The organism is Geodermatophilus sp. TF02-6, assembly GCF_003319115.1.
Taxonomy (GTDB): Bacteria; Actinomycetota; Actinomycetes; order Mycobacteriales; family Geodermatophilaceae; genus Geodermatophilus.
Map to the genome: position 1 here is coordinate 230418 of NZ_QOHF01000004.1, position 42438 is coordinate 272855.

Genomic DNA, 42438 nt, shown 5'->3' on the forward strand with positions numbered 1-42438 from the left:
GCAGAGCAGGGCCGCCGCGAGCAGCAGGGGAGCGAGGACGGCGAGGCGCACGTCGGCGAGCCTGGGTCCGGCGCCGACGGGGCGGGGCGGTCTGGGCTCACCTGTGGACGGCCCCGGCCGCTGGGGAAACCGGTTCCCGACGAGGCGTATGCTGACAGGCGCGGTCCGCCCCGCGCGGATCGACTTCGCGCGTCCTCACACCCGCTCCGAGCGGGTCAGCCGCCACCTCGGTCCCATCAGCACCGCGGGCACAGTGGCGCAGCCGGACGCCAGGGCGGTGCGCCACCCGGTGCCCGCGACAACCGAGCAGCGCGGCCGCCAGCGGCCGCGCGCAGAACAGAGAGGCTGCGGCCATGGCAGTCGTCAGCATGAAGCAGCTGCTCGACAGCGGCGTCCACTTCGGGCACCAGACCCGCCGGTGGAACCCGAAGATGAAGCGCTTCATCTTCACCGAGCGCAACGGCATCTACATCATCGACCTGCAGCAGACGCTCGGCTACATCGACCGTGCCTACGACTTCGTCAAGCAGACGGTCGCGCACGGCGGCACGATCCTGTTCGTCGGCACCAAGCGCCAGGCGCAGGAGGTCGTCGCCGAGCAGGCGCAGCGGGTCGGCATGCCCTACGTCAACCAGCGCTGGCTGGGCGGCATGCTCACCAACTTCTCCACCGTCCACCGGCGGCTGCAGCGGCTCAAGGAGCTCGAGGACATGGAGCAGACCGGCGTCATGGCCGGCCTGTCCAAGAAGGAGCAGCTCGGCCTGACCCGGGAGAAGGCCAAGCTGGAGCGCAGCCTCGGCGGCATCCGCGACATGCAGAAGGTGCCCAGCGCCATCTGGGTCGTCGACACCAAGAAGGAACACATCGCCGTCGGTGAGGCCCGCAAGCTGGGCATCCCGGTCGTGGCGATCCTCGACACCAACTGCGACCCCGACGAGGTCGACTACAAGATCCCGGGCAACGACGACGCCATCCGCAGCGCCGCGCTGCTCACCCGCGTGGTCGCCGACGCCGTCGCCGAGGGCCTCATGGCCCGCTCGGCCGCGCAGGCCAACGCCGGGCGCGAGGACGGCGGCGAGCAGGCCATCGGCGGCGACGAGCCGCTGGCCGACTGGGAGCGCGAGCTGCTCACCGGCCAGCAGGGCGATGCCGCCGAGCCCGCCCCGCTGCCGGAGACCCCGGCCGACCCGCCGACCGTCACCGTCGGCGAGGTCGCCCCGGTCGAGGGCATCCCCGCCACCAGCGGCGGCAAGGACGCCAACGTCGTCTGAAGAAGGACCCCGTCCCTCTCACCCCTCGCAGGCTCGGGGTGAGCCTCCGGACGGGGCCGACCGTGCTTTCCCCGCACCACACCACCCAGACATCGAGGGAAGTGACATGGCTGGCTTCACCGCAGCCGACGTCAAGCGTCTCCGCGACGCCACCGGCGCCGGCATGATGGACTGCAAGAAGGCGCTCACCGAGGCCGACGGCGACTACGACAAGGCCGTCGAGCTGCTGCGCATCAAGGGCGCCAAGGACGTCGGCAAGCGCCTCGAGCGCTCGACCACGAACGGCGTCGTGGTCACCAAGGACGGCGCGCTGCTCGAGCTCGACTGCGAGACCGACTTCGTCGCCAAGAACGCCGACTTCGTCGCGCTGGCCGAGCGCCTGCTCGACGTCGTCCTCGAGACCCGGCCGGCCGACGTCGACGCCGCGCTGGCCACCGAGGTCGACGGCCAGACCGTCGCCGCCCTCGTCGAGGCCGAGTCGGCCCGCATCGGTGAGAAGCTGGTGCTCAACCGGTTCGTCGTGTTCGACGGCCAGACGGCCACTTACCTGCACAAGCGGGCCACCGACCTGCCCCCGGCCATCGGTGTCGCCGTGCAGTACAGCGGCGGCAGCGAGGACGCCGCGCGCGCCCTGGCGATGCACATCGCCGCCGCGCGCCCGCGCTACCTGACCCGCGACGAGGTGCCGGTCGAGGTGGTCGAGACCGAGCGGCGCGTGGCCGAGCAGACCGCCAAGGAGGAGGGCAAGCCCGAGCAGGCGATCAGCAGGATCGTCGAGGGTCGGGTCAACGCCTACTACAAGGACTTCGTCCTGCTCGAGCAGCCGTCGATCACCGAGCCCAAGCGCACGGTCGAGCAGATCGTCGACGAGGCCGGCCTGACCGTGGAGCGGTTCGCCCGCTTCGAGGTCGGCCAGGCCTGAACGAGGAACCCGTCCTCCCCACCCCTTGCAGGCTCGCGGCGGGACCCTGCAGGGAGGCCGACCGCCGGCCCCGTCCCCTCCGGGACGGGGCCGGCGGTGTGTCGGGGCCCGAACGCGGGAGCCCCTGCCCGGGAGAGGACGCGAGGCGGATGCGGCAGGATCAGGGGACCGCAGCGAGGGGAGAACCGTTGACCGACACCGCCGCGCCGAGTGCCACCGTGCCGCTGTCCGCGCCGACCGCCTTCCAGCCCGCCGACCGGGCCGGGTACAAGCGGGTCCTGCTCAAGCTGTCGGGGGAGACCTTCGGCGGGGGCAGGGTCGGCGTGGACGCCGAGATCGTCAAGGGCATCGCCACCCAGCTGGCCGAGGTGGTCGGCAAGGGGGCCCAGGTGGCGGTCGTCATGGGCGGCGGCAACTTCTTCCGCGGCGCCGAGCTCTCCCAGGCCGGCATGGACCGCACCAAGGCCGACTACATGGGCATGCTGGGCACGGTCATGAACTGCCTGGCGCTGCAGGACTTCTGCGAGAAGGCCGGGCTGGAGACCCGCGTGCAGTCGGCGATCACCATGGGGCAGGTCGCCGAGCCCTACATCCCGCGCAAGGCCATCCGGCACCTGGAGAAGGGGCGCCTGGTGATCTTCGGCGCCGGCGCCGGCATGCCGTACTTCTCCACCGACACGGTGGCCGCCCAGCGGGCGCTGGAGATCGAGTGCCAGGTCCTGCTGATGGGCAAGAACGGTGTGGACGGCGTCTACGACGACGACCCGCGCGCCAACCCGGACGCCGTCATGTACGACGACCTCGACTACGGCACGGTACTGGCCAAGCAGCTCAAGGTGGCCGACGCGACGGCGATCAGCCTGTGCATGGACAACCGCATGCCGATCGTCGTGTTCAACCTGCTGCGCGACGGCAACATCGCCCGTGCCGTGGCAGGTGAGAGGATCGGGACGCTGATCAGCGACCCGGACTGACCGCCGACGCCGACCCGCCCGCAGACCCGTGACGCCCGCGGCGGAGGCTCCGCCGCACCAGGAGGAGAGACCCGTGATCGACGACACCCTGCTCGACGCCGAGGAGCGGATGGACAAGGCCCTGTCGGTCGCGCGGGAGGACCTCGGCTCGGTGCGCACCGGCCGCGCGGCCCCGAGCATGTTCAGCAAGGTCCTGGTCGACTACTACGGAGCGCCCACGCCGGTGCCGCAGATGTCGTCGATCACCGTGCCCGAGGCGCGGATGGCGGTCATCAAGCCGTACGACAACAGCCAGCTGTCGGCCATCGAGAAGGCCATCCGCGACAGCGACCTGGGCGTCAACCCGACCAACGACGGCCAGATCATCCGCGTGGTCTTCCCGCAGCTGACCGAGGAGCGCCGCCGCGACCTGGTCAAGATGGCCCGACACAAGGGCGAGGACGCCAAGGTGGCCGTCCGCAACGTGCGGCGCCGGGCCAAGGACGAGCTCGACCGGATCGTCCGGGACGGCGAGGCCGGCGAGGACGAGGTGCGCCGGGCGGAGAAGGAGCTCGACGACCTCACCGCCAAGCACGTGCACGGCATCGACGAGGCGGTCAAGCACAAGGAGTCCGAGCTGCTCGAGGTCTGAGCCGCCGCCTGCGCCCATGACCTCCGTGCGCCCATGACCTCCGTGCACCCATGACCTCCGTCCGCCCATGACGACCGACCGCGACACCGGGCCGATCCCCATCGTCGGCCCGCTCCCGGCGCCTCCTCCACCGCGGCCGGTGACGGAGCTGCCGACGGCGGACCTGCCGACGGCGGACCTGCCGGTGGCGGAGCCGGCGACCGCCGAGCCGGCCACCCCGGGGCCGGCCCACGAGGTCCCGGACGGCGGAGGCGCCCACGTGTCGCCGGGCAAGCCCCCGGGGCGGGCCGGGCGCAACCTGGTCGCCGCCATCGGCGTGGGCCTCGGCCTCGGTGCGGTCATCCTGACCTCGCTGCTGGTGTACCGCCCCGCGTTCCTGCTGGTCCTGACCGCCGCCGTCCTCGTCGGCGTCGTCGAGCTGACCCGCGCCCTGGCGGCCGGCGGCGTCCGCGCGCCCCTGGTGCCGGTGCTGGTCGGTGCGCTGGCGATGACCGCCCTGGCCTGGACGCGCGGCCCCTCCGGCCTGGTCGTCGGGCTGTTGCTCACCGTCCTCGCCGTCCTGCTGTGGCGGCTCGGGGACGGCCCCGAGGGCTACCTGCGGGACACCTCGGCCGGCGTCCTGGTCGCCCTCTACGTCCCGCTGCTCGCCGGGTTCGCCGTCCTGCTGCTGGTACCCGACGACGGCGCGGCGCGGGTGCTGGCGTTCATCGCCACCGTGGTCGGCAACGACGTCGGCGGCTACGCGGCGGGCGTGCTGTTCGGCAGGCACCCCATGGCCCCCTCTGTCAGCCCCAAGAAGTCCTGGGAGGGGATGGCCGGATCGGTGGTCGCCTGCGTGCTCGTCGCCACGCCGATCGTGGTGCTCGCCCTCGACGGTCCGTGGTGGGGCGGGGTGCTGTTCGGGATCGCGCTGGCGGCGAGCGCGACCATCGGCGACCTCGGCGAGTCGCTGGTCAAGCGCGACCTCGGCATCAAGGACATGGGCCAGCTCCTGCCCGGCCACGGCGGGATCATGGACCGGCTGGACTCGCTGCTGCCCTCGGCCGCCGTGGCCTACCTGCTGCTGTCCTGGGTCGCTCCGGCCTGAGGGACCCCCGCTCGGGGCGGGTCCCGGGAGAGGGCCGTGGGGTCAGGATGCGGCGACCTCCCACGTCGACCCGACGACCCGGAAGCCCCGCCGGGTGTACCAGTGCTGCGGCCAGTCCGCGGCGTCCGCCTCGAGCACGACGAGGTCGCACCCGGCGTCCGCGGCGGAGGTGAGCAGCCGGGCGAGGACGGCGTCGGCGTGCCCCCGCCCCCGGGCCCCGGGTTCGGTGACGACGGACTCGACGGCGGCCGTCGCGCCGTCCACCCGCAGCTGCCCCGCGGACACCACCGCAGCGCCTTCCCGGACGACGACGTCGCTCACCGCCACCACCGCGTCGTTGCGGTGCTCGCGGCCGACGAGCTGGGTGACGACCTCGTCCAGGTCGGCTCCCGCGGGCAGGTCGCGCCGCCACGAGCGCTCCCACAGTCCGTGCACCTCCTCCTGCGGCACCACCTCGGCGCGCTCGCCCCCCGGCAGGGGCTCGGCGGCCCGGGCCATGACCAGCAGCTCGAGCACCTCCCAGCCGCGCCGGGCGAGCTGGGCGGCGACCGTGCCGGCACCGGCCCAGCGCAGCGTCGCGGCCCGGTGCGGCCAGCCGGCGTCGGCGGCGACCGCGGCCGTGACCTGCTCGATGGTGCCGGCGTCCACCGGCGAGGAGAGCAGCAGCCGGTTGTCGTCGCGGGAGTGGGGGTAGCGCGGATCGCGGACGGCGACGCCGCCTGGGACGTCGCGCACCTCCGCCGCCCGCCGCACCCGCAGCGACAGCTGCAGCGCCAGCGCCCGGCCGAGGGCGTCCTCCGGTGCGGGCAGGTCCGGCTCGGCCGGCGGCCGGTACGGCACCACGGCGACGACGGCGGACACCGGCAGGGGCCCGTGCAGGTGTGGCCCCCTCCAGGGCGTCCCCGAGCTCGCGAGGGGACCCAGGAGGGGGTCCTCTCGCAGCCGGTCGCGGTCGACGACGAGCAGCACGAGGTCCCGCCGGCCGGGGAACAGCCGGGCCGCCGGGAGGTGCACCTGCTCCGGCGTGGACAGGTACACGAAGCCCTCGGTCGCCAGCGACGGCGGGCGGAGGACCCCGACGTCCAGCCCTGCCCGCCAGGCCGTGGGCTCGGTCAGGTGCACGAGGACGCCGTCGTTCACGCCTGCCATCCTGCCCGGATGAGCGAGCAGGCCCCGGCGGTGGCGGACACCGACGGGATCGAGCGCATCGCGGCCGGCTACCGACGGTTCGCCGAGGTCGAGGCGGCGACGGCCTCCCCGCTGTACGCAAGGCTGGCGATCGCGGTGGCCGAGGACGAGGAGCTGTTGCGGTTCCTGAGCGGCCTGCCGACCGGCAAGCGGCAGCCGAACCTGTTGTTCGCCGCGGTCCGGTACCTGCACGGCACGCCCGCCGGGCCGGCCGAGCTCCGCGGCGCCGTGCTCGAGGAACCGGATCGGCTGCGAGCCACCGTGCTCGCGCGGGCGACGCAGACGAACGAGGCCGCACGCTGCACCGCGCTGTTGCCCTTCCTGGGGCTGATCGAGGGCCCGCTGGCGCTCATCGAGGTCGGCGCCTCCGCGGGGCTGTGTCTGTACCCCGACCGCTACAGCTACGACTACGACGGCAGACCGGTCGGCCCGCCCAGCCCGGTGCACCTGACCTGTACGACGACGGGCGCTGTCCCGGTGCCCGCCGCGCTGCCCGAGGTGACCGCCCGGATCGGGATCGACCTCGACCCGCTGGACCCCGCCGACGACGCCGACCGCGCGTGGCTGCAGGCGCTCATCTGGCCGGGGTCGGCAGCCGAGGAGCGGCGGGCGCGTCTCGATGCCGCCGCGACGATCGCCGCCCGGGAACCCGTCCGGATGCTGGCCGGCCACCTGCTCGACCGGCTGCCGGAGGCGGTGGGGCTCGTGTCCACCGGCAGCAGCGCCGTGGTGTTCCACACGGCGCTGCTGCCCTACGTGCCGCTCGCTCAGCGGAAGGCGTTCGTCGAGCTCGTCCGCGAGCTGCCCGTCCGGTGGATCGCGCAGGAGGGACCCGGCGCACTGCCCGAGGTGGAGGCCCAGCTGCCCGATGCCGACGAGGCCCGCGGCCGCTTCGTCCTCTCCCTGGACGGCCGGCCGGTGGCGTGGACCGCGCCGCACGGCGGGCGGATCGACTGGTTCGCCGGTGGCTGGGAGACGATCGGCCGGTGAGCGGTGGACCCGGCCCGACCGAGTGGGGGACGACGATCGGCGTGGGACCCTGGCCCGGCCCGTGGCCGCAGGACCCGCGCTACGACCCGGAGCTGCTCGCCCACGGCGACCGGCGCAACGTCGCCGACCGCTACCGCTACTGGACGGTCGAGGCGATCGTCGCCGACCTGGACCGGCGGCGGCACCCGTTCCACGTGGCGATCGAGAACTTCGGCCACGACCTCAACATCGGGAGCGTCGTCCGGACGGCGAACGCCTTCCTCGCCGCCGAGGTGCACATCGTGGGACGACGTCGCTGGAACCGCCGCGGAGCGATGGTGACCGACCGGTACCAGCACCTGCGACACCACGCCGACGTCGCCGGGCTGGCCGCCCACGCCACCCGGGAGGGTCTGACGCTGGTCGCCGTGGACAACGCCCCCGGCGCGGTGCCGTTGGAGACCGCCGACCTGCCACAGCGGAGCGTCCTCCTGTTCGGCCAGGAGGGGCCGGGCCTGACGCCGGAGGCCCGTGCGGCCGCCGCGGTCACCGTCTCCATCGCGCAATTCGGCTCCACCCGCTCGCTCAACGTCGGGGTGGCGGCGGGGATCGCGATGCACGCCTGGATCCGGCAGCACGCCGACCTGGGCGCGCCGCGCTGATTCACCGCAGCGACGGGTCCGGGTCGACGCCGCGCGCCCGCAGGGCGGCCTCGACCGCCTCGCAGACGGTCCGGAGGACCGCCACCCGCGCCCAGCGCTTGTTCTCGGCGGCGATGACGTGCCAGGGCGCCGCGGCGGTGTCGGTGCGCTCGAGCATCTCCTCGACGGCGGCCGCGTAGGCCTCGCGCCTGTCGCGGTTGCGCCAGTCCTCGTCGGTGAGCTTCCAGGCGCGGTAGGGGTCGCCGCGGCGGGACTCGAAGCGGCGCAGCTGCTCCTCGGGCGACAGGTGCAGCCAGAACTTGACGATGACCGTGCCCTCAGCGGCCAGCGTCTTCTCGAGGTCGTTGATCTCGCCGTACGCACGCCGCCACGCCTCCTCGGGGGCGAAGCCCTCGACCCGCTCCACCAGCACCCGGCCGTACCAGGTGCGGTCGAGCACCGCCATGCCGCCCCACCCCGGCAGCACCGGCCAGAAGCGCCACAGGAAGTGGTGCCGCTTCTCGTCGTAGGTGGGCGCGGCGAACTGCGCCACCCGCACGTGCCGCGGGTCGAGCCGCTCGACCAGCCGCTTGATCGCACCGCCCTTGCCCGAGGCGTCCCAGCCCTCGAACAGCACGAGCAGCGGCGGCCCCAGCTCGCCCGGCCCGATCTGCCCGCCGAGGAGCAGCCGCAGGTGCACCAGCCGCCGCTGGACGGCCTTGAGCTGCTTCCTCTCCTCGTCCTTGGACAGGCGGAGCGACAGGTCGACGTCGGTGAGCCGGCTCATGCGGTCGAGCCTGGCCGCTGCGTGCCCGTCGCGCCTCCGGTGGTCCGCGTGAGGTGTCCGACCCGCTCGCCGGGCCACTGCTCGACGTCAGCTGCCGATAACCCACCGTGAGGAAGGGAGGCGCCGTGGGACCGATCCACCCGGACGACACCGGCCTGCCCCCGCCTCCTGCGGACGCCGCGGAGGCCCCCGAGGCGGCGGTCGGGGAACCGACCGGACCGGACGACTGGGACGAGTCCTGGCTGCCGGGCTGGTTGGCCGGCGACGTGCGGGAGCCCGAGGCCCAGGAGCCCGGGGGAGGTCCGGCCCGGCAGCCGGAGGGCGCTCCCGCCGCACCGACCGCGGAGGCCGGTGCCGCGGCCGGGGCCGGGTGCGGCGGACCGGGCCCGGTCGACGAGGCACCCGCCCGCGACGGGGACGACGGGTCGGAGGCGGACCGCCCGGCCGAGGAGCCCGCTGGGGAGGACGACGGCTCGGGTGCGGACGACCCGGACGACGCCGCCGCCGGTGAGGGCGACACCGTGGGCGAGAACGCGCCCGACGAGGACGCCCGCGCCGAGGACGAGCCCGACGGGGACCGTGACGGCGGCCCCGCCCCGGCCCCGCTCGAGGCCGTTGCCGCGGTCCCGGACCGCGCCGCGCCGCCGGCCACGGTCCGGTCGCGCCGGTGGACCTGGCTGTCCGTGCTCGGCGCTCTCCTCGTCGCCGCGGGGATCGCCGGGGCCTCCCTGGTGGCCAGCGCCGGGAGCGCTCCGGTACCGGCCGCGCAGCTCGCCGACGGTCCCGTCCCGTCGTCCGCACCGGCCTCGTCCTCCGCACCGGCCTCGCCCTCTGCGCCGCCGCCCGCCGCGCCCGCCGCGCCCTCCGTCGCCGACGCCGCCGCGCCGAGCGCCCCGGTGCCCACCACGCCGCCGTCCGTCGCGGCCGCTCCGGCGGCGGCCGTCGACGTCCCGGTCGGCCGGGTCCGCGCGCCCGCGCCGACCAGCGCCGCCGCCGTCGTCCCCACCCCGACCCCGGCTGCGCCGAGCCTCCCGGCCCTCGACCCGGCCCCGGCCCAGGCCCCGGCCGCGGTCCCGGTCCCGGTCGCGCATGCACCCGACCGGCCCGCCGACGGGACAGCGCCCGGACCGGACGTCGCCACGCCGGAGGAGGACCCGGCGGGTCTCCCCGAACCCGCCGACCAGCCGGACGACGCCGCAGAGGAGGACCCCACCGCCGAACCGGCGACCCCCTCGAGCGACCCGACCCCCACCTCGACGCCCGAGGCCACACCGTCGGCCGAACCCACCTCCACCCCCACCCCGGAGGACGACGCCACGACGACGCCCGGTCCGGCGGACGACCCCGTCCCGTCCCCGGCGGCGACCTCGACGCCCACCCCGACCGGCTGACCGGACGCCGCACGGCGGGAGTGATCTGGCCCGCGGGCGAGCCCGGGGACCGGTCGGGGATGGGACCATGGAGTGCGCCATGACTGCCCTCCCCCTGGTCTTCGACGCCCCCCGCCGGGGCAAGCCGCCCCGCCACCTCGCCGACCTGACCCGCGAGGAGGCGCGCGCGGCCGTGACCGAGCTCGGTCAGCCGGCGTTCCGCGCCGACCAGCTGGCGCGGCACTTCTACCGGGGCGTGACCGACCCGGCGCAGATGACCGACCTGCCGGCGCCGGTGCGCCGGACGCTCGCCGACGCGCTGCTGCCGGGCCTGCTCACCCCGGTCCGCCACCAGTCGGCCGACGGCGGCCGCACCCGCAAGACGCTGTGGCGGTTGCACGACGGCGCCCTGGTGGAGAGCGTGCTCATGCGCTACCCCGACCGGGCCACCGTCTGCATCTCCAGCCAGGCCGGCTGCGGCATGGCCTGCCCCTTCTGCGCCACCGGCCAGAACGGGCTGACCCGCAACCTGTCGGCTGCGGAGATCACCGGCCAGGCGGTCGCGGCGGCCGCGGCGATGGCGAGCGGGGAGATCCCGGGCGGACCGGGGCGGCTGTCCAACGTGGTGTTCATGGGCATGGGGGAGCCGCTGGCCAACTACGCGCGGGTCCGCAGGACGCTCGATGCGCTGGTCACGCCGGCCCCGCACGGCCTGGGGCTCTCCCAGCGCTCGGTCACCGTCTCGACGGTCGGCGTCGTCCCGGCGATCCGCCGGCTCACCGAGGAGGGGCTGCACGTCACCCTCGCGGTGAGCCTGCACGCCCCGGACGACGAGCTGCGCGACAGCCTGGTGCCGATCAACACCCGCTGGGAGGTCGCCGAGGTCGTCGCCGCCGCCGACGCCTACGCCGAGCGCACCGGCCGCCGCTACTCGGTGGAGTACGCGCTCATCCGCGACGTCAACGACCAACCCGAGCGGGCCGACCTGCTCGGCCGGCTGCTGGCCGGGCGCCGGGCGCACGTCAACCTCATCCCGCTCAACCCCACGCCGGGCAGCCCGTGGGACGCCAGCCCGCTTCCCGTCCAGCGCGAGTTCGTCGCCCGGCTGCGGGCCGCCGGCGTGCCGACGACGGTCCGCGACACCCGCGGCCAGGACATCGACGGCGCCTGCGGGCAGCTGGCCGCCGCCGCAGAAGGAGCCGCAGGAGGACCCCCGGAAGGACCCCTCGCCCCCCGCCGTGGAAGGACCCCGTCCTCCCACCCCTCGCACGCTCGGGGCGGGACCCGGGACGGGGCCACGGCGGGGTCCTGCAGGGGGCCTGAGCCTCGGGACGGCGCCGAGGCCGAGCCGCCGGTCGCGCTCGGGGCGGAGGCGGACGCATGAGCAGCGCGCCCGCCGCCGAAGCGCACGAGCACACCCACGCCGACGTCTCCGGCGGCTGGCTGCGGGCCGCCGTCTTCGGCGCCATGGACGGCCTGGTGACCAACACCGCGCTGGTCGCCGGCGTGGGCGGCGGCGGGGCCGCGCCGCGGGCCATCGTGCTCTCCGGCGTGGCCAGCCTGGTGGCCGGGGCCATCTCGATGGCGCTGGGGGAGTACACCTCGGTCCGGACGCAGAACGAGCAGCTCGACCTCGAGGTGGCCAAGGAACGCCGCGAGATGGAGCGCAACCCGCACGGCGAGCTGGCCGAGCTGGTGCAGATGCTGCGGGTCCGCGGTGTGGACGACGAGCTGGCCCAGCGGGTCGCCGTCCAGCTGCACCGCGACCCCGACGTCGCGCTGCGGCTGCACGTCGTCGCCGAGCTGGGGCTCAACCCGGAGGACAAGCCGTCACCCGCGACGGCGGCGGTCTCCTCGTTCCTCACCTTCGCGACCGGCGCGGCGATCCCGCTGCTGCCGTTCCTGTTCGGGGTCTCGCTGCTGTGGGTGGCCCTGCTGTGCGGCGGGGTCGGGCTGGCCGCGGCCGGCGCGCTGTCCTCGCGGTTCACCCCGCGGCCGTGGTGGTTCGCCGCCGGCCGCCAGCTGCTGTTCGGCGCGGCCGCGGCGGGGATCACCTACGCGGTGGGCGTGGCGATCGGCGTCAGCGTCAGCTGAGCCTCACCGCTGGCAGGACAGCCCCGCGGCGGTCAGCGCGTCGGCGGTCTCCGCGGTGGGCAGGCGGACCGGGACGGGGCCGTCGCGCGCCTCCCCGGGCAGCACGTCGACCCTCGACGGGTCCGTGCCGGCCAGCGCGGCGAAGTCGGCGAGGGAGGTCGCGGTGTCGACGGTGAGCGCACTCGAGGCCGCCCACGCGGTCGCCTGGAGTCGCCCGGGCTGCAGGGCACCGGTCCGCGCAGCGGCGGCGAGCGCGGTCAGGACGGTCGCGGCCGCGGAAGCCCGACCGTCGGGGTCCGGGGGGACGGGCACCCAGCGGCCGTCGACGCGGTGCTCGGGATGGCGCGACCGGACCAGCGCCAGGGCGGTCCGGCCGTCGACGTGCTGTGGCCCGCCTTCCGTGACGAGCAGGCCGGCCGCGGGGTCGCGCACGGGGACGGGCACGTCGAGGTCGATCCCGCCGACCGCGTCGACGACCGCCGCGAAGCCGGCCAGGTCGACCGTGACGAGGTGATCGGTGGGGATCCCGAGGTCGCACAGGGCGTCGACGGTGCCTTGCGGTCCGCGCAGCCAGGTCAGCGCGAGCCGCTCGGGCACCCGGGGTCCGCGCACCAGCAGGTCCCGGGGGACCGACAGCAGCGAGGTCCGGTCGCCGTCCTCGTGCACGACCAGGACGACGTCGGCCCGGCTGCCGGGCACCTGCTCGGCCGTTCCGAACTCCGCCATCGGCGCCCCGGCGGGCAGTGCGGCGCGGTCGTCCAGCCCCAGCAGGACCCACGTCGTGCCCGGCCCCGGGTTCAGGTCGACCGCCACCCGGTCGACGCGGGCGGCGAGCAGCGCGGCGTCGGCACCGAGGAGGACCAGCGCGGCGAGGACGACGGCGAGGACGGCGCGTCCGGTCCCGGCACGCGGCGGACGCCGGTCGGGGCGACCCCGACCGGCGTCCGCCGTCGTCCGTACCGTCACGCTCAGACCTGCGGGGCCTCCTTGCGGCGGCGGGCGGCGAACACGGTCGCGCCGCCCAGCAGCACCAGGCCCACACCACCCGCCAGCGGGACGGCGATGTCCGCGCCGGTGTAGGCCAGGCTCGAGGACGTGGTCTCCAGGCCGGCGCCGGCGACGCTGACCGTGATGGCCTCCTCGAAGTGGCTGCCCATGGTGCCGTCGTAGGCGATGTGGTGGGTGCCCTCGGGCGTGCCGGCCGGGAGGGTGAACTCCACGGTCAGGACACCCTGGGCGTCAGCGGTGAAGGTGCCGAGGACGACCGGGGTCGAGTGCAGCACCACGGTGACGACCTCGTGCGGCTTGAAGCCCTTGAGCACCTTGACGACCTTCGTGCCGGGCGCCGCGGTGGAACCGGTGGTGCCCGAGGCGTTCGTGCTGGCGATGCCCGGGGTGTTGGGGGTCGCGCCCGGCTTCCACTCGGTGCCGGCCGGGGTGCTCGGGGTGCTGGCAGGCGGGGTCGTGGTCGGGGTGGACGGCGTCGCGGTGGCGGCGGCGAGGGTCACGTGGGCGTCCGGGTACTCGACGGAGGGCGTGGGCGTGGCGTTCGGGTCGGTGCTGTAGAAGCCCAGGTAGTCCATGCACGCGGAGTGCACGGCGTAGGTCCCCGGGGCGGCGTCGGGCGCGAAGGCGAGCTCCAGCGACCACGTCCCGTCGTCCTCCGGGTAGGTCACGTCGATGATGCCGTCATCCCCACCGTTCTCGACGACGACGGCGACGAGGTTCGGGTTGGGCTCCTCACCCGCCGGACAGTCGGTCCCGGAGACGGTGAACGTCTGCTCCCCCGTGACCGTGGACGGGGCGACCGTCGGGGCGGCCGGCGAGGCCAGGGCGGCCGGGGCGAGCAGCAGACCCGCCGCGGCCGTCGTGGCGGTGAATCCGGTCAGGGTCGCGATCCGGGTGGTGGTGCGGGACATCGACGGCTCTCCGCTCAGGTCTGGAGTCCGGCGCTCCGGACTGCTCCGACCTGTCTATCGGCTGGTGACAGCCTGTGCTGTAGCTGGGAGTTGACGACGTCCCGCCATCCGGTTGGCGATGGTTGCGCACCGCGCCCCACCTGTCACACCAGACACCAGAGGCCCGCTCCCGGGAGGAGCGGGCCTCGGGTCACGAGGAGGCGGTCACTGGGCGCGCCAGGCGTTCCTGCGCCGGAAGAAGTCGGCCACCTTGATCAGGATCATGATCACGGCGATGCCGACGATCCAGATGTCCTCGATGCGGCCCTCGTGGTTGCCGACGAGGTAGGCGAGGATGAACAGGATCGCGATCCACGAGGCGATCCGGCCCGCCCGGCCGGTCTCGCCGTGCCAGCCCCAGTCCTCCGGCCGCTCGTGCTCGATCGGCTGGGCGTCGCGGCGGACGATGCCCTCTTCCCGCCGGGGCTGGTTGACCCGGTCGGTCGCGGGGTGGTCCGTGGTGATCCGCTCGCGGTGGGTCTGCTCGGTCACGGCGCCATTGTGGCAGCCCGTGCTGCGGCCCACCTGCCGAGGGACGACGGCACGTCGCGGCCCTGCGGGCGTCGGGGAGGATGCCGGCGTGACCGGAGTGCGCGAGGTGACCGTGCTGGGCTCCACCGGGTCGATCGGCCGGCAGGCGATCGCCGTGGCCGAGCAGAACCCCGACCGGCTGCGCGTCACCGGGCTGGCCGCCGGCGGCGGGGACGTCGGCCTGCTGAGCGACCAGGCGCTGTCCCTCGGCGTCCGCACCGTCGCCGTGGCCCGCGCGAGCGCCGCCCAGGACCTGCAGCTGGCCTTCTACGCCGCCGCGTCCAAGCGCGGCTGGTCGGCGGGGGAGTACGCCCTGCCGGAGATCCTGGCCGGGCCGCGAGCGGCCGAGGAGCTCGCCGCCCGACCCGCCGACGTCGTCCTCAACGGGATCACCGGCTCGATCGGGCTGGGCCCGACGCTGGCCGCGCTCGGAGCCGGGCGCACCGTCGCCCTGGCCAACAAGGAGTCCCTGGTGGCCGGCGGTGACCTCGTCCTCGCCGCTGCGGCGCCCGGGCAGCTGGTCCCGGTCGACTCCGAGCACTCCGCCCTGGCCCAGTGCCTGCGCGGCGGGCACATGAGCGAGGTGGCCCGGCTGGTGCTCACCGCCAGCGGCGGGCCGTTCCGCGGCCGCAGCGCCGCCGAGCTCGCCGACGTCACCGTGGAGCAGGCGCTGGCCCACCCGACCTGGGCCATGGGGCCGGTCGTGACGATCAACTCGGCGACCCTGGTCAACAAGGGCCTGGAGCTCATCGAGGCGCACCTGCTCTTCGGCGTCCCCTACGCCGACATCGACGTCGTGGTGCACCCACAGTCGATCGTGCACTCGATGGTCACCTTCGCCGACGGCGCCACCATCGCCCAGGCCAGCCCGCCGGACATGCGACTGCCCATCGCGCTGGCCCTGGCCTGGCCCGACCGGCTGCCGCACGTCCAGCCGGCGCTGGACTGGTCGACGGCGAGTGCCTGGCAGTTCGCGCCGCTGGACGAGCGGGCGTTCCCCGCCGTCGGGCTGGCCCGCTCCGCCGGCCAGGCCGGGGGCGTGGCACCGGCGGTGTACAACGCGGCCAACGAGGAGGCGGTCGGCGCCTTCCTGGTGGGTCGGCTGCCGTTCCCCGGCATCGTCGACCTGGTCGCGCGTACCCTCGACGACGCGCCGGACCTCGGCGTTCCCACCTGCGTGGACGACGTGCTGGCCGCTGAGCGGTGGGCCCGGGAGCACGCCCGCGCCGCCATCTCCGGAGGCCGACACTGAGCGGAGTGCTCCTCACCGTCCTCGGGATCGTCGCGTTCGCCGTCGGCCTGCTGTTCTCCATCGCCTTCCACGAGGCCGGCCACTTCTTCTGGGCCCGGCGGTTCGGCATGCGGGTGCCGCAGTTCATGGTGGGCTTCGGCCCGACGGTGTGGTCGCGGTGGCGCGGCGAGACGGAGTACGGGCTCAAGGCCGTCCCGCTCGGGGGTTACATCCGCATCGTCGGGATGATCCCGCCCGCCGAGGAGGGCGAGAGCCGGCGCGCCACCCGGATGCGCTCGTTCATCGCCGAGGTGCGCGGGCAGGCGCAGAACGACGTCCTGCCCACTGACGGCGACCGCGTCTTCTACCGGAAGCCGTGGTGGCAGCGGGTGATCGTGATGTTCGCCGGGCCGTTCCACAACCTGGTGCTGGCCGTCGTGTTCTTCGCGGTCACGCTGACCGTCGTCGGCACCAGCGTGTTCACCACGACCGTGGGCCAGGTCCCGGCGTGCGTGCTGCCGGCCGGGGCCGCCAGCGCCACCGCCGAGGACCCGTGCTCGGTGCCGATCACCGCCGACGGACAGCGCTGCCAGGCCGGCGCGGCCGATTGCGCGCTGCCGCAGCAGAGCCCCGCCGCGGCCGCCGGGCTGCGCCCGGGCGACACCATCGTGGCGATCGGCGGTGAGCCGCTGACCCGCACCGCCTACGACAGCTGGACGGCGGTGCAGCAGGCGATCCGCAGCCACCCGGGGCAACCGCTGGCGCTGACCGTCGAGCGGGACGGCGAGCGGCGCGAGCTCACCGTCACGCCGATCCCCAACACCGTCTACGCCGATCCCGCGGACCCCGCCGCGGGGACCACGACCGCCGGCTACCTGGGCGTGTCCCCCACCGTCGAGCTGGCCCGCCAGGCGTGGAGCGACGTCCCCGGCTACTCCGGGATGATCACGGCCAGGTCGGTGGAGCGGCTGGTCGAGATCCCGCAGAAGATCCCGCAGCTGTTCCGGGCGGCCTTCCTCGGCGAGCAGCGCGACGCGAACGGGCCGGTCGGCGTCGTCGGCGTCGGCCGGATCTCCGGCGAGGTCTTCTCCATCCAGGCGTTCTCCGGCGCGGAGAAGGTCAGCTTCTTCCTCAGCCTGCTGGCCAGCATCAACCTGGTGCTGTTCCTGTTCAACCTGTTGCCGATCTACCCGCTCGACGGCGGGCACATCGCCGGTGCGCTCTACGAGAAGGCGCGGTCGGTGGTCGCCCGGCTGCGCGGCCGGCCCGACCCCGGACCGTTCGACATCGCCCGGCTGATGCCGGTCGCCTACGTGGTCGCCGGCCTGTTCATCGCGCTGTCCGGGCTGCTGCTGGTCGCCGACATCGTCAACCCCATCACGCTGCAGTAGCCGCGGACGGGGTCACAGCGCCGTCACCAGCACCGCCGTGCCCAGCGGGCGATACTGGGTGCCATGGCGACCCCCGTCAGTCTCGGCATGCCCGCTGCACCCCCGCCCGTCCTGGCCCTCCGCCGCACGACCCGCCAGCTCGACGTCGGCGGCGTCGGGGTCGGCAGCGACTCCCCGGTCAGCGTGCAGTCGATGACGACGACCAAGACCGCCGACGTCAACGCCACCCTGCAGCAGATCGCCGAGCTCACCGCCGCCGGCTGCCAGATCGTGCGGGTCGCCGTCCCCGACACCGACGACGCCGAGGCGCTCCCGATCATCGCGAAGAGGTCGCAGATCCCGGTGATCGCCGACATCCACTTCCAGCCCCGCTACGTCTTCGCGGCGATCGACGCCGGCTGCGCCGCCGTCCGGGTCAACCCCGGCAACATCAAGAAGTTCGACGACCGGGTCGGCGAGATCGCCCGGGCCGCCCAGGACGCCGGCATCCCCATCCGCATCGGCGTCAACGCCGGCTCCCTCGACAAGCGGCTGCTGGCCAAGTACGGCAAGGCCACCCCGGAGGCGCTGGTCGAGTCGGCGCTGTGGGAGTGCTCGCTGTTCGAGGAGCACGACTTCCGCGACATCAAGATCTCGGTCAAGCACAACGACCCGGTGGTCATGGTGCGCGCCTACGAGCTGCTCGCCGCGCAGTGCGACTACCCGCTGCACCTCGGCGTCACCGAGGCCGGCCCGGCCTTCCAGGGCACGATCAAGTCCGCCGTCGCCTTCGGCGCGCTGCTCTCGCAGGGCATCGGCGACACCATCCGCGTCTCCCTCTCCGCCCCGCCGGTGGAGGAGGTCAAGGTCGGCACCCAGATCCTCGAGTCGCTGAACCTGCGCCAGCGCGGCCTGGAGATCGTCAGCTGCCCCTCCTGCGGCCGCGCCCAGGTCGACGTCTACCGGCTCGCCGACGAGGTCACCGCCGGGCTGGACGGGCTCGAGGTGCCGTTGCGGGTCGCGGTCATGGGCTGCGTCGTCAACGGCCCGGGGGAGGCCCGCGAGGCCGACCTGGGCGTCGCCTCCGGCAACGGCAAGGGCCAGATCTTCGTCAAGGGCGAGGTCGTCAAGACCGTCCCCGAGTCGCAGATCGTCGAGACGCTGATCGAGGAGGCGCTGCGCCTGGCTGCCGAGATGCCGACCGGTGAGCACGTCGACGCCGGCGCCCCGCCCGGTGCGCCCGTCGTCACCGTCGGCTGACGACTCCGGTGCTCCGCACCCCGGTGTCTTCCCCCCACCCCGCCACCCCGGTGTCTTCCCCCCACCCCGCCACCCCGGTGTCTTCCCCCCACCCCGCCACCCCGACGGCTCGCGTCCTCGACGAGACCGACGAGCCGACCGTCCGCCGCCTGCTCGCCACCGACCCGGTGGCTGCCTGCGTCATCGCGGGCCGGGTGGAGGCCGCCGGCACCACGACCGCGGCGCTGGGCGCCCCGCTCTGGGGCTTCGGCGCCGGCCGCTCGCTGGAGGCGGTGTGCCTGGCCGGGGCCAACCTCATCCCCTTCGCCCTGCCCGGGGCCGAGCAGGCCGCGGCGGTCGCGTTCGCCGAGCGGGCCCGCCGGGCCGGACGCCGCTGCTCCACGATCGTCGGGCCGGCCGCCGCGGTGGGCCCGCTGTGGGAGCTGCTGGAGCCCGCCTGGGGCCCGGCCCGCGACCACCGCCCCCGCCAGCCGCTGCTGGCCATCGAGGGGCCGCCGGCCGTGGCACCCGAGCCCCGGGTCCGCCCGGTGCGCCCGGCCGAGACCGACGTTCTCCTGCCGGCGGCGGTGGCGATGTTCACCGAGGAGGTCGGCGTCAGCCCGCTGCGGCTCGACGGCGGCGCCAGCTACCGCGCGCGGGTGGCCGACCTGGTGCGCGCCGGGCAGTCAGTGGCCTGGATCGAGGACGGCCAGGTGCTGTTCAAGGCCGAGATCGGCGCGGTCTCGCGCGGTGTCTGCCAGGTACAGGGGGTCTGGGTCGCGCCGGCCCACCGCGGCCGCGGCATCGGCACCGCGGGCACCGCCGCCGTGGTCGAGTACGCCCGGACCACGATCGCCCCGGTCGTCAGCCTCTACGTCAACGACTTCAACACCGCCGCCCGCGCCGCCTACGCCCGGGTCGGCTTCCGCGAGGTCGGCCGGTTCGCCAGCGTCCTCTTCTGACGCGCCCCCCTCCGGACCGCCTCCCCGACGGTGCCTTCCCGGCGCACTGCGTCCCCGCGTCGCCTTCCCGGCGGTCCGCGGTGCTCCCGGCCCGCCGCCACGGCCTGCGGACCGCCGTCTGGAACGCTGTTCCCCCGTGCACACACGACGGCGGACGGCCCTGGCATCCACGCTCGCGCTGCTGGCCGTGCCCGTGCTGGCCGCCTGCTCGGGAAGCGCGGAGGACGACGTCCGCGCCGCAGCGGAGGCCTTTCTCACGGCATGGGCCGGCGGCGACACCCACGCCGCCGCCGACGCCACCACCGACCCCGCCGCGGCGACCGCGCTGCTCGACCGGACCGCCGCCGACCTGCCCGGCGCGACGCTGCACACCGACCTGGGCGACGTCGCGGTCGACGACGGCGCCGCCACCGTCGACTGGACCGCCACCTGGGACCTCGCGGCCGCCCCCGACTGGAGCTACCCGGCCACCCTGCGGCTGCGCGAGGCCGACGAGGGGTGGGACGTCGTCGCCGAGCCCACCCTGGTGCACCCGGAGCTCGGCGCGGGCCAGCACCTGGTGCTCCAGCGGGAGCTCCCCGAACGCGCGGCGATCACCGACGCGGACGGCTCGCCGCTGTTCACCCCCACCGAGGTGGTCGACGTCGGGGTCGACCCGGCCCAGGTCACCGACCTGCCGGCGCTGGCCGCGGCCCTGTCGGCGGCCACCGGCGTCGCCGCGGAGGAGATCGTCGCCGACGTCCAGGCCGCGTCGCCGGGCCAGTTCGTCCCGGTGATCACGCTGCGCCGCCCGGACTTCGAGGCGATCCGCGCCCAGGTCTACGACCTACCCGGCGCCGTCTTCCCCACCGCGACCCGGCTGCTGGCCCCCACGGCCCGCTTCGCCTCCGCGCTGCTCGGCCGGGTGGGCCCGGCCACGGCCGAGGTCCTCGACGAGACCACCGAGGACGGCGTCCCCACCTACGCCGCCGGCGACCAGCTCGGCCTCTCCGGCCTGCAGCGCGCCTACCAGCAGCAGCTGACCGGCACGCCCGGCTTCACCGTCTCGGTGGCCAGCACCGACCAGGCCACGGGGGACGCCGGCCGGCAGGTCGCCGCGGTCGCCCCGGTGCCCGGCACGCCGATCCGGACGCCGCTGGTGCGCGCGGTCCAGGACGCCGCCGACGCCGCCGTCGCCACGCAGCCGCTGCCCACCCACCTGGTGGTCGTCCGGCCCGGCACCGGCGAGGTCCTGGCCGTCTCCTCCAACGAGGCGGCCGCCGCGGGCAACGCGCTCACCGGCCGGTACCCGCCCGGGTCGAGCATGAAGGTGGTCACCGCGACCGCGCTGCTGGGCGCCGGCGCGCTGACCCCGCAGACGCCGGTGCCCTGCCCCGGCACGTTCGTCGTCGACGGCCGCGAGTTCGAGAACGCCGACCAGTTCGACCTGGGCACGGTGCCGTTCACCGAGGCGTTCGCGCAGTCCTGCAACACCACTTTCATGCAGCAGGCGCTGCAGCTCCCCGACGACGCGCTGGCCGCCGCGGCCGCTTCCTACGGGGTGGGCACCGACTGGCGGCTGCCGGTCGACGTCTTCAGCGGCAGCGTCCCGGCCGACAGCACGGGGACGACGAAGGCGGCCGACGCGATTGGCCAGGGGCAGGTGCTGATGAGCCCGGCCCAGCTGGCCCTCGTGGCCGCCGGCGTGGCCAGCGGCACCCCGGCCGTGCCGGTGGAGGTCGTCGGCGCCGACCCGGCCGGCCCGACCCCGACCGGCCCCTCGCAGCAGGTGCTCGACGCGCTGCGGCCGATGATGCGCCAGGTGGTGCTCTCGGGGACGGCCACCGCCCTGGCCGACCGCGGCGAGGTCTACGGCAAGACCGGCACGGCCGAGTACGGCAGCAACACCCCGCCGGACGCGCACGGCTGGTTCGCGGGCTACCGGCTCGGTGGCCCGCAGGGCGACGGCACCACCGGGGACATCGCCTTCGCCGTCCTCGTCGAGGGCGGGCAGACCAGTCGGCTGGCCGTCGACGTGACCGACGCCTTCCTCGGCGACCTGGGCTGATGAAGGACCCCGTCCTCCCCACCCCTCGCAGGCTCGGGCCGGTGCCCTGGACGGGGCCGTGGGTCAGTCCTCCTACAGGCCGGGGAAGGCGGTGGTGGTCGGTGTCCGGCCGGCCGCAGCACGCCAACCCACCGCACGCACCTCCGCGGCGGACAGCTCGTCCACCGCCAGCTGCCGCACCTCCACCGACACGGCCTGGTCGAGCACCCGCACCCACGCCGCGGCCACGCCGTCCTCCAGGTCGACGGCCAGGGCCGCGGCGTCGACGGGGGAGAGGACCGGGAACGGCAGCGCGTAGGCCGGCTCCGCGGCCACCGGGTCGTCGCCGCGCTGCCGCAGCAGCTCCACCAGCCGGTCTCGCACGTCGCGGTGGGCGACGTCCGCCGCGAACGCCTGGGGCCGGGAGTCCGGCGCCAGCCCCGCGCCCACCGTGCCGTATCCCCAGACCGCGGCGTGCTCGGCGGCCAGGACCGCGCGCAGCGCCGCGCTCTCCGTGCCCTCGTCGCGGGCGCCGTCCTCAGCCACGGGCGGCCCTCCTCGGCCGGGTGCCGGTCACGCCAGCGCCGCCGCGTGGCCGCGCAGCCCCGCGGCGACCGAGCCCAGCAGGGCCGCCCGCGCGCCGGTCTGGCCGGTGCTGGCACCGGCGTGCGCGTCCGCGGCCGCGGTCACCTGCCCGCGCAGCCACGCCCGCACGTCAGAGCCGGCCGGCGGCGCTCCGGCGGACAGGGAGGGCCGAACCGGGGACGGGCCGGGCGAGGGCGCCGCGGCGCGCAGCCGGTCGAGCTGGTCGCCGGCCTGCGCGGCGAGGCCGGCCACCTCGCTGCCGAGGACGGCGTCGGCGGCCGCCGCCGCGGCGTAGGCGGCGACGAGCGACTCCTGCACGGCCACCTGGCCGGCCAGCCGGTCGGCCTGCTCGCTGGCTGCGGATCCGCCGGAGGAACCCGGCGTGCAGCCGACGGCGAGCAGGGCCAGTCCGGCCGAGGCCGCCAGGAGCGCGCGCCGGGACAAGCCCGGGGGAGCGGGCGCGGGAGAGGAGGGCATCGCCGTCATCCTCTCAGCCCGGCACCGGCCGGCCCGACAGCACACCGCAGCCGGGCCGGTCCCCGGCGCCGGCTCTCGGCGGACAGCGGTGAGCGGTAGCCTGACCCTTCGCCCGGTACCGGGCCCGGCGGCGTGTCCGCCGCCGCCCGCGGGGGCTCCGACACCGGACGGGATCCGCCGCGCGCCCGCCACCGACCGAGCCAGGAGAGGGAGGGGACCGTGTCCGCCGCTTCCCGCACCGATCCCGTCGCGACCCGCCTGGCCGGCGTGATCGGTCCGGTCGTCGACACCGCCGGGTACGACCTCGAGGAGCTGGTCGTCACCCCCGCCGGCCGGCGCAGCGTCATCCGCGTGGTGGTCGACCGGGACGCCGGAGTGACCCTCGACGACGTCGCCGAGGTGAGCCGGGCGGTGTCCGCGGCCCTCGACGAGCACGACGGCGACATGGGCCGCGCCCCGTACGTGCTGGAGGTCACCAGCCCCGGGGTCGACCGGCCGCTGACCGAGCCCCGGCACTGGCGGCGCAACACCGGCCGGCTGGTCACCGTCGGCGTCGGGCCGGCGGGCGCGACCGAGCAGGTGACCGCGCGGCTGCTCGAGGTCGACGACACCGGGGTGATCCTGGCCGTGGAGGTCACGGGCAAGCCGGGGGCGAGGAAGCGGCCGCCCACCGAGCGGCGGGTGCCGTGGCAGGAGCTGGGCACGGGCCGCGTCCAGGTGGAGTTCGCCCGGGGCGGGGCGGCGGTGGACGAGGCGGACCCGGACCAGCAGCCCGATCCCGCAGACGAGGACGACGGAGGAGGACAGTGAACATCGACGTGACCGCCCTCAAGGCGGTCGAGCGGGAGAAGGGCATCCCGGCCGACACCGTCATCGAGGCGATCGAGTCGGCCCTGGTGACGGCCTACCGGCACGCCGACGGCGCGGCCAGGCACGTGCGGGTGCACGTCGACCGCAAGAGCGGCGAGGTCGCCGTGCTGGCCCAGGAGCTGGGCCCGGACGGCGAGGTCGTCCGCGAGTGGGACGACACCCCCTCCGACTTCGGCCGGATCGCGGCCAGCACCGCCAAGCAGGTCATCGTCCAGCGGCTGCGGGACGCCGAGCACGAACAGACCTTCGGCGAGTACGCCGGCAAGGAGGGCGACATCGTCAGCGGCATCGTGCAGGCCGACCAGCGGCGCAACGCCAGCGGCACGGTGCTCGTCGACATCGGCAAGGTGGAGGCCGTGCTGCCCGCCGGGGAGCAGGTGCCCGGCGAGACCTATCCGCACGGCAGCCGGCTCAAGGCCTACGTGGTGTCGGTGACGCGCACCTTCCGCGGGCCGCAGGTGACCGTCTCCCGCACCCACCCGAACCTGGTCCGCAAGCTGTTCGCCCTCGAGGTCCCCGAGATCGCCGACGGCAGCGTCGAGATCGTCGCGGTGGCCCGCGAGGCCGGGCACCGCTCGAAGATCGCCGTCCGCACCGCGGTGCCGGGTCTCAACGCCAAGGGCGCCTGCATCGGCCCCATGGGGCAGCGGGTGCGCAACGTCATGAGCGAGCTGCACGGCGAGAAGATCGACATCGTCGACTGGTCCGACGACCCGGCGACGTTCGTCGCCTCGGCGCTCAGCCCGGCCCGGGTGAGCAGCGCCCGCCTGGTCGATCCCCAGGCCAGGGCGGTCCGCGTCGTGGTGCCCGACTACCAGCTGTCATTGGCGATCGGCAAGGAGGGGCAGAACGCGCGGCTGGCCGCCCGGCTGACCGGCTGCCGGATCGACATCCGCAGCGACGCCCAGCCCGACGACGCCACGCCCTCCCCGGGGATGGGGCGGGCGCCCCTGCGTGCCGGGGCCCCGGCCGGCCGCGGCGGCCGGCCGGGGGCTCCCGGCGGGGGGATCCGTCCGGGTCAGCGACGCACGGAACACCGGGGGCCCGCTGCGCGCTAGAGTGCAGGGTGGCCGAAACGTCGATCCCGGTACGCACCTGCGTGGGGTGCCGGAAGCGCGCTCCGGTCACCGACCTGCTGCGTGTGGTCGCCCGGAACGGGGCTGTCGTCCCCGATCCGCGGCGGACCCTCCCCGGTCGGGGGGCGTCACTGCACCCCACCCCGGAGTGCCTGCACGCAGCGGAGCGACGCCGGGCCTTCGTCCGGGCGCTGCGCAGCAGCGGCCCGGTGGAGGTCGGTCCGCTCCGGGTCCACGTCCTCGGTGCGCCGTCCGCGGCGCCGGCGGACGGCGAGCCCGGGACGGGCGACAGCGAACGACCGACAGACCGCACCAACACAGCCGGACCGGTACCAGGCCGGTCCGCACGTCGAGAGCAGGACGTCGTCGGATGAGTCAGCCGTGAAGTCCCCACGATGACAAGCCAGACCATGCAGTACTGACGACGAGGTCGCGCGGGCGAGCCGCCGGCCTCACACACGAGGAGATCCGTGCCAGGCAAAGCCCGCGTACACGAACTCGCCAAAGAGTTCGGTGTCGACAGCAAGACCGTGCTCGCCAAGCTCAAGGAGCAGGGCGAGTTCGTGAAGTCCGCCTCTTCGACCGTCGAGGCCCCGGTGGCCCGGCGGCTGCGGGAGGCCTTCGTCAACGGCGGCTCCACCGCCGGCAACGGGAGCGGTCAGGCCGTTCCGCGGCCCGGCCCGCGCCCGACCCCGCGCGCTGCGCAGGCCCCGGCCGCCGCGGCTGCGGCCGCACCCGCGCCGGCAGCTCCCGCTGCGCCGGCTCCGGCGCCGCAGGCCCCCACGCCGCAGCCTCCGGTGACCCGCGCCCCCGGTGCGCCCACCCCGGGCCCCCGGTCGGCCGCGCCTCGTCCGGGTGCTCCGGTCCCCGGTCCGCGGCCGACCGCGCCGGCGCCCCAGGCGCCCGCGGCCAGCGCGCCGACCCAGCAGCCGCCCGCCGCGCCCAGCGGCCCGCGCCCGGGCCCGGCGGGTGCTCCCGGTCCGGGTCCGGCCGGTGGCGCCACCCCCGGCGGCCCCAGGCCCGGCGCCGGCCCGCGCCCGGGCCCTCGTCCGGCTCCGCGGCCGGGCAACAACCCCTTCAGCAGTGCACCGCGCCCGGCGCCGACCGGTGGTGCTCCGCGGCCCGGCGCCGGTGCCGGCCCGCGACCCGGCTCCGCGGCCGGTGGGCGTCCCGGTCCGGCTGCCGGTCCGCGCCCCGGTCCCCGTGCGGGCGGTTCGCGGCCGGCGGCCGGTCCTGGCGGGCCCCGTCCGGGTCCTGGCGCCGGTGGCCCGCGTCCGGCGGCCGGTCCCGGCGGACCGCGCCCGAACCCGGGCATGATGCCGCCGCGGCCCTCGCCCGGCATGATGCCGCCGCGCCCGGCCGGCGCCGGCCGGCCGGGTGGCGGGCCCGGGGGTGCGGCCCGTGGCCGACCGGGCGGTGGCCCCGGCGGTGGCGGCGGTGGTTTCCGCCCCGGCGGTGGCGGCGGCGCTCCCGCCAGCGGTGGCTTCCGCAGCGGCGGCGGTGGTGGTGGCGGCGGCGGCGGCGGTGGCCGCGGTCGTGGGCGTGGTGGCTCCGGTGCGGGCACCGCGGGCGCCTTCGGGCGTCCGGGCGGGCGTGGCCCGGTCCGCGGGCGCAAGAGCAAGAAGCAGCGGCGCCAGGAGTTCGACCAGATGGCGGCGCCCAGCATGGGCGGCGTCAGCCTGCCCCGTGGCAACGGGCAGACCGTCCGGCTGCCCCGTGGCGCGTCGCTGACCGACCTGGCCGAGCGCATCGGCGCCCAGCCGGCGGCGCTGGTGACCGCCCTGTTCCACCTGGGCGAGATGGTCACCGCCACGCAGTCGGTGAACGACGAGACGCTGCAGCTGCTCGGGGCCGAGATCGGCTGGGACATCCAGGTGGTCAGCCCCGAGGACGAGGACCGCGAGCTGCTCGAGACCTTCGACCTCACCTTCGGCGACGAGGGTGACCAGGAGGACTGGGCGGCCCGCCCGCCGGTCGTGACGGTCATGGGTCACGTCGACCACGGCAAGACCAAGCTGCTCGACGCCATCCGCAACACCAACGTGGTGGCGCGGGAGGCCGGCGGCATCACCCAGCACATCGGCGCCTACCAGATCGTCACCGAGCTGGAGGGCGAGGAGCGGCCGATCACCTTCATCGACACCCCGGGTCACGAGTCGTTCACCGCGATGCGTGCCCGCGGCGCGAAGGTGACCGACATCGTCGTCCTGGTGGTCGCCGCCGACGACGGCGTCATGCCGCAGACGGTGGAGGCGCTCAACCACGCCCAGGCCGCCGACGTACCGATCGTGGTCGCGGTCAACAAGATCGACAAGGAGGGGGCCAACCCCGCCAAGATCCGCCAGCAGCTCACCGAGTACGGGCTGGTGGCCGAGGAGTACGGCGGCGACACCATGTTCGTCGACGTCTCCGCGACCACCCGCCAGGGCATCGAGGACCTGCTGACGGCGATCCTGCTCACCGCCGACGCCTCGCTGGACCTGCGCGCCAACACCGAGCAGGACCCGCAGGGCGTGGTCATCGAGGGCAAGCTGGACAAGGGCCGCGGCCCCGTCGCCACGGTCCTGGTCCAGCGCGGCACCCTGCGCCAGGGCGACTCGATCGTGGCCGGCGACGCCTACGGTCGGGTCCGGTCGCTGCTCGACGAGCACGGCAACAAGCTCAAGGAGGCCCTACCGGCCCGTCCGGTGCAGGTCGTCGGACTCACCTCCGTGCCCCGCGCCGGTGACACCTTCCTCGTCGTCGAGGAGGACCGGGTGGCCCGGCAGATCGCCGACCGCCGTCAGGCCCGCATCCGCAACGCGCAGAACGCGCAGATGCGCAAGCGGATCAGCCTGGAGGACCTCGACGCGGCGCTCAAGGAGAACCGCCAGCTCAACCTGATCATCAAGGGCGACAACTCGGGCACCGTGGAGGCACTCGAGGACGCGCTGATGAAGATCGAGGTCAGCGACGACGTCTCGCTGCGGGTCATCCACCGCGGCGTCGGCTCGATCACCAAGAGCGACATCGACCTGGCGCTGGCCGACGACGTCATCGTCCTGGGCTTCAACGTCCGGGCCGAGGGTCAGGCCACCGAGCTGGCCAACCGCGAGGGCATCGACGTCCGGTACTACTCGGTCATCTACCAGGCGATCGAGGAGATCGAGGCGGCCCTCAAGGGCATGCTCAGGCCGGAGTACGAGGAGGTCGGACTCGGCACGGCGGAGGTGCGGGAGGTCTTCCGGGTGCCGCGCATCGGCAACGTCGCGGGCTCGATCGTCCGCAGCGGGACGATCACCCGGAACTCCAAGGCCCGGCTGGTGCGCGACGGCGTCGTCGTCGCCGACAACCTCACCATCGAGTCGTTGCGCCGGTTCAAGGACGACGTCACCGAGGTCCGCGAGGGCTACGAGTGCGGCATCGGTCTCGGGTCGTTCAACGACATCAAGGTCGAGGACCTCGTCGAGACCTTCGAGATGCGCGAGAAGCCGCGCGAGTAAAGAGGACCCGCTGCTCCCCATCGCGAGCGGGTGACGTGCTGGAACGGCCCTCCTGCAGGGGCCCAGCGCGAGCTTGTGAGCGGTGGGGGGCAGGAGGGTCCTTCGACGGTGTTCACCGGGTCGCTGACGGCCGACCTGCTGCTGGGCGACGTCCACTCGCTCAAGGGCAAGCGTGCCGTGGTCCGGCCGATCCTGGCCGAGCTGCGGCGCCGCTTCGCCGTGGCCGCCGCCGAGGTGGGCGACCAGGACCTGCACCGCCGGGTGCAGGTCGGCGTGGCCACGGTGGCCGGCGACGCCGGCCAGGTCACCGACGTGCTCGACGCGTGCGAGCGGTTGCTGGCCGAGCGGCCGGAGGTGACGCTGCTGTCGACGCACCGGCAGCTGTTCAGTGACACGGATTGAAGAAGGACCCCCTCGCCCCCCACCGCTCGCAGGCTCGCGGTGGGGCCCTGCGAGGGGGCCGCCACTGCCCACCCGGGCGCCCTGGTGCGCCCCGTCTCCTGGAGGGTCCGATGGCCGACCCGGCTCGCGCCCGCAGACTGGCGGTGCGCATCCGTCAGATCGTCTCCGCCGCGATCGAGAACCAGATCAAGGACCCGCGGCTGGGCATGGTGACCGTCACCGACGCCCGGGTGACCAGCGACCTCCGTGAGGCGACGGTCTTCTACACCGTCTACGGCGACCCCACGCAGGTCGAGGACTCCGCCAAGGCGCTGGCGTCGGCGACCGGGGTGCTGCGCTCGACCGTGGGCAGGCAGACCGGCATCAAGTTCGTGCCCACGCTGACCTTCGTCGCCGACTCCGTGCCCGACACCGCGCGGGAGCTGGACGCGGCGATCGAGCGGGTCCGCTCCGCCGACGCCGAGCTCGCCCGGATCCGCGAGGGCGCCACCTACGCCGGGGACGCCGACCCCTACCGCCGCCCGGCCGAGGACGACGACCGCGGCGGCGATCCCGACGACGACCCGTCCGACGTCGGGACTGCCGATGACAGGGCCGACGTCCCCACCCACAGCAGGAGTGGCTCGTGAGCTCGCGCACGAGCACAGCAGCGCCGCGCACGCGGCCGACGAGCGCCAGCGAGGAGGACTCGTGAGCGAGAACGACCCCGACCCCCACCTGCCCGACGAGGGGCAGGACCGCCTGGAGCTCGGCGGCCGCCCGGCCCCCGACGCCGGCGACCCCACGCAGGGCGGCAGGACCGGCCAGATCGGCGACGCGCCGAGCATCACCTCCGACGAACCGGACGACGGCTCGAGCTACCCGGTGGGCGGCGGACGCGTGACCGAGGAGGAGAACGCCTCGCCGGTCGCCGACCCCGGCCCGGACTCGTGACCGAGCTCGCGAGGTCCCGCAGGAGCGCAGCACGGTCCGGTACGGGGCCGACCAGCGCTGGCGAGGAGGCCCCGTGACGGTCTCCCTCCCCCGGGGCACCGACCTGACCGACCGCGCCGCCGCCGTCCTCGCCGAGGCTGCGGCGGCCCGGGCCACCGTCGTCCTCACCGGGCACGTGCAACCCGACGCCGACGCGCTGGGCAGCACGCTGGCCCTCGCCGAGGGGCTGCGCCGGCGCGGTGCCCGGGTGCTGGCCACCTTCCCCGACCCGTTCGTGCTGCCCGCGTCGCTCACCTGGCTGCCCGGCGTGGAGGGCCTGGTGCCCTCGTCGGCCGTACCGGCCTCGCCGGACGTCTTCGTCAGCCTCGACGCCGCCTCCCCGGCTCGGCTGGGCGAGCTGGCCGCGCTGCTCGAGCGCGCGGCCACGTCCGTGGTCGTCGACCACCACGCCAGCAACCCCGGCTTCGGTCGGGTGCGCGTCGTCGACCCCGGCGCCCCGGCCACCGTCGTGCTGGTCGCCGACCTGCTCGACGGGCTCGGGGTGGCCCTCGACCAGCGGCTGGCTACCTGCCTGTACGCCGGCCTGGCTGCCGACACGGGCTCCTTCCGGTTCGGCAACACCCGCCCCGACACGCACGGCCTCGCCGCCCGGCTGCTGGACACCGGCATCGACCACGCGGCCATCAGCCAGCGGCTGTTCGACACCGCGCCGTTCGGGTGGCTGGGCCTGCTCTCGGTCGTCGCCGGCCGCGCCGTCCTCGAGCCGGAGGTCGGGGCCGGCCTGGTGTGGACCTGGTCGAGCACCGCCGAGGCCGCCGAGCACGGACTGCCCGGCGAGCAGCTCGAGGCGCTGGTCGACGTCGTCCGCACCATCCAGGAGGCGGACGTGGCCTGCGTGCTCAAGGGGCAGGACGACGGCTCCTGGTCGGTGTCGCTGCGCTCCCGCGGCGCGACCGACGTGGCCCGGGTGGCCGTGGCGCTGGGCGGCGGCGGTCACCGCGCCGCCGCCGGCTTCAGCTGGACCGCCGACCGGGAGAGTGCGATCCGTGCGTTGCGCGGGGAGCTCGGCGGGCGATGACACCGCCGTCCTCCGGACCGCACCGCGGGCCATGACACCGCCGTCCTCCGGACCGCACCGCGGGCCATGACACCGCCGTCCTCCGGACCGCACCGCGGCCAGGTGCCGTCCCCGACGGGCGCTGAGCCCACCCCGGACCTCCCCTGGGGAGACCTCCGGTCCCCGCAACGGGACGTCCGCGCTCCCGCGAGGGCTCCCGGTGTGCTGGCCCTGGCCGCGCCGGCGCTCGTCGTCCTCGCGGCGGAGCCGCTGTACCTGCTGGTCGACACCGCCGTCGTGGGCAACCTGGGGACGGTCGCGCTGGGCGGGCTGGCCGTGGGCGGCGGCCTGCTGGCGTGGGCCGCGGCCCTGCTGAACTTCCTCGCCTACGGCACCACCGCTCGCGCCGCCCGCCGTGCCGGCGCCGGCGACCGGGCCGGCGCGGTCGCCGAGGGTGTGCAGGCCACCTGGCTGGCCCTCGCCCTCGGCCTGGCGGTGCTCGGGTTCTTCCAGCTGCTCGCCGGTCCGCTGACCCGGGCGCTGGCCGGCGGGGCCGGTCCGGTGGCCGCGGCCGGTGAGACCTGGCTGCGGATCGCCGCCCTCGGCACGCCGCTGCTGCTGGTGTCCCTGGCCGGCAACGGCTGGCTGCGCGGCGTGCAGGAGCTGCGCCGGCCGATGCGCTGCGTGCTCGCCGGCAGCCTGGCCAGCCTGGTGCTCTGCCCGCTGCTGGTGCACCCGGCGGGCCTGGGGCTGCCCGGGTCCGCGGTCGCCAACGTCGCCGGTCAGGCGCTCACGGCCGCTCTGCTCCTGCGCGCCCTCGCGCGCGAGGGCGTTGCGTGGCGTCCGCGTCCGGCGGCGATCCGGGCCCAGCTGGTCATCGGCCGCGACCTGCTGCTGCGCGCCGCCGTGCTGCAGATGGCGTTCCTGGTCGCCACCGGCGTGGTCGCCCGCGCCGGCACCGCCGAGCTCGGCGCCCACCAGATCGCCGTCCAGCTGTTCTTCTTCCTCACCCTCGTGCTCGACGCCTACGCGATCGCGGCGCAGACCCTCGTCGGCCAGGCCCTCGGCGCCGGCCGGCCCGACGACGCCCGGGCCACCGCTCGCCGGGTCACCCTGTGGGGGCTGGTCACCGGGGTCGTCGTCGGCGTCCTGCTGCTGGCGCTGCGCCCGGTCGTGCCGCCCCTGTTCACCGACGACCCCGCGGTGCTCGCGCAGGCCGGCGTCGCCTGGTGGTTCCTGGCCGGCGTGCAGCCGCTGGCCGGGGTGGTGTTCGCCCTGGACGGCGTGCTCATGGGCGCCGGGGACGTCGGCTACCTGCGCACCGTGACCGTCGGCGCGGCCCTGCTCGGCTTCCTGCCGCTGTCGCTGCTCGCCGTCCCGCTCGGCTGGGGGCTGGCCGGCGTGTGGACCGGGCTCACCCTCTTCGTCACCGTCCGCCTGGTCGCCGTCCTGGTCCGGGTGGCGGGCGACCGGTGGCTGCGGGCGCCTGGGACGGTGGCGGCGTGAGCAGACGCACGGATGCCGACGTCCCCCCGGGTCTGCTGCTGGTCGACAAGCCGGGCGGCACGACGTCGCACGACGTCGTCGCCCGCGCCCGGCGGGCGCTGTCGGTCCGCCGGGTCGGGCACGCCGGCACCCTCGACCCGATGGCCACCGGCCTGCTCGTCCTCGGCGTCGGCTCGGCCACCCGGCTGCTGGGGTACCTCGGCGGACACGACAAGACCTACGAGGCGACCATCCGGCTCGGGCGGTCTACGGTCACCGACGACCGCGAGGGCCAGGTCGTGACCACCGCCTCGGCCGCGCACCTGGACGACGCCGCCGTTGCCGCCGCCCTCACCGCGCAGACCGGCCCGCTGCTGCAGGTGCCCTCCTCGGTCAGCGCGGTCAAGGTCGCCGGACGCCGCGCCTACGACCGGGTGCGCGCCGGCGAGGAGGTGGTGCTCGAGCCGCGGACGGTCACCGTCCACCGGCTCGACGTCCACCGCGTCACCCGACCCACCCCCGACCTGGTCGACGTGGACGTGACCGTCGTCTGCACCGCCGGCACCTACGTCCGGTCGATCGCCCGCGACGCCGGCGCGGCGCTCGGCGTCGGCGGCCACCTCACCGCCCTGCGCCGCACCGCCTCCGGCCCGTTCCCCGTCGCCCAGGCCGCCCCGGTGGAGGAGGCGGCTGCCGCGCTCGCCGCCGGCGGGGGAACCGGCGCCCTCTCCCTGACCGGGGCCGCGCGCGCCGTGTTCCCGGAGCGGTCCCTCACCGCCGACGAGGCCCGGGCGCTCGGGCACGGGCAGCGGATCGCCGCCACCGGTGCCTCCGGCCTGCACGCCGCGGTGGACGGCGAGGAGCGGCTGGTCGCGCTGGTGGAGGACGCCGGCCGCACCGCCCGCGTCGCCGTGGGGTTCCCGCCCACCTGACCCGGCTCAGGCCGGCGAGGCGGCTCGTGTGCCGGGCCGCGCCAGCAGCACGGTGCCGGCCAGGGTGAGCGCCCAGCCCACGACCAGGAGGGCCGCCCACCCGCTGCGCACGCGGTCGCCCAGGAGGACCAGCCCCACCAGGCCCGGCACCACGACCTCGACGACGGAGAGGACCCCCACCACGCTGTCGACCCGCCCCCGGCGCATCGCCCGGGACAGCAGCACGGTGCCGGTGGCCCCGAGGACGACCACGGCGTAGGCCAGCGGCTCGGTCAGCAGGTCGGCCACCGAGCGCCACACCGACGACGCCACGTGCACGCCCGCACCGACAGCGACACCCCGCCGAACGCCAGCCCGGCGACCGCGGTCGTGAGCAGCGGGTGCCCGGCCCGGGCCACCGGCACCGCGGCTGCGAGCAGCAGCCCGGTGGACACCAGCAGCACGGGGACCGCTCCGGCCGGCAGCCGGTCGGGCCGTCCCGGGTCGGCGCTGGCCGCCACCAGCACCAGGCCGACCACCACCGCCGCCACCGCGTACCGCTCCCGGACCGGCAACCGCCGCGGGTCCCCGCCGTGCGCGGCGACGGCGGTCACCGCGACCGTGCCGGTCAGCACCGTCTGCACCGCGAACACCGGCAGGACGCGCAGCGCCGCGACCGACAGCGCCCAGCCCAGGGCGTCGAAGGCCAGACCGGCGAGGTAGCGCGGCTGCCGCCACACCGGCGAGCCGGCCCGCGCCCGGCGGGCCCCGCCCGCCTCCAGCAGCGAGGCGGTGGTGTTCACCAGCATGGCCGCCACGGGCGCCGCCAGCGCGAGCGCGGTCATCGCGTCCCCCTCCTGTGGCGGCCTCGGTGCCGTGGCCGGCGCCATCCAACCCGACGGCACGCTCGACGCACGCCTGGCGGCGCTCTCCGTCGAGCTGGCCCCGCTGCCCGGCGTCCTGGTCGCCTTCTCCGGCGGGGTCGACTCCGCTCCCGGTCGATGGACGAGCTGTTGCCCGATCCGGTGCGCTACCGCTGAGCCGAGCGGGCGATGCGCGCCGCGACGCCCACGTCGTCCACCCGGGTGGCGAACGCCGACGGCGCCCCGTCGTCGAGCAGCGCCGCCAGGCAGGCCACCGTCTGCTCCGGCGTCTCGCCCGCCGCGTAGCCGACCTCCGGGGTCCCCGTCCGGGCGGCGCGGTCGAGGTCGAGCCGGGCGTAGCCGAGGTCGGCGGTGCGCGGGGCGTCCACGCCGCCAGGGTGCCCCACCGGGGTTGATCGCGTCCCGGCACGGGAAGGGGAGGGCCATGAGCGTCGTCAAGATCAACGCGATCACCGTGCCCAAGGACAAGCAGGAGCGCTTCGAGGAGCGCTTCAAGGGCCGGGCCGGCGCGGTCGAGCAGACCCCCGGCTTCGAGTGGTTCGAGCTGCTGCGCCCGCTGGAGGGCACCGACCAGTACCTGGTCTACACCCGGTGGGAGAGCGAGGAGGCCTACCGGGCGTGGGAGTCCGGTCAGGACTTCGCCCGCGCGCACGAGGGCGGCGGCTCCGACCTCGCGCCCGCCGCCAGCGACTCCTCCCACCTGTGGTCCTACGAGGTCGTCGAGAGCGCGGCACCCGACCGGCCGTGACCACCCGCGCCGTGCGGTGGCGGCGGTCGGGCCCCGACCGCCGCCGCGCCCGGGGCTACTGTGAGCAGGCGGGCCCGCCCTCCGCCGGCCCGCGCCGAGTCCGCACGCCCAGGTGGGAGCCATGACCGACACGCTCGCCGACAGCCGTACCTCGTCCCGGGAGTTCATCGAGGGCGTGCCGGTGGTCGTGGAGGACGTGCCTCGTCGTCCTGCGGCCGAGCGCAACGAGGTGCTGGCCGACCCGGGCTTCGGCCGGTACTTCACCGACTCGATGTTCATCGCGCGCTACCGCGCGGGGGAGGGCTGGTACGACGCCCGGTTGACCGGCTACGCGCCGCTGCAGGTCGACCCGGCCACGGCGGCGCTGCACTACGCACAGTCGATCTTCGAAGGGCTCAAGGCCTACGTCCAGCCCGACGGCAGCGTCGCCACCTTCCGGCCCGAGGCCAACGCGGCCCGCTTCGTCCGCGGGGCCAAGCGGCTGGCCATGCCCCCGGTGCCGGAGGAGGCGTTCATCGCCGCCGTCGACGCCCTGGTCGATGCCGAGCGCGACTGGGTGCCCACCGGCCCCGACCAGACCCTCTACCTGCGCCCGTACCAGCTGGCCTCCGAGCCGTTCCTCGGCGTCCGGCCCGCGAACGAGTACCTGTTCCTGGCGATCGCCAGTCCGGCGGGGGCCTACTTCTCCCGGGGCGTGCACCCCGTGACCGTGTATCTGTCGGAGGAGTACATCCGCGCCGCGCCCGGCGGCACCGGCGACATCAAGAGTGCCGGCAACTACGCCGCCAGCCTGCTCGCCCAAGAAGAAGCGATCGCTGCCGGCTGCGACCAGGTCGTCTGGCTCGACGCGGTGGAGAAGCGCTACGTCGAGGAGATGGGGACGAACAACCTCTTCTTCGTCCTCGGCGAGGGGGACGACGCCGAGCTGGTCACCCCTGAGCTCACCGGCACTCTGCTGGCTGGCATCACCCGGGACTCGCTGATCACCGTGGCTCGCGAGCTGGGGTACCGGGTCACCGAGCGGAAGTTCAGCGTGGAGGAGTGGCGCCGCGGCGTGACCGACGGCACCGTCACCGAGACCTTCGGCTGCGGCACCGCGGCGGTGATCACCCCGGTCGGCGAGGTCAAGGCGCGCACCGGTGGCTTCGTCATCGGGGACGGCGGGCCCGGCCCGCTCACCATGCGACTGCGGGAGCACCTGCTCGACGTCCAGCACGGCCGGGTGCCCGACACCCACGGCTGGCTGCACCGGGTCGGCTGAGCGACCCGGGCTCGTCGACGTGCGCCGGTGGCGGGGGTTGGAGGCCACCCCCAGTGACCTCGGCCGCACGGTGGTCACCGTCGGCATGTACGACGGCGTCCACCGCGGCCACCAACAGCTGATCGGTGCCGCGGTGCAGCGGGCTCGCGCGATGGGCCGGCCCTGCCTGCTGCTCACCTTCGACCCGCACCCGTCCGAGGTGGTCCGCCCGGGCTCGCACCCGGCGATCCTCACCTCCCTGGACCGCAAGGCCGAGCTGGTCGCCGAACTCGGGGTGGACGCGATGTGCGTGCTGCCGTTCACCCGGGAGTTCATGCGGCTGTCGCCGGAGACCTTCACGCACACCGTGCTGGTCGAGCACCTGCACGCCGCCTCGGTGGTCGTGGGGCAGAACTTCACCTACGGCCACCGGGCGGCGGGCAACGTCTCGACCCTCACCGAGGAGGGCCGCCGGTTCGGTTTCACGGTCGAGGGGGTCCCGCTGGCCGGGGACTCGTCGGCCGACGGCGAGATCACCATCTCCTCGACCTACATCCGCGCCTGCGTGGCCGCCGGGGACATGGTGTCGGCCGCCCGTGCGCTGGGCCGGCCGCACCGGATCGAGGGCGTGGTGGTCCGCGGGGACCGCCGCGGCCGCGAGCTCGGCTACCCGACGGCGAACGTGCAGTCCCCGCCGTTCACCGCGATCCCGGCCGACGGGGTGTACGCCGGGAGCCTGGTCATCCTCGACCCGCGCACCGGTGCCACGCAGAGCACCTCGCCGGCGGCGATCTCCGTCGGCACCAACCCCACGTTCCAGGGCAGCCGGCGCACGGTCGAGGCGTACCTGCTGGACTTCGACGGCGACCTCTACGGAGAGCACGTCGGGGTGGAGTTCGTCCAGCGGCTGCGCCCGATGACCGCCTTCGCCGACGTCCCCGACCTGGTCGCGGCGATGGACCACGACGTCGCCGAGACCCGCCGGGTGCTGGGGCTGTGACAGCGCGGTCCTCCAGACCGCACCGGACACCGCTGGTAGCCTGGGAGGTCGTCGGGTCCTCCCGACGAGTGTGCAGTCTGCCCCCGTGCCGGAGACCGGGGGCCACACGCGACCTGCCCAGGAGGCCGTCGATGGCGCTCGACAGCGCGACGAAGAAGCAGATCATGACCGAGTACGCCACGGTCGAGAACGACACCGGTTCCCCGGAGGTGCAGGTCGCGATGCTGACCCGCCGGATCAGCGACCTGACCGAGCACCTCAAGCAGCACAAGCACGACCACCACAGCCGGCGGGGCCTGCTCCTGCTGGTCGGCCGCCGCCGCCGGCTGCTCAACTACCTGGCGAAGACCGACATCAACCGCTACCGCTCGCTCATCGAGCGGCTCGGTCTGCGCCGCTGACCCCAGAGGGGACCGTCCCGCCGGGACGGTCCCCTCTCTCGTGAGGCACCCGCCCCACGGCCCCCACGCGCCGGACGCCGACGCTGGTCGGTCCTCGGTGGTGGCCCCCGGGTACGCCCCTCCCCACGGAGGGGAACGACCCCCGTGGGCCTCGATCGAAGACCGGTCACCCCGGGCGCAGTCCGGCGCAGGACGCCACGAAGAGGACACCCGGCGCGCAGCGCCGCGAGAGGACGTCGCCGCATGCGACGTAGGAAGAGGACACCGTGTCCGCACCCACCACCCAGCACGGCAGCACCACCCCGGCTCCTCAGAACGGAGTCGCGGAGTTCGACCCCGAGGACGGCGTCACCACCGCCACCGCGGTCATCGACAACGGCAACTACGGCAGCCGCAGCATCACCTTCGAGACCGGCCGGCTGGCCAAGCAGGCCGCCGGGTCGGTGGTCGTCAGCATGGGCGACACCATGCTCCTGTCGGCCACCACGGCCGGCCGCCAGCCCAGGGACCAGTTCGACTTCTTCCCGCTGACGGTCGACGTCGAGGAGCGCATGTACGCCGCCGGGCGCATCCCCGGCTCGTTCTTCCGCCGTGAGGGCCGCCCGTCGGAGGACGCCATCCTCACCTGCCGGCTGATCGACCGCCCGCTGCGCCCGACCTTCGCCAAGGGCCTGCGCAACGAGGTCCAGGTCGTCATCACCGTCCTGGCGCTGGACCCCGACCACCTCTACGACGTACTGGCGATCAACGGCGCCTCGGCGTCCACCCAGCTGTCGGGCCTGCCCTTCTCCGGCCCGGTCGGCGGCACCCGCGTTGCGCTGATCAACGGGCAGTGGGTGGGTTTCCCGACCCACGCCGAGCTGGCCGACGCCGTCTTCGACATGGTCGTGGCCGGCCGGGTGCGCCCGGACGGCGACGTCGCGATCATGATGGTCGAGGCCGAGGCCACCGAGCGCACCGTCCAGCTGGTCGCCGGCGGCGCCCCCGCACCGACCGAGGAGGTCGTCGCGCAGGGCCTGGAGGCGGCCAAGCCGTTCATCAAGGCGCTGTGCGAGGCGCAGAGCGCTCTGGCGGAGAAGGCCGCCAAGCCGGTCGCCGACTTCCCCCGCTTCCTCGACTACTCCGACGACGTCTACGCCGCCGTCGAGTCCTTCGCCGGCGCCCGGCTGGCCGAGGTCCAGGCGATCCCCGGCAAGCAGGAGCGCAGCGACGCCACCGACGAGCTCAAGGACGAGGTCGTCAGCTCCCTCGCCCCCCAGTTCCCGGGCCGGGAGAAGGAGGTCTCCGCCGCCTTCCGGGCGGTGACCAAGAAGGTCGTCCGGCAGCGCATCCTGCGGGACAAGGTCCGCATCGACGGCCGCGGCGTCACCGACATCCGGCCGCTGTCGGCCGAGGTCGAGGTCGTCCCGCGGGTGCACGGCTCGGCGCTGTTCGAGCGCGGCGAGACCCAGATCCTGGGCATCACCACGCTGAACATGCTGCGCATGGAGCAGCAGCTGGACACGCTCTCGCCCGAGACCCGCAAGCGGTACATGCACAACTACAACTTCCCGCCGTACTCCACCGGCGAGACCGGCCGGGTGGGCTCGCCCAAGCGGCGCGAGATCGGCCACGGGGCGCTCGCCGAGCGGGCGCTGCTGCCGGTGCTGCCCGACCGCGAGGAGTTCCCCTACGCCATCCGGCAGGTGTCCGAGGCGCTGGGCTCCAACGGCTCGACGTCCATGGGCTCGGTCTGCGCCTCGACGCTGTCGCTGCTCAACGCCGGAGTGCCGCTGCGTGCCCCGGTCGCCGGCATCGCCATGGGCCTGGTCTCCGACGTAGTGGACACCGCCGACGGCCCGGAGACCCAGTACGTCGCGCTGACCGACATCCTCGGCGCCGAGGACGCCTTCGGCGACATGGACTTCAAGGTCGCCGGCACCCGGGACTTCGTCACCGCCCTGCAGCTGGACACCAAGCTCGACGGCATCCCCTCCGACGTCCTGGCCCAGGCGCTGACCCAGGCCCGCGCCGCCCGGCTGCACATCCTCGACGTCATGAACGAGGCCATCGACGGCCCCGACGAGATGAGCCCGTACGCCCCGCGGGTCACCACGGTGAAGATCCCGGTCGACAAGATCGGCGCGGTCATCGGCCCCAAGGGACAGATGATCAACTCGATCCAGGACGAGACCGGCGCCGAGATCACCATCGAGGACGACGGCACGATCTACGTCGGCGCCGCCAACGGCCCCTCGGCCCAGGGCGCGGTCGACCGGATCAACGCCATCGCCAACCCCCAGCTGCCCAAGGTCGGCGAGCGCTTCCTCGGCACGGTCGTGAAGACCACTCCGTTCGGCGCCTTCGTCTCCCTGCTCCCGGGCAAGGACGGCCTGGTCCACATCAGCAAGCTCGGCGGCGGCAAGCGGATCGCCAAGGTCGAGGACGTCGTCAACGTCGGCGACAAGCTGCAGGTCGAGATCACCGACATCGACTCCCGCGGCAAGATCAGCCTGGTCCCGGTCGCGGCCGAGGGCGACGGCTCCGGCGATGGCTCCGGCGAGGGTTCCGGCGACGGCTTCGGCGACGGCTCCGGCGACGGCTCCGGCGACGTCGCCCCGGCGGACGACGCCCAGACCGCCGCCTCCCCGGGGGCGTGACCACGGACACGCAGCAGGTCCCGGCCCCGGCCGGTGTGGGGCAGACCGTCGTCCTCGACGTGGACGAGTTCGGCGGCCGGGTGGAGCGGACCGAGCTGCCCGGCGGCCTGCGGGTCCTGACCGAGACGATGCCCGGGGTGCTGTCGGCCACCGTCGGCATCTGGGTGGGCGTCGGCTCGCGCGACGAGACCGACGCCGTGGCCGGCGCCTCGCACTTCCTCGAGCACCTGCTGTTCAAGGGCACCGGTACGCGCAGTGCGTTGGAGATCGCCACGGCGATGGATGCCGTTGGCGGTGAGATGAACGCCTTCACCGCCAAGGAGCACACCTGCTACTACGCCAACGTGCTCGCCAGCGACCTGCCGTTGGCGGTGACCCTGCTCGGTGACCTGGTCACCGACGCGCTCAACACCGCGGCGGACCTGCAGAGCGAGCGCACGGTGGTGCTCGAGGAGATCGCCATGCGCGACGACGAGCCCGCAGACAGCGTGCACGACCTGTTCGCCGAGACGCTGTTCGGCGGCACCGCGCTCGGCCGCTCGGTGCTGGGCACCGTCGCGTCCATCGAGGCGCTGACGAGGGACGACGTCGACGGCTGGTATCGCAGTCGCTACGCCGTCCCCTCCGTCGTGGTGACCGCGGCGGGGCGGGTGGAGCACCGGCAGGTGCTCGACTTGGTCACCGCCGCGTTCGGGTCCCGCCTCTCCGGCCCGGGCCGGCCGGCTCCCCTGCGACGGGGCGACGAGCGCTCGCCGACGCGTCCGGCCCGACCGACCGGCCTGATCCGCCGGCGCACCGAGCAGACCCACCTGCTGCTCGGCTCGGTCGGGGTCGGCCGCCTGGACGACCGGCGCTACGCGGCGGCGGTGATGGAGACGGCCGTCGGCGGCGGGATGAGCTCGCGGCTGTTCCAGGAGATCCGCGAGAAGCGGGGACTGGTCTACAGCGTCGGCTCGTCGCTGTCGCACTACGCCGGCACCGGGTCCTTCTCGGTCTACGCGGGCTGCTCGCCGAAGCGGGTCCCCGGGGTCCTGCGGCTGGTGCGGGAGGAGCTCGCCCGCGTCGCGGCCGATGGGCTGACGCCCGAGGAGGTGGCCCGTGGGCGCGGGCAACTCAAGGGAGGCATGGTCCTGGGGCTGGAGGACACCGGCTCCCGGATGAGCCGGCTGGGCAAGAGCGAGCTGTCCCACGGCGAGTACCTGCCGGTCCGCGAGGTGCTCGACCGGCTGGATGCCGTCGACGAGGACCAGGTCCGCGAGGTCGCCGCCGACCTCCTGACGCGGGAGACCTGCCTGGCCGTGGTCGGCCCCTACCGCGAGTCCGAGCTCGACCGGCTCTGATGCGCCGCCCGCACCCGGCCCTCGTCGTCCACGGTGCGCTGTCGCGGGGCGCCTTCGCCGTCACGGTCCTGGTCTCGCTGGCGGTGCTGTTCGCACCGGGGGACGACGTCCCGACCGCGCCGCCCGGGGTCGACAAGCTGGTCCACCTGGTCCTGTTCGCCGCGCTCGCCGTGACCGGGCGGTGGGCCGGGGTGCGTGCCGGCGTCCTGGTCGGGCTGATCCTGCTCTACGCCGCGGTCAGCGAGGTGGTGCAGGGTCTCTCGATGCTCCAGCGGTCGGCATCGGTTGCCGACTGGGTCGCCGACGTCGCAGGCGTCGCCCTCGGCCTGCTCGCGTGGGCGGTCGTCGAGCGCCGTCCGCGTGCCTGACCGGGGGCTGCCTTGCACCGCGGCGCGTTGGCGGGAGACTGACCCGATGACCACGAGCGCCCCAGCCTCCGACCAGTCCGGAGCGACCGGACCGGCGGGGGAGCCCCCGCTCCTCCGCGTCGGCGTCCTGGGCGCCCGGGGACGGATGGGCACCGAGGTGGTCAAGGCGGTCGACGCCGCCGACGACCTCGAACTCGTGGCGATGGTGGACGTCGGGGACCGGCTGGCCGACCTGTCCAACGCCGGCGCGCAGGTGGTCGTCGACTTCACCCGCCCGGACGTCGTCATGGACGACATCCGGTTCTGCATCGACAACGACATCCACTGCGTGGTCGGCACGACCGGCTTCGACGAGGAGAAGCTCGCCACCGTCGTGCGGTGGCTCGGGGCCGAGCCGCACGTCGGTGTCGTCATCGCTCCCAACTTCGGCATCGGCGCGGTCCTGCTGATGCGCTTCGCCCAGGAGGCGGCGCGGTTCTTCCCCTCCACGGAGATCGTGGAGCTGCACCACCCGAACAAGGTCGACGCCCCGTCGGGGACCGCCACCCGGACCGCTCGGCTGGTCGCGGCCGCCCGCCGGGCCGCCGGCCTGCCGGAGCAGCCCGATGCCACCACCGACGTCCTCCCCGGTGCCCGTGGGGCCGACGTCGAGGGCGTGCCGGTGCACGCGGTGCGGCTCACCGGTCTGGTCGCACACCAGGAGGTGCTCATGGGTGCGGCCGGGGAGACCCTGACCATCCGCCACGACTCCTACGACCGCGCCTCGTTCATGCCGGGGGTCCTCCTCGCGGTTAGGGAGATCGGTCGACGCCCGGGTCTCACCGTGGGGATCGAGGGCTTCCTCGGGCTCTGACCGCCCTTAGCGGAGTGTGACAGAGGGCGCCCTCCCCGGACGTGCGCGCCGTCCACGACGGCCGTGTATCGTCTTCTCTGCGCCCGGGAGACCGGAGCGGAACGCGGGAAGAACCCGTGAGCCGCGCTGGTTGCACCAGGTGCGCGACGCTCAGCAGTCGGGCGAGGCCCTGGAATGACTCCCAGGTCCCGCCCGTTGTACGGAGCACCTCCACCCGAGCAGCACGGTCTGGGTCACAGCACCCGGGGCTTGACTGCGGCCAAGGGTGGAGTAGCGTGGTCAGGCCACCTCGATTGACGGCCGGTGGGCTGGGGTCGTGGGTGTCCGTTCCTTGAGAACTCAACAGCGTGCCGAAAGTCAGTGCCATGGTTTGTGACCCCGTTGTGGGGTTGTGTGGGTTGGCTGATCTCGGGGGTGTGTTGTTTCGGGGTCGGTC

General features: G+C 75.0%; 43 protein-coding genes and 2 pseudogenes (1 of these 45 cut by a window edge). 34 read left to right on the forward strand and 11 right to left on the reverse strand.

Annotated elements, in window-relative coordinates:
* A protein-coding gene (locus DQ238_RS05800) for a murein hydrolase activator EnvC (protein WP_199506157.1) crosses the window boundary here: on the reverse strand, positions 1-51 show its beginning. It extends 465 nt beyond the left edge of the window; 51 of the gene's 516 nt are visible here — the first part of the coding sequence; it begins with the start codon at positions 49-51; the stop codon falls past the left edge of the window.
* Positions 52-353: 302 nt separating this feature from the next.
* Between DQ238_RS05800 and rpsB the strand changes: the two genes are divergently transcribed.
* From rpsB to DQ238_RS05825, 5 genes are all read left to right on the forward strand, one after another.
* Positions 354-1271 (forward strand): 30S ribosomal protein S2, encoded by a 918-nt coding sequence (gene rpsB / locus DQ238_RS05805; RefSeq protein WP_113780328.1) that lies wholly within the window; start codon positions 354-356, stop codon positions 1269-1271.
* 106 nt (positions 1272-1377) lie between these two features.
* Entirely contained in the window at positions 1378-2193 is an 816-nt protein-coding gene (tsf, locus tag DQ238_RS05810; protein WP_113780329.1) for a translation elongation factor Ts, read from the forward strand.
* A 224-nt stretch (positions 2194-2417) separates the two neighbouring features.
* Positions 2418-3167, forward strand: coding sequence for a UMP kinase (gene pyrH, locus DQ238_RS05815; RefSeq protein WP_199506162.1), 750 nt, complete (start codon positions 2418-2420; stop codon positions 3165-3167).
* Positions 3168-3240: 73 nt separating this feature from the next.
* A complete protein-coding gene (frr, locus tag DQ238_RS05820) occupies positions 3241-3798 on the forward strand; it encodes a ribosome recycling factor (protein WP_113780330.1) in 558 nt (185 codons plus the stop codon).
* 67 nt (positions 3799-3865) lie between these two features.
* Positions 3866-4885: a phosphatidate cytidylyltransferase gene (locus DQ238_RS05825; RefSeq protein ID WP_113780331.1), complete on the forward strand. Its 1020-nt coding sequence runs from the start codon at positions 3866-3868 to the stop codon at positions 4883-4885.
* A 42-nt stretch (positions 4886-4927) separates the two neighbouring features.
* On the opposite strand, the gene DQ238_RS05830 is transcribed toward DQ238_RS05825, so the two are convergent.
* Positions 4928-6025 carry a GNAT family N-acetyltransferase gene (locus DQ238_RS05830; protein WP_233495743.1) on the reverse strand — a complete coding sequence of 366 codons (1098 nt, stop codon included), beginning with the start codon at positions 6023-6025 and terminating at the stop codon, positions 4928-4930.
* Positions 6026-6043: 18 nt separating this feature from the next.
* Here DQ238_RS05830 and DQ238_RS05835 point away from each other — a divergent pair, with 18 nt between their 5' ends.
* Positions 6044-7063: a DUF2332 domain-containing protein gene (locus tag DQ238_RS05835; RefSeq protein WP_113780333.1), complete on the forward strand. Its 1020-nt coding sequence runs from the start codon at positions 6044-6046 to the stop codon at positions 7061-7063.
* Positions 7060-7704, forward strand: coding sequence for an RNA methyltransferase (locus DQ238_RS05840; RefSeq protein ID WP_233495744.1), 645 nt, complete (start codon positions 7060-7062; stop codon positions 7702-7704). Before DQ238_RS05835 ends, DQ238_RS05840 begins: the two co-directional genes overlap by 4 nt.
* A gap of 1 nt (position 7705) precedes the next feature.
* Here the strand turns inward: DQ238_RS05840 and DQ238_RS05845 are convergent, their stop codons facing one another.
* Positions 7706-8470 (reverse strand): polyphosphate kinase 2 family protein, encoded by a 765-nt coding sequence (locus tag DQ238_RS05845; RefSeq protein ID WP_113780334.1) that lies wholly within the window; start codon positions 8468-8470, stop codon positions 7706-7708.
* A 125-nt stretch (positions 8471-8595) separates the two neighbouring features.
* Here DQ238_RS05845 and DQ238_RS05850 point away from each other — a divergent pair, with 125 nt between their 5' ends.
* From DQ238_RS05850 to DQ238_RS05860, 3 genes and pseudogenes are all read left to right on the forward strand, one after another.
* Positions 8596-9861 (forward strand): hypothetical protein, encoded by a 1266-nt coding sequence (locus DQ238_RS05850; protein WP_113780335.1) that lies wholly within the window; start codon positions 8596-8598, stop codon positions 9859-9861.
* A 79-nt stretch (positions 9862-9940) separates the two neighbouring features.
* A pseudogene (rlmN, locus tag DQ238_RS05855) lies at positions 9941-11026 on the forward strand (23S rRNA (adenine(2503)-C(2))-methyltransferase RlmN); the annotation flags it as partial.
* Positions 11027-11220: 194 nt separating this feature from the next.
* A complete protein-coding gene (locus DQ238_RS05860) occupies positions 11221-11934 on the forward strand; it encodes a VIT1/CCC1 transporter family protein (RefSeq protein ID WP_113780336.1) in 714 nt (237 codons plus the stop codon).
* A 3-nt stretch (positions 11935-11937) separates the two neighbouring features.
* Here DQ238_RS05860 and DQ238_RS05865 read toward each other — a convergent pair whose 3' ends face one another.
* From DQ238_RS05865 to DQ238_RS05875, 3 genes are all read right to left on the reverse strand, one after another.
* On the reverse strand, positions 11938-12900 hold the full coding sequence (locus tag DQ238_RS05865; protein ID WP_113780337.1) for an LCP family protein: 963 nt from the start codon (positions 12898-12900) through the stop codon (positions 11938-11940).
* Positions 12901-12902: 2 nt separating this feature from the next.
* Positions 12903-13853: an LPXTG cell wall anchor domain-containing protein gene (locus DQ238_RS05870; RefSeq protein ID WP_113780338.1), complete on the reverse strand. Its 951-nt coding sequence runs from the start codon at positions 13851-13853 to the stop codon at positions 12903-12905.
* A 204-nt stretch (positions 13854-14057) separates the two neighbouring features.
* Positions 14058-14384 (reverse strand): DUF2631 domain-containing protein, encoded by a 327-nt coding sequence (locus DQ238_RS05875; protein ID WP_113780339.1) that lies wholly within the window; start codon positions 14382-14384, stop codon positions 14058-14060.
* 88 nt (positions 14385-14472) lie between these two features.
* On the opposite strand from DQ238_RS05875, the gene dxr reads away from it, so the two are divergent.
* The 5 genes from dxr to DQ238_RS05900 all read left to right on the forward strand — a co-directional run bounded on the left by dxr (position 14473) and on the right by DQ238_RS05900 (position 21272).
* Positions 14473-15675, forward strand: coding sequence for a 1-deoxy-D-xylulose-5-phosphate reductoisomerase (gene dxr, locus DQ238_RS05880; RefSeq protein WP_113780340.1), 1203 nt, complete (start codon positions 14473-14475; stop codon positions 15673-15675).
* Between the two features lie 5 nt (positions 15676-15680).
* Complete coding sequence (locus tag DQ238_RS05885; protein ID WP_113780341.1) at positions 15681-17045, forward strand: RIP metalloprotease; 1365 nt, start codon at positions 15681-15683, stop codon at positions 17043-17045.
* An 87-nt stretch (positions 17046-17132) separates the two neighbouring features.
* Positions 17133-18284 carry a flavodoxin-dependent (E)-4-hydroxy-3-methylbut-2-enyl-diphosphate synthase gene (gene ispG / locus DQ238_RS05890; RefSeq protein WP_199506164.1) on the forward strand — a complete coding sequence of 384 codons (1152 nt, stop codon included), beginning with the start codon at positions 17133-17135 and terminating at the stop codon, positions 18282-18284.
* A gap of 77 nt (positions 18285-18361) precedes the next feature.
* Positions 18362-19225: a DUF4081 domain-containing GNAT family N-acetyltransferase gene (locus tag DQ238_RS05895; protein ID WP_233495746.1), complete on the forward strand. Its 864-nt coding sequence runs from the start codon at positions 18362-18364 to the stop codon at positions 19223-19225.
* A 136-nt stretch (positions 19226-19361) separates the two neighbouring features.
* Positions 19362-21272 carry a penicillin-binding transpeptidase domain-containing protein gene (locus tag DQ238_RS05900; protein ID WP_113780343.1) on the forward strand — a complete coding sequence of 637 codons (1911 nt, stop codon included), beginning with the start codon at positions 19362-19364 and terminating at the stop codon, positions 21270-21272.
* Positions 21273-21344: 72 nt separating this feature from the next.
* On the opposite strand, the gene DQ238_RS05905 is transcribed toward DQ238_RS05900, so the two are convergent.
* Positions 21345-21797, reverse strand: a complete 453-nt coding sequence (locus tag DQ238_RS05905; protein WP_113780344.1) for a ferritin-like domain-containing protein — start codon at positions 21795-21797, stop codon at positions 21345-21347.
* Positions 21798-21824: 27 nt separating this feature from the next.
* Positions 21825-22313 (reverse strand): hypothetical protein, encoded by a 489-nt coding sequence (locus DQ238_RS05910; RefSeq protein WP_113780345.1) that lies wholly within the window; start codon positions 22311-22313, stop codon positions 21825-21827.
* A 219-nt stretch (positions 22314-22532) separates the two neighbouring features.
* Here DQ238_RS05910 and rimP point away from each other — a divergent pair, with 219 nt between their 5' ends.
* From rimP to truB, 11 genes and pseudogenes are all read left to right on the forward strand, one after another.
* Complete coding sequence (rimP, locus tag DQ238_RS05915) at positions 22533-23123, forward strand: ribosome maturation factor RimP (RefSeq protein ID WP_113780346.1); 591 nt, start codon at positions 22533-22535, stop codon at positions 23121-23123.
* Complete coding sequence (gene nusA, locus DQ238_RS05920; RefSeq protein WP_113780347.1) at positions 23120-24241, forward strand: transcription termination factor NusA; 1122 nt, start codon at positions 23120-23122, stop codon at positions 24239-24241. Before rimP ends, nusA begins: the two co-directional genes overlap by 4 nt.
* Positions 24242-24282: 41 nt before the next feature.
* Positions 24283-24633: a YlxR family protein gene (locus DQ238_RS05925; RefSeq protein WP_113780348.1), complete on the forward strand. Its 351-nt coding sequence runs from the start codon at positions 24283-24285 to the stop codon at positions 24631-24633.
* 96 nt (positions 24634-24729) lie between these two features.
* Positions 24730-24870 (forward strand): annotated as a pseudogene (locus DQ238_RS24045) (translation initiation factor IF-2 N-terminal domain-containing protein); the annotation flags it as partial.
* Positions 24871-25908: 1038 nt separating this feature from the next.
* The gene (gene infB, locus DQ238_RS23575) at positions 25909-27741 is read left to right on the forward strand and encodes a translation initiation factor IF-2 (protein WP_233495754.1); all 1833 of its coding nucleotides are present in this window, start codon (positions 25909-25911) and stop codon (positions 27739-27741) included.
* Positions 27742-27849: 108 nt separating this feature from the next.
* Positions 27850-28143 (forward strand): DUF503 domain-containing protein, encoded by a 294-nt coding sequence (locus tag DQ238_RS05935; RefSeq protein WP_113780350.1) that lies wholly within the window; start codon positions 27850-27852, stop codon positions 28141-28143.
* 110 nt (positions 28144-28253) lie between these two features.
* Complete coding sequence (gene rbfA, locus DQ238_RS05940; RefSeq protein ID WP_113780351.1) at positions 28254-28772, forward strand: 30S ribosome-binding factor RbfA; 519 nt, start codon at positions 28254-28256, stop codon at positions 28770-28772.
* 61 nt (positions 28773-28833) lie between these two features.
* A complete protein-coding gene (locus DQ238_RS05945; RefSeq protein ID WP_113780352.1) occupies positions 28834-29076 on the forward strand; it encodes a hypothetical protein in 243 nt (80 codons plus the stop codon).
* Between the two features lie 73 nt (positions 29077-29149).
* Entirely contained in the window at positions 29150-30154 is a 1005-nt protein-coding gene (locus DQ238_RS05950; protein ID WP_113780353.1) for a bifunctional oligoribonuclease/PAP phosphatase NrnA, read from the forward strand.
* A 201-nt stretch (positions 30155-30355) separates the two neighbouring features.
* Entirely contained in the window at positions 30356-31639 is a 1284-nt protein-coding gene (locus DQ238_RS05955; RefSeq protein WP_233495747.1) for an MATE family efflux transporter, read from the forward strand.
* The gene (truB, locus tag DQ238_RS05960) at positions 31636-32550 is read left to right on the forward strand and encodes a tRNA pseudouridine(55) synthase TruB (RefSeq protein WP_113780406.1); all 915 of its coding nucleotides are present in this window, start codon (positions 31636-31638) and stop codon (positions 32548-32550) included. The genes DQ238_RS05955 and truB overlap by 4 nt, the downstream gene beginning before the upstream one ends.
* A 6-nt stretch (positions 32551-32556) precedes the next feature.
* Here truB and DQ238_RS05965 read toward each other — a convergent pair whose 3' ends face one another.
* From DQ238_RS05965 to DQ238_RS05975, 3 genes are all read right to left on the reverse strand, one after another.
* Positions 32557-32838 (reverse strand): hypothetical protein, encoded by a 282-nt coding sequence (locus DQ238_RS05965; protein ID WP_158550719.1) that lies wholly within the window; start codon positions 32836-32838, stop codon positions 32557-32559.
* Positions 32823-33374 (reverse strand): hypothetical protein, encoded by a 552-nt coding sequence (locus tag DQ238_RS05970; RefSeq protein WP_113780356.1) that lies wholly within the window; start codon positions 33372-33374, stop codon positions 32823-32825. Before DQ238_RS05970 ends, DQ238_RS05965 begins: the two co-directional genes overlap by 16 nt.
* 185 nt (positions 33375-33559) lie before the next feature.
* Positions 33560-33781 carry a hypothetical protein gene (locus DQ238_RS05975; RefSeq protein WP_233495748.1) on the reverse strand — a complete coding sequence of 74 codons (222 nt, stop codon included), beginning with the start codon at positions 33779-33781 and terminating at the stop codon, positions 33560-33562.
* A 56-nt stretch (positions 33782-33837) separates the two neighbouring features.
* Here DQ238_RS05975 and DQ238_RS05980 point away from each other — a divergent pair, with 56 nt between their 5' ends.
* The 8 genes from DQ238_RS05980 to dapB all read left to right on the forward strand — a co-directional run bounded on the left by DQ238_RS05980 (position 33838) and on the right by dapB (position 42002).
* Positions 33838-34161: an antibiotic biosynthesis monooxygenase gene (locus tag DQ238_RS05980; protein WP_113780357.1), complete on the forward strand. Its 324-nt coding sequence runs from the start codon at positions 33838-33840 to the stop codon at positions 34159-34161.
* Positions 34162-34282: 121 nt separating this feature from the next.
* The gene (locus tag DQ238_RS05985; RefSeq protein WP_113780358.1) at positions 34283-35422 is read left to right on the forward strand and encodes a branched-chain amino acid aminotransferase; all 1140 of its coding nucleotides are present in this window, start codon (positions 34283-34285) and stop codon (positions 35420-35422) included.
* Between the two features lie 19 nt (positions 35423-35441).
* A complete protein-coding gene (locus DQ238_RS05990; RefSeq protein WP_113780359.1) occupies positions 35442-36401 on the forward strand; it encodes a bifunctional riboflavin kinase/FAD synthetase in 960 nt (319 codons plus the stop codon).
* A 131-nt stretch (positions 36402-36532) separates the two neighbouring features.
* Positions 36533-36802: a 30S ribosomal protein S15 gene (gene rpsO, locus DQ238_RS05995; RefSeq protein ID WP_113780360.1), complete on the forward strand. Its 270-nt coding sequence runs from the start codon at positions 36533-36535 to the stop codon at positions 36800-36802.
* Positions 36803-37068: 266 nt separating this feature from the next.
* A complete protein-coding gene (locus DQ238_RS06000; protein ID WP_233495749.1) occupies positions 37069-39441 on the forward strand; it encodes a polyribonucleotide nucleotidyltransferase in 2373 nt (790 codons plus the stop codon).
* Positions 39438-40781 (forward strand): pitrilysin family protein, encoded by a 1344-nt coding sequence (locus tag DQ238_RS06005; RefSeq protein WP_113780361.1) that lies wholly within the window; start codon positions 39438-39440, stop codon positions 40779-40781. The genes DQ238_RS06000 and DQ238_RS06005 overlap by 4 nt, the downstream gene beginning before the upstream one ends.
* Positions 40781-41149, forward strand: a complete 369-nt coding sequence (locus tag DQ238_RS06010; RefSeq protein WP_113780362.1) for a VanZ family protein — start codon at positions 40781-40783, stop codon at positions 41147-41149. Before DQ238_RS06005 ends, DQ238_RS06010 begins: the two co-directional genes overlap by 1 nt.
* Positions 41150-41195: 46 nt before the next feature.
* Positions 41196-42002: a 4-hydroxy-tetrahydrodipicolinate reductase gene (dapB, locus tag DQ238_RS06015; protein WP_113780363.1), complete on the forward strand. Its 807-nt coding sequence runs from the start codon at positions 41196-41198 to the stop codon at positions 42000-42002.
* Positions 42003-42438: the final 436 nt, after the last annotated feature.

Coding starts and splice junctions, on each gene's coding strand:
- rpsB (WP_113780328.1), top strand. CDS start 354: ATGGCAGTCGTCAGCATGAAGCAGCTGCTCGACAGCGGCGTCCACTTC.
- tsf (WP_113780329.1), top strand. CDS start 1,378: ATGGCTGGCTTCACCGCAGCCGACGTCAAGCGTCTCCGCGACGCCACC.
- DQ238_RS05825 (WP_113780331.1), top strand. CDS start 3,866: ATGACGACCGACCGCGACACCGGGCCGATCCCCATCGTCGGCCCGCTC.
- DQ238_RS05835 (WP_113780333.1), top strand. CDS start 6,044: ATGAGCGAGCAGGCCCCGGCGGTGGCGGACACCGACGGGATCGAGCGC.
- DQ238_RS05845 (WP_113780334.1), bottom strand. CDS start 8,470: ATGAGCCGGCTCACCGACGTCGACCTGTCGCTCCGCCTGTCCAAGGAC.
- DQ238_RS05860 (WP_113780336.1), top strand. CDS start 11,221: ATGAGCAGCGCGCCCGCCGCCGAAGCGCACGAGCACACCCACGCCGAC.
- DQ238_RS05870 (WP_113780338.1), bottom strand. CDS start 13,853: ATGTCCCGCACCACCACCCGGATCGCGACCCTGACCGGATTCACCGCC.
- ispG (WP_199506164.1), top strand. CDS start 17,133: ATGCCCGCTGCACCCCCGCCCGTCCTGGCCCTCCGCCGCACGACCCGC.
- DQ238_RS05910 (WP_113780345.1), bottom strand. CDS start 22,313: ATGCCCTCCTCTCCCGCGCCCGCTCCCCCGGGCTTGTCCCGGCGCGCG.
- infB (WP_233495754.1), top strand. CDS start 25,909: ATGGCGGCGCCCAGCATGGGCGGCGTCAGCCTGCCCCGTGGCAACGGG.
- rbfA (WP_113780351.1), top strand. CDS start 28,254: ATGGCCGACCCGGCTCGCGCCCGCAGACTGGCGGTGCGCATCCGTCAG.
- DQ238_RS05970 (WP_113780356.1), bottom strand. CDS start 33,374: ATGACCGCGCTCGCGCTGGCGGCGCCCGTGGCGGCCATGCTGGTGAAC.
- DQ238_RS05980 (WP_113780357.1), top strand. CDS start 33,838: ATGAGCGTCGTCAAGATCAACGCGATCACCGTGCCCAAGGACAAGCAG.
- DQ238_RS05985 (WP_113780358.1), top strand. CDS start 34,283: ATGACCGACACGCTCGCCGACAGCCGTACCTCGTCCCGGGAGTTCATC.
- rpsO (WP_113780360.1), top strand. CDS start 36,533: ATGGCGCTCGACAGCGCGACGAAGAAGCAGATCATGACCGAGTACGCC.
- DQ238_RS06010 (WP_113780362.1), top strand. CDS start 40,781: ATGCGCCGCCCGCACCCGGCCCTCGTCGTCCACGGTGCGCTGTCGCGG.
- dapB (WP_113780363.1), top strand. CDS start 41,196: ATGACCACGAGCGCCCCAGCCTCCGACCAGTCCGGAGCGACCGGACCG.